This is a genomic window from Devosia salina, from assembly GCF_019504385.1.
GTDB classification, from domain to species: Bacteria; Pseudomonadota; Alphaproteobacteria; order Rhizobiales; family Devosiaceae; genus Devosia; species Devosia salina.
The window spans coordinates 1,591,960-1,649,630 of record NZ_CP080590.1 but is presented as its reverse complement, the minus strand read 5'-3'; the positions used below and the strand labels follow the sequence as shown (position 1 = coordinate 1,649,630).

At 63.7% G+C, this 57,671-nt stretch carries 45 protein-coding genes and 3 tRNA genes (2 of these 48 only partly in view); 20 read left to right on the top strand and 28 right to left on the bottom strand.

What is annotated here, in order from left to right; all coding sequences use genetic code 11:
• The 3 genes from K1X15_RS07895 to K1X15_RS07885 all read right to left on the bottom strand — a co-directional run.
• Positions 1 to 419: the start of an imelysin family protein gene (locus K1X15_RS07895; protein ID WP_220306919.1), read on the bottom strand. 637 nt of this gene lie to the left of the window's left edge; only the first 419 of its 1,056 coding nucleotides appear in the window; the start codon lies at positions 417 to 419; its stop codon lies off the left edge, out of view.
• Complete coding sequence (locus K1X15_RS07890; RefSeq protein ID WP_220306918.1) at positions 419 to 1,930, bottom strand: di-heme oxidoreductase family protein; 1,512 nt, start codon at positions 1,928 to 1,930, stop codon at positions 419 to 421. Before K1X15_RS07890 ends, K1X15_RS07895 begins: the two co-directional genes overlap by 1 nt.
• Positions 1,931 to 1,991: 61 nt before the next feature.
• Complete coding sequence (locus tag K1X15_RS07885; protein ID WP_220307474.1) at positions 1,992 to 3,254, bottom strand: imelysin family protein; 1,263 nt, start codon at positions 3,252 to 3,254, stop codon at positions 1,992 to 1,994.
• 137 nt (positions 3,255 to 3,391) lie between these two features.
• Between K1X15_RS07885 and K1X15_RS07880 the strand changes: the two genes are divergently transcribed.
• From K1X15_RS07880 to K1X15_RS07870, 3 genes are read left to right on the top strand one after another with little or no spacing between them, the layout of a single operon-like run.
• Entirely contained in the window at positions 3,392 to 4,390 is a 999-nt protein-coding gene (locus K1X15_RS07880) for an iron ABC transporter substrate-binding protein (RefSeq protein ID WP_220306917.1), read from the top strand.
• A 46-nt stretch (positions 4,391 to 4,436) separates the two neighbouring features.
• Positions 4,437 to 5,972, top strand: coding sequence for an ABC transporter permease (locus K1X15_RS07875; RefSeq protein ID WP_240549689.1), 1,536 nt, complete (start codon positions 4,437 to 4,439; stop codon positions 5,970 to 5,972).
• Positions 5,969 to 7,090 (top strand): ABC transporter ATP-binding protein, encoded by a 1,122-nt coding sequence (locus K1X15_RS07870; protein WP_220307473.1) that lies wholly within the window; start codon positions 5,969 to 5,971, stop codon positions 7,088 to 7,090. Before K1X15_RS07875 ends, K1X15_RS07870 begins: the two co-directional genes overlap by 4 nt.
• Before the next feature lie 5 nt (positions 7,091 to 7,095).
• On the opposite strand, the gene K1X15_RS07865 is transcribed toward K1X15_RS07870, so the two are convergent.
• The gene (locus K1X15_RS07865) at positions 7,096 to 8,115 is read right to left on the bottom strand and encodes a zinc-binding alcohol dehydrogenase family protein (protein WP_220306915.1); all 1,020 of its coding nucleotides are present in this window, start codon (positions 8,113 to 8,115) and stop codon (positions 7,096 to 7,098) included.
• A gap of 373 nt (positions 8,116 to 8,488) precedes the next feature.
• On the opposite strand from K1X15_RS07865, the gene mgtA reads away from it, so the two are divergent.
• On the top strand, positions 8,489 to 11,005 hold the full coding sequence (gene mgtA / locus K1X15_RS07860; RefSeq protein ID WP_420828376.1) for a magnesium-translocating P-type ATPase: 2,517 nt from the start codon (positions 8,489 to 8,491) through the stop codon (positions 11,003 to 11,005).
• Between the two features lie 5 nt (positions 11,006 to 11,010).
• Here mgtA and K1X15_RS07855 read toward each other — a convergent pair whose 3' ends face one another.
• From K1X15_RS07855 to K1X15_RS07840, 4 genes are all read right to left on the bottom strand, one after another.
• The gene (locus tag K1X15_RS07855; protein ID WP_220306913.1) at positions 11,011 to 12,213 is read right to left on the bottom strand and encodes an efflux RND transporter periplasmic adaptor subunit; all 1,203 of its coding nucleotides are present in this window, start codon (positions 12,211 to 12,213) and stop codon (positions 11,011 to 11,013) included.
• A 2-nt stretch (positions 12,214 to 12,215) separates the two neighbouring features.
• Positions 12,216 to 14,576: an ABC transporter permease gene (locus K1X15_RS07850; protein WP_220306912.1), complete on the bottom strand. Its 2,361-nt coding sequence runs from the start codon at positions 14,574 to 14,576 to the stop codon at positions 12,216 to 12,218.
• A gap of 5 nt (positions 14,577 to 14,581) precedes the next feature.
• Positions 14,582 to 15,241, bottom strand: coding sequence for an ABC transporter ATP-binding protein (locus tag K1X15_RS07845; RefSeq protein ID WP_220307472.1), 660 nt, complete (start codon positions 15,239 to 15,241; stop codon positions 14,582 to 14,584).
• A gap of 640 nt (positions 15,242 to 15,881) precedes the next feature.
• Positions 15,882 to 16,298 (bottom strand): cupin domain-containing protein, encoded by a 417-nt coding sequence (locus K1X15_RS07840; RefSeq protein WP_220306911.1) that lies wholly within the window; start codon positions 16,296 to 16,298, stop codon positions 15,882 to 15,884.
• A 102-nt stretch (positions 16,299 to 16,400) separates the two neighbouring features.
• On the opposite strand from K1X15_RS07840, the gene K1X15_RS07835 reads away from it, so the two are divergent.
• Entirely contained in the window at positions 16,401 to 17,294 is an 894-nt protein-coding gene (locus tag K1X15_RS07835; RefSeq protein ID WP_220306910.1) for a LysR family transcriptional regulator, read from the top strand.
• A gap of 150 nt (positions 17,295 to 17,444) precedes the next feature.
• On the opposite strand, the gene K1X15_RS07830 is transcribed toward K1X15_RS07835, so the two are convergent.
• Positions 17,445 to 18,344: a LysR family transcriptional regulator gene (locus K1X15_RS07830; protein WP_220306909.1), complete on the bottom strand. Its 900-nt coding sequence runs from the start codon at positions 18,342 to 18,344 to the stop codon at positions 17,445 to 17,447.
• A 98-nt stretch (positions 18,345 to 18,442) separates the two neighbouring features.
• Between K1X15_RS07830 and K1X15_RS07825 the strand changes: the two genes are divergently transcribed.
• From K1X15_RS07825 to K1X15_RS21590, 3 genes are read left to right on the top strand one after another with little or no spacing between them, the layout of a single operon-like run.
• Entirely contained in the window at positions 18,443 to 19,999 is a 1,557-nt protein-coding gene (locus tag K1X15_RS07825; protein ID WP_220306908.1) for a proton-conducting transporter transmembrane domain-containing protein, read from the top strand.
• Positions 20,000 to 20,023: 24 nt separating this feature from the next.
• Positions 20,024 to 22,396, top strand: coding sequence for a YbcC family protein (locus K1X15_RS07820; protein ID WP_240549687.1), 2,373 nt, complete (start codon positions 20,024 to 20,026; stop codon positions 22,394 to 22,396).
• 39 nt (positions 22,397 to 22,435) lie between these two features.
• On the top strand, positions 22,436 to 22,543 hold the full coding sequence (locus K1X15_RS21590; RefSeq protein WP_220306906.1) for a TIGR02186 family protein: 108 nt from the start codon (positions 22,436 to 22,438) through the stop codon (positions 22,541 to 22,543).
• A gap of 186 nt (positions 22,544 to 22,729) precedes the next feature.
• Here the strand turns inward: K1X15_RS21590 and K1X15_RS07810 are convergent.
• The 5 genes from K1X15_RS07810 to K1X15_RS07790 form a co-directional block, all read right to left on the bottom strand.
• A tRNA-Asp gene (locus K1X15_RS07810) sits at positions 22,730 to 22,806 on the bottom strand.
• A gap of 269 nt (positions 22,807 to 23,075) precedes the next feature.
• A tRNA-Val gene (locus K1X15_RS07805) sits at positions 23,076 to 23,151 on the bottom strand.
• Positions 23,152 to 23,286: 135 nt separating this feature from the next.
• Complete coding sequence (locus tag K1X15_RS07800) at positions 23,287 to 23,559, bottom strand: HU family DNA-binding protein (protein ID WP_046104301.1); 273 nt, start codon at positions 23,557 to 23,559, stop codon at positions 23,287 to 23,289.
• 201 nt (positions 23,560 to 23,760) lie between these two features.
• On the bottom strand, positions 23,761 to 24,960 hold the full coding sequence (tet, locus tag K1X15_RS07795; protein WP_220306905.1) for a Tet(A)/Tet(B)/Tet(C) family tetracycline efflux MFS transporter: 1,200 nt from the start codon (positions 24,958 to 24,960) through the stop codon (positions 23,761 to 23,763).
• A gap of 139 nt (positions 24,961 to 25,099) precedes the next feature.
• Positions 25,100 to 26,605 carry an NAD(P)H-hydrate dehydratase gene (locus K1X15_RS07790; protein ID WP_220306904.1) on the bottom strand — a complete coding sequence of 502 codons (1,506 nt, stop codon included), beginning with the start codon at positions 26,603 to 26,605 and terminating at the stop codon, positions 25,100 to 25,102.
• Positions 26,606 to 26,760: 155 nt separating this feature from the next.
• Here K1X15_RS07790 and K1X15_RS07785 point away from each other — a divergent pair, with 155 nt between their 5' ends.
• Together K1X15_RS07785 and K1X15_RS07780 are read left to right on the top strand one after the other, a co-directional pair.
• Positions 26,761 to 27,408 (top strand): PilZ domain-containing protein, encoded by a 648-nt coding sequence (locus K1X15_RS07785; protein ID WP_220306903.1) that lies wholly within the window; start codon positions 26,761 to 26,763, stop codon positions 27,406 to 27,408.
• A gap of 176 nt (positions 27,409 to 27,584) precedes the next feature.
• A complete protein-coding gene (locus K1X15_RS07780) occupies positions 27,585 to 28,235 on the top strand; it encodes a hypothetical protein (protein ID WP_220306902.1) in 651 nt (216 codons plus the stop codon).
• A 146-nt stretch (positions 28,236 to 28,381) separates the two neighbouring features.
• Here K1X15_RS07780 and glnA read toward each other — a convergent pair whose 3' ends face one another.
• Positions 28,382 to 29,791 (bottom strand): type I glutamate--ammonia ligase, encoded by a 1,410-nt coding sequence (gene glnA, locus K1X15_RS07775; RefSeq protein ID WP_220306901.1) that lies wholly within the window; start codon positions 29,789 to 29,791, stop codon positions 28,382 to 28,384.
• A gap of 67 nt (positions 29,792 to 29,858) precedes the next feature.
• Entirely contained in the window at positions 29,859 to 30,197 is a 339-nt protein-coding gene (locus K1X15_RS07770) for a P-II family nitrogen regulator (RefSeq protein ID WP_046105125.1), read from the bottom strand.
• 422 nt (positions 30,198 to 30,619) lie between these two features.
• On the opposite strand from K1X15_RS07770, the gene K1X15_RS07765 reads away from it, so the two are divergent.
• From K1X15_RS07765 to K1X15_RS07755, 3 genes are all read left to right on the top strand, one after another.
• A tRNA-Leu gene (locus tag K1X15_RS07765) sits at positions 30,620 to 30,704 on the top strand.
• Between the two features lie 48 nt (positions 30,705 to 30,752).
• Positions 30,753 to 32,132: a trigger factor gene (gene tig, locus K1X15_RS07760; RefSeq protein WP_220306900.1), complete on the top strand. Its 1,380-nt coding sequence runs from the start codon at positions 30,753 to 30,755 to the stop codon at positions 32,130 to 32,132.
• A gap of 444 nt (positions 32,133 to 32,576) precedes the next feature.
• On the top strand, positions 32,577 to 32,849 hold the full coding sequence (locus K1X15_RS07755) for a PRC-barrel domain containing protein (protein WP_220307471.1): 273 nt from the start codon (positions 32,577 to 32,579) through the stop codon (positions 32,847 to 32,849).
• A 75-nt stretch (positions 32,850 to 32,924) separates the two neighbouring features.
• On the opposite strand, the gene K1X15_RS07750 is transcribed toward K1X15_RS07755, so the two are convergent.
• Entirely contained in the window at positions 32,925 to 34,436 is a 1,512-nt protein-coding gene (locus tag K1X15_RS07750; RefSeq protein ID WP_220306899.1) for an ABC-F family ATP-binding cassette domain-containing protein, read from the bottom strand.
• A gap of 747 nt (positions 34,437 to 35,183) precedes the next feature.
• Between K1X15_RS07750 and parE the strand changes: the two genes are divergently transcribed.
• From parE to K1X15_RS07735, 3 genes are all read left to right on the top strand, one after another.
• The gene (gene parE / locus K1X15_RS07745) at positions 35,184 to 37,199 is read left to right on the top strand and encodes a DNA topoisomerase IV subunit B (protein ID WP_220306898.1); all 2,016 of its coding nucleotides are present in this window, start codon (positions 35,184 to 35,186) and stop codon (positions 37,197 to 37,199) included.
• A 335-nt stretch (positions 37,200 to 37,534) separates the two neighbouring features.
• Entirely contained in the window at positions 37,535 to 38,953 is a 1,419-nt protein-coding gene (locus K1X15_RS07740; RefSeq protein WP_220306897.1) for a DEAD/DEAH box helicase, read from the top strand.
• 143 nt (positions 38,954 to 39,096) lie between these two features.
• Entirely contained in the window at positions 39,097 to 40,164 is a 1,068-nt protein-coding gene (locus K1X15_RS07735) for a GGDEF domain-containing protein (RefSeq protein ID WP_220306896.1), read from the top strand.
• Here K1X15_RS07735 and K1X15_RS07730 read toward each other — a convergent pair whose 3' ends face one another.
• From K1X15_RS07730 to K1X15_RS07690, 9 genes are all read right to left on the bottom strand, one after another.
• Positions 40,165 to 41,442, bottom strand: coding sequence for a 3-phosphoshikimate 1-carboxyvinyltransferase (locus K1X15_RS07730; protein WP_220306895.1), 1,278 nt, complete (start codon positions 41,440 to 41,442; stop codon positions 40,165 to 40,167).
• A gap of 106 nt (positions 41,443 to 41,548) precedes the next feature.
• Positions 41,549 to 41,929, bottom strand: coding sequence for a HesB/IscA family protein (locus K1X15_RS07725; RefSeq protein ID WP_420828365.1), 381 nt, complete (start codon positions 41,927 to 41,929; stop codon positions 41,549 to 41,551).
• Between the two features lie 53 nt (positions 41,930 to 41,982).
• Positions 41,983 to 42,315, bottom strand: a complete 333-nt coding sequence (locus tag K1X15_RS07720; RefSeq protein ID WP_240549745.1) for an SUF system Fe-S cluster assembly protein — start codon at positions 42,313 to 42,315, stop codon at positions 41,983 to 41,985.
• 74 nt (positions 42,316 to 42,389) lie between these two features.
• Entirely contained in the window at positions 42,390 to 43,610 is a 1,221-nt protein-coding gene (locus K1X15_RS07715; protein WP_220306893.1) for a cysteine desulfurase, read from the bottom strand.
• A 138-nt stretch (positions 43,611 to 43,748) separates the two neighbouring features.
• The gene (gene sufD / locus K1X15_RS07710; RefSeq protein ID WP_220306892.1) at positions 43,749 to 44,957 is read right to left on the bottom strand and encodes a Fe-S cluster assembly protein SufD; all 1,209 of its coding nucleotides are present in this window, start codon (positions 44,955 to 44,957) and stop codon (positions 43,749 to 43,751) included.
• 3 nt (positions 44,958 to 44,960) lie between these two features.
• Complete coding sequence (sufC, locus tag K1X15_RS07705) at positions 44,961 to 45,722, bottom strand: Fe-S cluster assembly ATPase SufC (protein WP_220306891.1); 762 nt, start codon at positions 45,720 to 45,722, stop codon at positions 44,961 to 44,963.
• A 38-nt stretch (positions 45,723 to 45,760) separates the two neighbouring features.
• Positions 45,761 to 46,264, bottom strand: coding sequence for a cupin domain-containing protein (locus K1X15_RS07700; RefSeq protein ID WP_220306890.1), 504 nt, complete (start codon positions 46,262 to 46,264; stop codon positions 45,761 to 45,763).
• The gene (gene sufB, locus K1X15_RS07695) at positions 46,264 to 47,793 is read right to left on the bottom strand and encodes a Fe-S cluster assembly protein SufB (RefSeq protein ID WP_220306889.1); all 1,530 of its coding nucleotides are present in this window, start codon (positions 47,791 to 47,793) and stop codon (positions 46,264 to 46,266) included. The genes K1X15_RS07700 and sufB overlap by 1 nt, the downstream gene beginning before the upstream one ends.
• A gap of 62 nt (positions 47,794 to 47,855) precedes the next feature.
• Positions 47,856 to 49,001: a cysteine desulfurase family protein gene (locus K1X15_RS07690; protein WP_220306888.1), complete on the bottom strand. Its 1,146-nt coding sequence runs from the start codon at positions 48,999 to 49,001 to the stop codon at positions 47,856 to 47,858.
• Between the two features lie 286 nt (positions 49,002 to 49,287).
• Here K1X15_RS07690 and K1X15_RS07685 point away from each other — a divergent pair, with 286 nt between their 5' ends.
• Together K1X15_RS07685 and tyrS are read left to right on the top strand one after the other, a co-directional pair.
• The gene (locus tag K1X15_RS07685; protein WP_220306887.1) at positions 49,288 to 49,950 is read left to right on the top strand and encodes an alpha/beta hydrolase; all 663 of its coding nucleotides are present in this window, start codon (positions 49,288 to 49,290) and stop codon (positions 49,948 to 49,950) included.
• Between the two features lie 149 nt (positions 49,951 to 50,099).
• Positions 50,100 to 51,350, top strand: a complete 1,251-nt coding sequence (gene tyrS, locus K1X15_RS07680; protein WP_220306886.1) for a tyrosine--tRNA ligase — start codon at positions 50,100 to 50,102, stop codon at positions 51,348 to 51,350.
• 107 nt (positions 51,351 to 51,457) lie between these two features.
• Here the strand turns inward: tyrS and K1X15_RS07675 are convergent, their stop codons facing one another.
• Complete coding sequence (locus K1X15_RS07675; protein ID WP_220306885.1) at positions 51,458 to 54,970, bottom strand: AsmA-like C-terminal domain-containing protein; 3,513 nt, start codon at positions 54,968 to 54,970, stop codon at positions 51,458 to 51,460.
• Between the two features lie 112 nt (positions 54,971 to 55,082).
• On the opposite strand from K1X15_RS07675, the gene K1X15_RS07670 reads away from it, so the two are divergent.
• Together K1X15_RS07670 and K1X15_RS07665 are read left to right on the top strand one after the other, a co-directional pair.
• Positions 55,083 to 55,565 carry a peroxiredoxin gene (locus K1X15_RS07670; protein WP_220306884.1) on the top strand — a complete coding sequence of 161 codons (483 nt, stop codon included), beginning with the start codon at positions 55,083 to 55,085 and terminating at the stop codon, positions 55,563 to 55,565.
• Positions 55,566 to 55,640: 75 nt separating this feature from the next.
• Positions 55,641 to 56,780 carry a M23 family metallopeptidase gene (locus K1X15_RS07665; protein WP_220306883.1) on the top strand — a complete coding sequence of 380 codons (1,140 nt, stop codon included), beginning with the start codon at positions 55,641 to 55,643 and terminating at the stop codon, positions 56,778 to 56,780.
• A 53-nt stretch (positions 56,781 to 56,833) separates the two neighbouring features.
• Here K1X15_RS07665 and prfB read toward each other — a convergent pair.
• Positions 56,834 to 57,671 (bottom strand): peptide chain release factor 2 gene (gene prfB, locus K1X15_RS07660; protein ID WP_220306882.1) (it continues 288 nt past the right edge of the window). Within the gene, positions 56,834 to 57,671 belong to an annotated coding region that runs on past the window's edge; the region does not span the whole gene.

The following is a 57,671-nucleotide window of genomic DNA, read 5'->3' as shown; positions in this document are numbered from 1 at the left end:
CCCTGCACGGCCACGCTCTTGGCATAGAGGCCGGCTGGATCGGTCGCATCAGCATCCTGTTCAGCCAGGCTTTCCTGCACCTGCTTGAGACCAATGCTGCGCCGGTCGGGCCAGAACAGGATCCGGTCCGCGCGGTTGTCCTCAAGCAGAGGACCAAGGCGGAAGAACTCCATGCGTCCATAGGCCGTGGCCACGTCTGTGAAGGCGTCCCTGGCTTCCACGAGGCGGTCGCTGCCGGGCTCGGCGCATAGACCCGATATGCCTGCCGCCATATCCGTTCCGCTGTCTGCGAAAGCCTTCACCTGGGGACGAATGACGTTGCTGACGCTGGAGCGCAATATCTCTGATGGCGTGACGATCTGCGCCGTCGCCGGTGTAGCCAGGCAGAGAACGGCCAGTACTGGGAGCAAAACTCGCATCACAGTGACTCCAGAAACGTCAGCAGGTCCGCCCTCTGGTCCGCGCTCATGGTAGCGAAGGCATCGCGCGCCGCTTGCGCTTCGCCGCCGTGCCAGAGAATGGCCTCGGTCAGGTTGCGCGCGCGGCCATCGTGGAGAAAGAAGCTGTGTCCGGACACGGTCTGGGTCAGCCCGATCCCCCAAAGCGGCGGCGTGCGCCATTCATAGCCATCTGCCTGCCCCTCGGGACGGTGATCGGCCAGGCCCTCACCCATATCGTGCAAGAGGAAGTCAGAATAGGGCCAGATCAGTTGGAAACGCAGGGCCGGATTGTCGGCGGCCTTGCTGGTCACGAATTTGGGCACGTGGCAGCTGGCGCATCCGGCCTCGTAGAAGCCCTGCTTGCCGACCAGCACGGCCGGGTCGTCCACATTGCGGCGCTCCGGCACGCCCAGGGTCTGGGCATAGAAGGTCACCAGGTCGAGCACCGGGTCCGGCGCTTCGCTGGGGCCCAGGCGCGCCTGCTCGCCTGTCGGCAGGGCCAGGCAATCGGGCTGGTTGTCGGTGCAGTCACCATGGGGATGGTCCACCAGGGGCGTCGAAATACCGATGTCACCGGCAAAGGCGCCGGCCGATTGGCTGCGCACGCTGGCCATACCGGCCTTCCAGCCGAAACGTCCAAGCGCGACCGTGTGCGTTTCGGGGGCAATGGTCCAGTTGGGCCGGCCGGAAATGCCGTCCCCGTCCCTGTCGTCGGGATCGGCCAGTGCCAAAATATCCTCGGCCGGGATCTGTTCGACCAGACCGAGGCCGATCATCGGATTGGCCATCCGCGGCGAGAGCATGACATTTTCGGACAATGGGCCATAAGCGAGATCGGCAACCGAATAGGTCGGCGCGCGCAGCGTGACGATCTCGCCATCGCCCAGGGTCACCGGCAGGTCGGCATAGTCGATCACCATGCGCCCCTCGGCCGGAAGGCCCGGGACGGCAAAGTCCTGCAATTGCGTGCCATAGGTGGGGTCGCCCACCTCTCCGGCAAACACGCCATCAAGCGCGTCGCGCGTATCGGGCTCGCTGGGCGGCACCGAGAGACGCAGGAACATCGAGACGTTCTCCGCCTGCCCCTCAAAAGGCGGATGGCCACGGCCGTCCTTGATGTGGCAGCTCTGGCACCCGCGCGCATTGAATAGCGGCCCCAGCCCGTCGGACGCCTGGGTGGAACTGGGCGAACTGACCCAGATCTTGCGGAACAGGGCGTTGCCGAGCTTGAATCGCTCTTCCTGCTCGAAACTCAGATTGTCGAGGAAGTGGCTGAACGAATCCTGGTTGACCGAAAAGCGGGTCGTGCCCTTGCCGGCGGGATTGGTTTCGAAGGCCTCCGCCTTGGAGAAGTCGGTCGTCGGGGCGGTCACGGCCCGCACGCGTGCCAGCTCTTCAGCACTGAGGTCCGTGCGACCGATGCCATCCTGTGCCAGGACAAGGCCGCTGCCGAGCAGCGCAATCAGCGCGAATGTGAGGCGGAGTTGCATTCGAATTCCAGGTAATTGCCGACCCGGGCCAGATAGCCCGGGCGGGACTTAGCAGATCATCCTATTCGAACACAGCGTCCGGATTGGACAGCGAGTCGCTGTCCTCGATGGAGACGTCTTGCAGATCGAGCAGGGCGACGGCGCGCTCGATGCCGCGCGTCTGGGCGATGAGGCCATTAATGGCGGCCTGTACCACCGCATTGCCTTCGTCATTGCCCTCGCCGATCTGCTGGTCATAGGCCTCTCCGGCCTCGGCGCGATCGGCCATGGCCTGCATCTTGACCATGGTGTCTTCGAGCAGCGCCTTGATTTCGCTATCGAGCGCGGCATCCCTTGCCGCAATCACATCGGAGATGGAGGGGCCCTCGACCACCGAACCGTCGATGCGGCGATAGCTGCCCAGATAGACGTTCTGAACGCCGCGGGCATCCTCGAGATGCGAGATGTGCGTGTTGTCCGAGAAGCAGTCATGCTCCTCCTCCGGGTCATGGAGCAGGAGACCGAGCTTCATCCGCTCACCGGCCAGTTCACCAAAGCTGAGCGAGCCCATGCCGGTCAGAATGGCCGAAATCCCAAGGTCCGGAAGCGCTGCGCGCGCTGCGCCGTCCTCGTCCCAATTGGTCACCATTTCTTCGAGGTCGCTCACCAGAAGGCTCGACGCGGATTTGAGGTAAGCTGCACGGCGATCGGCATGCTCGGCAGTGGAATAGTCCGTGTAGGGCCTTTCGCCCGCACCCGGCCCGGTACCGTTGAGGTCCTGGCCCCAGAGCAGGAATTCGATAGCGTGATAGCCAGTGGCAACGTTGGACTCGACGCCGGCTGCTTCCTGCAATGCATCCTGAAGCAGTGCGGGAGTGATGTTGGTGGCGTCGACCTCGTTGCCGTCGATGGTGATGAGAGGATTGGCAATGACATTGGCCACGTAGAGCGCGTTGCTGTCACTTTCCGTGCCGTAGCTGGCCGCGACATAGTCGATCAGCCCCTCGTCCAGCGGCCAGGCGTTCACGCGCCCCTCCCACTCGTCGACGATCGGATTGCCGAAGCGGAAGGCTTCCGTCTGCTGATATGGCAGGCGCGCTGCCTTCCAGGCCTCGCGGGCGGCCGCCAGCGTTGCCTCGCTGGGGTCGGCAATCAGCGCATCGATGGCGGCATCGAGCGCCTTGGCGGTGATCAAGGCGTCTTCATAACCCGAGAAAGCCAGGTCCGCATAGTTGTCGAGCACGGCCGCAGGGTCCGGGGCCTGCGCGAGGGCAGCGACCGGCGCGACCGACAGGGCCAGTGTTACAGCGAAACCGCGCAATGTGCGCCTGCCAAACGGATGCATCTGCCATTCCTCCAGTGAAATCAGAAAGGTGACTACGATAATCATCTTATTTAATCAACCGCCATGGACATCGGCAGGCGTTTTAATTAGACAGTCGCCATCATCTTTCCTCACAAGCACGGGCCAGGAGTACGGAAATGGTCAATCGGACAATGCAGCTTGCAGCCATGGCGCTGGCGATCGGGCTTGCCCAGCCGGTGCAGGCGCAGGAGCCGATCGTGGTCTATAATGCCCAGCATGAGAGCCTGGCGCAGGAATGGGCGACCGCCTTTACCGAGGAAACCGGCATACCGGTCGTGCTTCGCCAGGGCTCTGACCTCGAAGTAGGCAACCAGATCGTCCAGGAGGGAAGCAATTCTCCCGCCGATGTGTTCCTCACCGAGAATTCTCCGGCCATGGTGCTGGTGGACAATGCCGGTCTCTTCGAACCGCTGCCGCAGGACCTGCTTGATCAGGTCCCGGCCCAGTTCCGGCCGGCTAATGGGCACTGGATGGGCATTGCCGCCCGCTCGACCGTCTTTGCATACAATACTGACAAGCTGTCCGAGGCCGACCTGCCCCAGACTATGGGCGATCTCGCCGACCCAGAATGGCAGGGGCGCTGGGCCGCTTCGCCCAATGGTGCTGACTTCCAGGCGATCGTGGCCGCCTATCTTGCGATCGAGGGCGAGGCGGCAACCCAGGCCTGGCTCAAGGGCCTGCAGCAGAACGCCGTGATCGTGCGCGGAAATCGGGCTGCGATGGCCGCTGCCAATAATGGCGAGGTCGATGGCGCGCTGATCTATCACTACTATTGGTACGGCGATCAGGCCGGCACGGGCGAGAGCAGCGGCAATACCGCCCTGCACTATTTCGGCAATCAGGATCCCGGCGCCTTCGTATCGATTTCGGGCGGCGGAGTGCTCGCATCCAGCCAGCACAAGGAAGCCGCGTTCGACTTCCTGCGCTTCATCACCGGCGAACAGGGGCAGAGCGTCCTGCGCGACGGCACCTCCTACGAATATGCAGTGGGCGTTGACCGGGCCTCGCATCCGAGCCTGCCGGCCCTCGAGACCCTTGATGCTCCGCAAATCGATCCGAGCATGCTCGATACGACGGCGGTGACCGCACTGATGACGGAAGCCGGACTGCTCTAGACCCAGCATGACAGCAAGCACCGCATCGTGGCGCCCCGGGCGGGGCTTGCGTCCCCCGTCCGGCGGGGGCGGATACCGGCTGATCGTCGGGGCGGCGGTGCTGACCGGGCTGCTCAGCCTGCTCCCCCTGGCCTTTGTCCTCTATGTGGCGACCACCAGCGGCTGGGACACGATCATGGATCTCGTGTTCCGCCCCAAGGTCGGGATGCTGCTGGTCAATACGGTACTGCTGCTCGTGCTGGTGCTGCCGCTTTCGGCGGCGCTGGCCGTGGCGCTGGCCTGGCTGGTGGAACGGACCGACCTGCCCTTTGCCCGCTTCTGGTCCTGGACTGCCGTGGCCCCGCTGGCGCTGCCCGCCTTCGTTCATTCCTATGCATGGAGCGCATTTGCCCCGCGCTTCCACGGCATCGGGGCGGCGGTGCTGATCTCGATCCTGGCCTATCTGCCCTTCGTCTATCTGCCGGTTGCCGCGCAGTTGCGCCGGCTCGATCCAGCTCTGGAAGAGACCGCGCAGTCGATGGGCAAGACGCCCATCGGCGTGTTCTTCCTCGTCGTGCTGCCGCAATTACGCCTCGCCATCATGGGCGGCACATTGCTGATCGGACTGCACCTGCTGGCCGAGTACGGCCTGTTCGTTCTGACCCGCTTCGACACCTTCGCCACCGCCATCGTCGACCAGTTCCAGTCGGTCTATAGCGGCCCCTCGGCCAATCTGCTGGGCGGTGTCCTGGTGTTGCTGTGCCTGGTGCTGCTGGGTCTCGAAACGCGCTGGCGCGGCCGCGAACGCTATGCCCGCGTCGGCTCGGGCGCCGCCCGGCCGCACCGCCGCCGGGCGCTGGGCCAGTATCGCTGGATCGCCCTGCTATTGCCGGTGGCTTTCGCGTCCCTGGCGCTGCTGGTGCCGCTGACGACCCTGCTGCGCTGGCTGTGGGCAGGCGGCGCCGCCATCTGGCGGTTCGACTATATCCTGCCTTCGATCGGCCAGACGGCTCTTCTGGCTGCAACCGGCGCGGTCCTGACCACGCTTGCAGCGCTGCCCATGGCCTGGCTCAGCGTCCGGGCGCCGGGCAAGCTGCAAAGGGCACTCGAGGCCAGTCACGCCTATGTCGGCGCGCTGCCGGGCGTTATCATCGCCCTGGCCCTCGTCACCGTGACCGTGCGGATCGCGCTGCCGCTCTACCAGACCGCGGCTACGCTCGTCTTTGCCTATGTGCTGATGTTCCTGCCGCGGGCCCTGGTGGGTCTGCGCACGAGTATCGCGCAGGCGCCAATCGAGCTCGAACGCGCCGCGGCAAGCCTGGGCCGGCCGCCGCTCAATGCCATCTGGCATACCACTATCCGGCTGGCGGCGCCCGGGGCACTGGCCAGTGCGGCGCTCGCGGCGCTGGGCATCACCACCGAGCTCACGGCGACCCTGATGCTGGCGCCCAACGGCACGCGCACCCTGGCCATGCGCTTCTGGTCCTATACGAGCGAACTGGACTTCGCTTCCGCCGCGCCGTATGCGCTGCTGATGATCGTGCTTTCCATCCCTCTCGTGGTCCTGCTGCAGCTGCAATCGGACCGCGTCGACCAGATCTGACCATGCTCGAGCTCAAGGACATTACCCGGATCTATCGCGGCCAGCCGGCCGCGCGGGACGTCACGCTGACGGCACCGGCCGGTGGCCGCACCGTCATTGTCGGTCCTTCCGGCTCTGGCAAGACCACGCTATTGCGCCTGATCGCCGGTTTCGAGGCACCCGACCGGGGCGAGATCACGCTCGGTGGACGGGTGCTGGCGTCGCCAAGCGTCTTCGTGCCCCCACATCTGCGCCGGGTGGCCTATGTACCCCAGGAGGGGGCGCTGTTCCCCCATATGAGCGTGGCTGCCAATATCGGCTTCGCCATTCCGCGACAAGCAGCAGACCGGCACGCCCGCATTGCCGAGCTGCTCGAGAAGGTCGGGCTTTCCGCCGTCATGGGCGAGCGCCGCCCGCACCAGCTCTCGGGCGGCCAGCAGCAGCGCGTGGCGCTGGCCCGCGCCCTCGCCCAAGAACCGGAACTGATGCTGCTCGACGAGCCGTTCTCGGCGCTCGACACCAGCCTGCGCGATGCAATGCGCGACATGGTGGAGAGCCTCTTGGCCGAGCGCGGCATCACCGCGGTGCTGGTGACCCATGACCAGGCCGAAGCGATGGCCTTTGCCGATCACCTGATCGTCATGCGCAACGGCAAGGTTGCCGATGCCGGTTCTCCCCAAAGGCTTTACGAGCGCCCGGCCGACATGGAAACCGCGGCCTTTCTCGGCGATGCCATCGTGCTGCCGGCCGATATCGTGGACAAGGTGGCAATGACGGCGCTGGGCCCGGTTGTCGTGGACCATGCCGGGCCGGCGCTTGGCACCGTGCTGATCCGGCCCGACCAGATTTCTCTATCCCCGGCTCCTGCGGCCGGCAGCGACGAAAACCGGCGGCCGCTGGTGCGCCACCGGACCTATTGCGGCGGCCATTGGCGGGTCGAGATCGAGTTCATCGATCGCGGCGCCCCGGAAATCGCGTCCATCTTCTGCGCCGGTCCCCGGACCTTTTCGATCCGGGTCGACAATGCGCTGGATATCAAGCCCGGGGAGCATGTGGACGTGAAGCTGGCCGGCCCAGCCCATGTGCTAAGGCGGCAGGCGCTGGACACGCAATTGGTCCCCTCGCCGGGCCGCCCCTGACTCCGTCAGGCAGCGGGCTCCAGGCTGACCAGAATCTTGGTGAAATCACCGGGCCTGGCGTCCCATTCGGCGAGTTTGCCTGGCGCTTCCTCCAGCGGCACCGTGGCGCTGACGATATGGCCGCCAGCCTCGGGATTGTCTCGCAGCCAGGTGACAACGTCGTTGAAATCGCTCCGCAGTGCATTGCGCGAACCACGGATATCGATCTCCTTGGTGATGAAGCGCTTGGTATCGAAGGCAACGGCATCCTTGGCATAGCCTATATAGACCACGCGCCCGCACTGGCCGACCAGGTCGACCGCAGCCAGGAAGGTGCTGACCGCACCGACTGCCTCGATGACCACATCGGGCCCGCCGGGGACCAGCTCCTCGATCCTTTTCGCCAGGTCCGCGTCTGACTCGAGTGCATGGGTGGCACCCAACCTGCGGGCCACATCGAGCTTGCCGGGGCTGAGATCGACGGCAATGACCTGCGCGCCGCGCCGGAGACAGCCCATCATGGCCCCGAGCCCGATCATCCCGCATCCCAGCACCACCACTGTCTCCCCGGCCTGCACCTCGGCCCGCCGCGCGGCGTGAAATCCGACGGCGCAGGGCTCGACAAGGGCGACGTCGCGCAGGGCCAGTCCAGGCACGGCAAGCACCTTTTCTGCCGGAACGACAATTCGGGAGGTCATCGCCCCTTCGCGCTGCACCCCCATGGTCTGGTTATTGACGCAGGCATTGGGCCTGCCCGCACGGCAGGCGCGGCAATGGCCACAATTGAAATAGGGAAGCACCGTCACAACGTCGCCTACCGCCAGCCCGGCGACACCCTGGCCCAGGGCCGACACGGTGCCGGCAATCTCATGCCCCGGCACGCGGGGATAGGAGACAAGCGGGTTCAGCCCCCGATAGGAAGTCAGGTCGGAGCCGCAATAACCCACGAAAGCCGGATCGATGGCGACCTCGCCCGGACCGGGTTCAGGAACCGCGATCTCCACGATGCGAGCCTCGCCGGGCTGCTCAATGGCCAGTGCCTTCATGTCGTCCTCCCCTTCGACGCCCGATGATCAGCATTCGGGAATGCCATATAGCAGGCGCGACGACGATGTCGCAGGCGAAATTGCGACCGGGCGTTCGGCACGCAGCCGAAACGCCACGAACTGTTCTGGCTGCCCATGCGGGCGACGGTGAGCCAAGCGTTCCACCGACAGTGCCTGGCCGGTTGAAGCCCTTCCCGCCGCAATAGCCCTTGGTTCGCCTTGACGCCGGTCAACCAAGGGACGCGCCGCTCAAGGCATTATTGCACTGCGCCCGCGGACGTAAGGGAGGGAGAATGCTGAAATGGCCAACCGTCACGGGCATGAGGGCTTCTCTGCCTCAGGTGCCGCCCCTTGGCTTGATGAAGACTGGTCGCTGCCCGACCATCTCCTCTTCAACAAAATGGGCTCCAGCCTCCAGGGCCTGTCAGTATCTGAAGCGAGGAGGAGTCAGGTCCGCCCCTCGAAGATGTCTGGCCCAAGAGCCACCCTCGCGGCTGTCGCGGGCCTGCTTCTGGCTCAGTTCGCCACGCCGCTGGTGCTCATTCTCATTTTTGGCGCCGCGGTTGCGGCCGTGGTGGGAGAGTGGAGCGAGGCGGCCGTCATTATGGCCATTGTGCTGGCCAGCGGGCTGCTCGGCTTCGCACAGGAATATCGGGCTTCCCGGGCCATGGAAGCGCTCCGCGGACGCCTGGCCATCACTGCCCGCGTGCGCCGCGAAGGAGCGGAATTGGGGGTTCCAGCCAGTGAAGTGGTGCCCGGAGATGTGTTGCTGCTGGCAGCAGGCGCCCTGATCCCGGCCGATGGTGTCGTCATGGAAGCCATCGATCTCAGCGTCAGCGAGTCCGTGCTGACCGGCGAAAGCTTTCCGGTCAACAAGCAACCGGTGCCGGTGGCACAGACTACGGCCCCGATGGCGCGCACCAATATCGTCTTTGCCGGCACCTCGGTGCGCAGCGGCACGGGGACAGTGCTTGCAATGAAGACCGGGGACGACACCGAAGTCGCCAGGATCGGCGCGACCTTGCGACGGGCCGCACCCGAGACTGACTTTGCCCGTGGCATTCGCGATTTCGGCTACCTGATGATGCGGATCATGGTGGCCGTCGTGGTCATCATCTTCGTGGCTAACCTGCTGCTCGACCGGCCCCTCGTCGACTCGCTGCTGTTCTCCATCGCGCTGGCCGTCGGGCTGACGCCGGAACTGCTGCCGGCCATCATCAGCGTGACCCTGTCGCGCGGGGCGATGCGGATGAGCAGGGCCGGCGTGCTGGTGCGGCGGCTGGGGTCAATCGAGAGCCTGGGGACCATGGACGTCCTGTGCACCGACAAGACAGGAACCCTCACCGAGGGGGTGGTGAAACTGGACGGCTGGTACGGGACGGATGGGCAGGCGTCCGAGCGCGTCCTGCTGCTGGGGCAATTGAATGCCCGCCTACAAAGCGGCATGGACAATCCCATGGACAGCGCCATCGCCGCCATCGACGCCCCGGCCCAGCTGTCGCGGTTCCACAAGCTGGGCGAGGTGCCCTACGATTTCGTCCGCAAGCGCCTCTCGGTGGCCGTAGAGGACGGCGCGGGTGGTCGGCAGCTGATTTGCAAGGGCGCGGTGGCCAATGTGATGGCGGTCTGCTCATCCATGCGCATTGGCAGCAGGATCAGGCGGCTGGGTGCGACGGAGCGGACGGCCGTGGAAGAGCGATGCCGTATCTGGAGCCAGGATGGCTTTCGCGTCCTGGCCGTCGCCACGAACAAATTGGCCGCCGGCACCCCCGTGAGTCGCGATCTCGAGGCCGGTCTCTGCCTGGAGGGCTACCTGCTGTTCTTCGACCCGCCCAAGGCCGGTATCGAGGCCGATCTGGCCGCCCTGGTTGCCAGGGGCATTCGGGTCAAGATGATCTCGGGCGACAATCGCCACGTGGCAGAGCGCCTGGCCCGGCGCATCGGGCTGCCGTCACGCCACATCGTCACCGGCGCGGAACTGGCGCACCTGACGCGGAGCGCGCTCCAGGCCCGCGTGGACCGCACCGACCTGTTCGTCGAGATCGATCCCAACCAGAAGGAGCGGATCATCGCGGCGCTGCGCGCCCGGCAGCATGTGGTCGGCTATCTGGGCGACGGGATCAACGACGCTCCTGCCCTTCACGCCGCCGATGTCGGCATATCGGTGGATACGGCTGTCGATGTGGCGCGCGAGGCCGCCGATATCGTGCTGCTCCGGCGGGATCTGGGCGTCGTGGTGCGGGGGGTCGAAGATGGACGCATCATCTTCGCTAACACCATGAAATACATCCTGGTCACTACCAGCGCCAATCTGGGCAACATGATCAGCATGGCGGCGGCTTCGCTCTTCCTGCCATTCTTGCCCATGCTGGCCAAGCAGATCCTCCTCAACAACTTCCTGTCCGACCTGCCCTGTCTGGCGATCGCCTCCGACGCCGTCGATCCAGCCGATCTCAAGGCTCCGCATGGCTGGGACATTAGGCAGGTGCAGCGTTCCATGTTCGGCTTCGGCCTTGTCAGTTCCCTGTTCGATTTCGTCACCTTCGCCTTCCTGCTCTACGTCGCGCGGGGCGAGGTGACGGCATTTCAGACCGGCTGGTTCGTGGAATCGCTGCTGACCGAACTGGCCATCATCTTCGTCATCCGCACACGTCGGCCGCTCTGGTCCAGCCCGCCGGGGCAACTGCTCGTGCTGCTGGCGCTTGCAGTGGCCTCGGTGGCCATCGCCCTGCCCTATCTGCCCCTTGCCGACGCGTTCGGCTTTGCCCCGATGCGGGCAGATGTGCTGCTGGGGTTGGCGGCCATCACCGGCACATATCTGTTGACCTCGGAGTTTCTGAAGCAGCGGCTCCATCCGGCACGGCGAAGCGCACGGCGCCCGCCGGGTTGAACCGGCTATTGCCGTGTCTCAGGGGGACCGGCGCTGTCGACGTCCACTCCATCCACCAGCGTGTCTCCGGGATGGGTGATAACGATATCCCCTGGGTCCAGGCCACTCAGCACTTCCGCGAAATCGGCATTTCGCTGGCCCAACTGGATGAGGGCCAGCCTGGCCTTGCCGTCGATGACGCGGAACACGGCCCATTGGTCCGCGTCCCTGAACAGGGCACCGATGGGGACAAGCACCCGGTCCTTCCCCTCCCAGACCACGATATCGGCCACGACCCGAAAGCCGTGTCCCAGCCGCGACCAGACCTGGGGCGGATCGAGCAGGTCGAGGACCACCTCGGTGCGTTGCTCCTCGATGCCCAGGGCACTGACTTTGGTCACCGCAGCGGGGCTGATGCTGCTGACGCGTGCCCGTAACGGCTCACCACCCCAGTTCCTGATCGTGGCAGGCGCACCCAATGTGATCCGGACAGCGTCGAAAGAGAGGACTTGCACCACGACCTCCATGTTGGCGGGTTCCCCCAGCTCCATCAGGGGCGTGCCTGGCTGCACGGCCTGTTCGCTTTCGGTAAGAACCGTGAGGACTTGCCCGGCAATGGGGCTCGGCACATCTGCGCAGCATTGACCCGCCGGGGTGGTGGCACTGCCCTGGATGAGCGTGGCGCGGGCGCTTTCGAGATCCTGCTGGCGCATGGCAAGCGTTGCTTGTGCAACCTGGACATCCCGCTTCGCCATCGAGAGGGCGAGCGTGGCCTGCTCATTGACCTGCGCGGAAACGACGCCACGCTCGGCGAGGGCCGCCTTTCGGGTCGCATCCGCATCCGCATAGCCGGCGCGCGACTGCGCTTCCGAGAGCGACGCCTCGGCCAGCTGTACGGCTGCCTCCGCTGCTGCAACGGCGGCCTCGGCGATCAGGCGCGAGCGCTCGTCGAGCAAGCCGGGCGGCGCCGGTTCGATCACGGCGACGGTCTGACCCAGGGTGACGGGATCGCCGGCGTGGATATCGACGCGCACCAGCCGGCCGGCCACTGGCGCTGTCACCCGATAGACTTCCCTGATGCGCGAAACGCCTTCCTCCTCGACGGTCACGGCGAGGCTGCCCCGCTCGATCACGGCCACTTCCACGGCCACCGGCCGGGGCCAAAGGGCCCAGGCAGCACCGGCCAAGATGCAGGCAATGATCGCTATGCTGATGATGCGTCCCACCATTTCTATTCCCTCGTCTTGAGCACGGCGATCATGTCGAGACGGTCAATGCGCCGCCTTACGACCAGGCCGGAGAGCCCCGCCGCGGCGGTCACCACGGCGGTGGAGTACACAAACACGCTCGGCTCGAGCACCAGGGGCATGGTGAAGAGCTCGCTCGAAAAGCTGCTGACCATGCCGCGCGCCAGGCCAATCCCGAGCAGCCAGCCGATGGGCTGGGCGAGTAGCGTCACCATGGCGATCTCGGCCAACAGCAGCATCGAGACTTCGCCCCGGCTGAAGCCGAGCACCCGCAGGCTGGCCATTTCGCGCCCCTGCTCGGAGAGCGATATGCGCGCAAAATTATAGACGACGCCGAAGGCGATGACCCCGGCCATGGCCAGCAGCACGCCGATCATCACGAACATGTTCTGCGCCATGGTCTCGCGGAAGCGCTCGAGCGCGACCGAGCGGAGGCTGATCATGCCCAATGCCGGCGTCGCCTTGAGCGCGGCGAACAGCTCGGCTTGCTGCCTTTCGTCGATCTCGACATTGACGCCCGATATCTGCGGCGAGCGGCCCAGAAGCGTGTCGAGGGCCTTGAGGTCCATATAGGCGGCGAGGCCGAGATAGCCTTCGATCAGACCTGCGACACCGACGGCATACATTCGCCCGTCGCCATCGAGCGGTCTGATCTGCACATTGTCGCCCGGGCCGACCCTGAGCAGCCGGGCGAGCGCCCGGCTGACGATCAGCCCCTCATCGGGCAAAACGACAGGTCGAAGCTGGTCATCGAGCAGGCGGGCCTGGTCGCTCCCTCTTGCATAGGCCGTGAGGCCGATGCGCCGGCTGACGGGACCCTTGCTGATCTCGACGCCCACGCTTGCGAAGGGCTCTGCCGCCAGGACGCCCGGAAGCCGAGCGACCTCATAGAGCGCTGCAGCCGGCTTGGATCCGAGGAAGGTGATGGTCCCGTCCTGCCGTTCCGTGCGGTTGAAGGTGTAGTCGACCATGTAGTTGATGGCGCCCACCGACCAGAGCGAGCCGATCAGAATTGCCGTGGCCAGGGCCAGGCCCACCACGCCGCCGGCGGTTCGCCAGGGCCAGTGCAGCAGGTGTCGCAATACGATGATCCAGCGTTGCGGCACCTCGAAATGGAATGGATTGCGGGCACCCAGTATCCGGCGATAGACCGGCGGAGCCGGCGGCACCATGGCCACGGCCGGCGGCAGCCATGCCGCCTGGCGGACGGCGCGCACCGCGCCCAGGACGGACGCACCCATGGTCACCGCAGCCGCAATGACATAGATGGCCGGGTCGCGGCTGAAGGTTAGCACCGGGAAGCTGTAGTAGCGCGCATAGAGCACGGTAAGCGCATTGCCGGCCCAGATGCCGAAACCATAGCCGACGACAATGCCGAGCACGGCGATCAGCAGCACGAACTCGACATAGTGCCAGGCGATGCTCCAGGAGCTGTAGCCCAGCGCCTTGAGTAGGCCGATCTGCTCCCGCTCGAGGGCAATGAGCCGGGTCAGCGTCATGTTGACGAGAAACGCTGCCACGACGAGGAAGATGGGCGGCAGCACGGCGCTCATGCCGCGCAGCTGCGTCAGTTCGGCATCGAGAAACACGTGTGAAGTCTGCTGGCTGCGTCCATAGGCGCCCTGCCCGCCATAGGGGGCAAGCAGGCGGTCGAGCTCTTCGATAACGCTGTTCGCGGCAGCGCCAGGCGCCAGCTTGAGGGACACCGTATTGAAGGCCCCGGTCAGGTCATAGGTCGCCGCGATCATGGCTTCGGGCATCCACAGGACCCCGAACCGTCCCTCGCTGGGCATGATTTCGCCCGGCGTCATGGCGTAGATATAGTCGGGTGCCAGCGCGATGCCGGTGATGGTGACCGGGCGGTGCGTGCCGTTCATGACGACATCGAGGCGGGAACCGGGCACCAGGCCGCGCGCCTTGGCAAAGACTTCGCTCACGACGGCCTCGGTGGATTGGCCGGTTTCGGGGAGCCGGCCGCTGCGCAGATGCAGCTGGTTGAGCGGCTGGGGTCCCGCGGGAAGGGAGATCAGGAGCACCGAGGCCGGCTCTGCAAGGCCCTCGACGTCGGCGGGGGCGAGCCTGACGATGCGGGCGTCCACGACGAGGACGCCGTCCAGCTCGCCGATCGCCGGAAGCAGGGATCGCGGGGCTCGCGCCACGCTGGCGAAGATATCGGCGAAGTTGTTCCGCGCGTAATAGTCGGCCCGGGTCCTTTCCAGGGACTGATACGTGCCTATGCCGATGATCAGGGCCGCCACCCCGGCGGCGATCACCAGGCCAATGGACGCCGCCTGGGCCCAGAGGCGCCGCAATTCCCGCAACAGCTTGATGTGCAGCGCGTTCATGGCTCTCACCAGCTTATCGCGGAAGCCGGGAGACGTGTCTGGTTCGTCTCCACTGAAGCAATCCGCCCATCGGCGAAATTGATGACGCGATGCGCGATCGCGCGGATGGCCACATTGTGGGTGATGACCAGCGTCGTCGTGCCGAACTCGGCATTGACGCGCAGGAGGGCCTCCAGGACCACGACGCCGGTCTTGGAATCCAGCGCGCCGGTGGGCTCGTCGCACAGCAACAGGTCGGGCCGCTTGGCGATGGCGCGCGCGATGGCGACCCGCTGCTGCTCCCCTCCCGAGAGCTGCGCCGGAAAGTGGTTCATGCGATCCGCAAGGCCGACCAGGTCGAGCGCTTCCTCCGGCCGCATGGGCCTGCGGGAGATCTCGGTGACCAGTTTCACGTTCTCGCGGGCCGTCAGGCTTGGAACCAGGTTGTAGAACTGGAAGACAAAGCCGACATGATCGCGACGATAGCGGGTCAACGCCGCTTCGCTGGCCCTGGCCAATGGGTGGTCCAGGAACCAGGCTTCGCCTGAGGTCGGCGTGTCGAGCCCGCCAACGAGGTTGAGAAATGTCGATTTGCCCGACCCCGAGGGGCCCAGGATAACGTCGAACTCCCCGGCCGATGCCGCGAAGTCCACCCGGTCCAGGGCCAGTACCTCGACGTCGCCCATCTTGTAGATCTTGGTCAACCTGCTTGTTTGCAGCAGCGGTTGATGCGGCGGCAAGGTATGGCCCCTCCTCCCCGATTGTCGTGTCTGCTATCGGTTCACCATCATCCGCGCATTCTGCCCGGCGTTGCGAACCTGTCATTGACCTCTATCAAACGATAGCAAAGCACCGGCCAGCGGCTGAGGACGCGCGCTGAGCCGATCGGCCGCTCACGACCCCCATGCACCCCAAGGGGCCGGCGCGGCTGGATATTCCAGCCGAGGTCACCGAACGCTGGGTCCCAGGCCTCTATCAGTCCGAGCCCCGCCCCGACGCGTCCGGCCGTGGCCAGGACGGATGATGAGGACGATTCAGCACGCATGGAGGGGGTAAGGTTTTAGCCAAACTCGGCTTTTTGGGTGGCTGTCCAGCTTGTATTGAGGTCATGTTGGCCGAGGCGAAGCGCCTGGCACCGAAGACGTCCTGTGGGACGGCATGCGGCCCTACAGCGACGTCAGGCCCGCTAGGACGACTTGAATGGGGTCGAAATCGGTATTCCGGTTCTGTCTCTTTGTTTCCACCCCACGGCCGTCACCCTCGGCCTTGAGCCGAGGGCCCTGTACTTTGGGGTTCGGTCGCGCCGGGACGGGTCAAAACAGACCTTTAACTGTCGTTGGGATGGACCGGGTCGGCGAACGGGGCGTCGGGATCGCATACATAGAACAGGATGGTGACCGCGGGTACATCGCCCTCGTTGCTTCCGACCATCTTCACGTGAGGCGGTTCGACGAACACCTGTCCGGCCCCGATTGACAGAGGCTCGCGCCCGTCGAGCCTGAGCGTGAACACCCCCTCGGTGACGTAGACGGTCACCGGAAAACGGTGCGAGTGGTGAGGGGTTACGTCGCCGGGCTGAAGCACGGCATGCAAGACTCGAACTTCCTGCCGGCTGCCCTGTGGCAAGGTGTCGAGGACCTCGCGATGCAGAGGCGTCAGCTTGGCCATGCCCTGATCTTTCGCGGTGCGCGTCACACCTATGTCCAGAGCTGCGATCATCGTTTCGACTGTTGCCTTTTCCATTTGACTCCTCCTCAGTAGCGGTGCTCCAGAGGTAGCTGCTCGAGATTAGCGACGGGAGCCGCAAGTTTGCGGAAGGGCCCAGCAGAAATGCATAACTCGGCCATGTTCGACTGGAACGACCTGCGTTACCTGCTAGCGGTGTCGCGAAACGGCTCCACACTCGCGGCAGCACGGGCATTGGGAGTCAATCAGTCGACAGTGCATCGGCGCATCCTCGAACTGGAGCGGCGGATCGGCATCTCGCTGGTGCATCGATACCCGACTGGCTATCAGTTGACCGAGATGGCAGAGCGCCTGCTGCCCGCAATTGCCAACGTGGAAGCAAGCATCTCGGACCTGGAGCGAGCGATCGTCGGCCTCACCAACGACCTTGCCGGTGTGGTCCGACTGACCTGCCCCGAGCCGATACTCTCCCGCCTGATGGCTTCCGGCTTTGTCGATCGGTTTCATGCGCGCTATCCCGGCCTCAGGATCGGCTTCGTCATCAGTGATCAATACGTTGACCTTGCCGGTGACGCCGCTGACGTGGCGTTTCGTTCCGGCGATCCGGGCGACGAGCGGTTGGTCGGACGCAAGATCGCCGACTCCAGTTGGGCCGTCTATGCCAGTCGCGACTACCTCCAGCGCCGAGGCCAGCCGCGCTCGATTGAAGATCTCGTGCAGCACGACCTTATCGGCTTCGACGGTGTGATGGAGAACCACCGCGCCACGCAATGGCAAGCCAGCGCACTACCGGGAGCCCGTATCGTAGCGCGGAACAACAGCGTTCTCGGCGTGGTCACGGCAGTCAAGTCGGGGCTTGGCGTGGCGCCGCTACCAACCGCCATCGCCGACACCGAGCCGGACCTCATCCAGGTGCTCCCACCTGTGCCGGAACTGGCACGATCCTGGTACTTGCTCTGTCACCCGGACCAGAGATCGACCCCGCGTATCTCGGCATTCATCGATTTCGTCGTCAGCGAGATACCGGTCCTAAGGAAGGTCCTTGGCGGGTAGCCCGCCGTCAGGGCCAAAAAGCCGCGGTTCTGTCACTTTGGCGATGAGCTCCTCACTGGTCCATCCGCAACGCGCCCCGTTTCTGCCGTTCGGCCGGCCCCACTCTCTCCGAAAAGCCGTCTGTCCGGATCCAGCCGAAACGAGTTTCAGTTAGCTGTCCCGCGCTTCAAGGTCTCTGATGGCCAGGTCCATGACCTCCAGCGCCAGTGGGTTCGGAAAGCGCCGCTGCAGGGTCACGGCCAGAAACTGTTCGGTGATGTCCTTCAACTGCGCGCGTTCGACCAGAAGGCCGGAGGCCAGTTCGTCGCGCACCACGATCGGCGGCAGAACGGCGAGGCCCGCGCCGCCCCGGACCAGGAGGCGCAGGGTCGCCATGTCATCCGCCTCGGCGGCGATCCGAGGGACAATGCCGAGACGTTCAACAAGACCGTCGAAGGCGGTGCGAAGTGCCGTTTCCGGCGTCGGGAGGATCAGGGGCGCGCTCGTCAGGACCGATGCCAGCGTTTCCTCGCCGGTCGCCACCGTCGGATAGCCCACCACGCTGACCGGCTGTTCGGACAGGGCGCGCACGATGAATGGGCTCGCTGCGTCGCGCGCCGGGGCAAGATTGGTCAGTGCCACATCGAGGTTGAGCGACTGCAGCCCGCGCATCAGGTCTGCCTGCGTTCCCGAGCGGATGATCACCTCGACATCCTCCCGCCCGATGAGCGGGGTCACGAAGCCGATCAGGAAATTGCGCGACAAGGTCGAGAGGGCGCCGACCCGCAGAACACGGCGCGCCCCCTGCGCCAATGCCAGTGTGGCGGTCAGATCGTCGGCGGTGCGAAAAATCGTTTCGGCATGGTCGAGCGCGATGCGTCCGGCCTCGGTCAGCACAAGACCGCGTCCCCGCCGTTCGAAGAGGTCGTGGCCAAGGGACGTCTCCAGCGTGCGCAATTGCGTGGAAACCGCGGATTGCGAAAGGTTCATCGCCTGTGCGGCGCCCGTGAGCGTGCCGACGCGGGCGACGGCGCGAAAAAGACGGAGGTGGTGCAGATTGAGCTGGGACATGGTTCTATAAAAACGAATGATAAGGCGTAAAATATGTAATTTTCTTGAAGTCAGGCAAGGCGTATCTCGCGGGCAGCAGCACAAACCAAGGCGCAGCCATGACCTTGCCGATCCTGACATTGCTTTCGCCGCTGGCCGTGTTGGCCACCGCGCTCCTCGCCATCCGCACACCGGGCCGGCGCCCAGGCAGGCTGCCGCGGATCGCCGAGGTGTCGGCCATAGCCGCGCTTGTCTTGGCCCTTGCGGGCCTCCTGCAGCAGATTGTGGCCGGTTCGGCGGCCATCTCCACCCAGGGCGGCCTCGTCGGCTTCCGGCTCGACGCGATCAGCGCCACGATGACCTCGCTCGTCGCCTTCATCGGTTGGATCGTGGTCCGCTATTCTCGCTTCTATCTCGATGGCGAAGCGCGGGAGGGCGCTTTCCATGGCTGGATGCTCGCAGGGCTTGGTGCGGTCCTGCTCCTGGTCCAGGCGGGGAGCCTGCCAGTGCTTGTTGCGGCCTTCCTGGCCATTGGGGCCGCGCTGCGGCACTTGCTGCGGTTCTACGCCGAGCGGCCCGAAGCGCGGCGGGCCGCGGCAAAATTCACCCTGGTCTGGGGCCTGGGCGATGCGACCCTCGTGCTGGCGACGCTGCTCCTGGCGCAAGCCTATGGCACAGTGGACATAGCCACAGTGAGCGCCGCCGTGACGGCGAAAGGTCTCACACCAGCCGCGCATGCTGCCGTTGCGCTCATGGTACTGACAGCGGTCTTCAAGACTGCAGCCTTTCCGCTCCATGGATGGCTGACCGAGGTCATGGAGGCGCCGACGCCGGTCTCAGCCCTCCTGCATGCCGGCATCATCAATTCTGGCGGTGTCCTTCTCATCCTGATGGCGCCCCTCGTCCAGGCAAGTCCAGGAGCCATGGCGACGCTCGTCATGATCGGCGGGTTCACCGCACTCTTTGGCGGCATGGTCATGCTGACCCAGAGCGTGGTCAAGACAGCACTGGCCTGGTCGACCGTGGCGCAGATGGGCTTCATGCTCCTGCAATGCGGCCTGGGACTGTGGCCCCTCGCGCTCCTGCACATCGTGGCGCACTCCCTCTACAAGGCCCATGCGTTCCTCTCTTCGGGGGGCGCGGTGGTGGCAGTGCTGCAGGCGCGCAAACCCGGCCCCATCGCCGTGCCTGATCTCGGCGCGGTGGCGCGGTCTTTTGGACTGGCATTGGCGCTCTTCACCGCTGTCGCCTGGGGCTTTGGCTTCCTAGCAGGGCCAAAGTCTGCCCAGGCGCTGGCGCTTGGCGCGATCCTGATTTTCGGCGTGGCCTATCTGGTGGCCCAGGGTCTGGCGGATGCCGCGCCAAGAGCACTGACCCTGCACACCTTGCGCGCCTCGCTGGGCACCGCCGTGGCCTATTTTGCCCTGCATATCGTGGCGAGCGCGCTATGGGGGCCAGGCCTGCCTGCAGCGCCGGTCGCCGGCCCGCTGGAATGGGCGCTGATCGTGCTCGCGCTCTTGTCTTTCGGCCTCGTGGCCTTCGCGCAGGCGCTATTTCCGCACTGGGCCCACCACCCGGCGACGGCGGGGCTGCGGGTGCATGTCGCCAACGGCCTCTACCTCAACGCCCTCCTGGACCGCGCCATCGGCGGCCTGAAAGCATCCAGGACACACTGATCGAAAAGGACAATCGAGATGTTCATGAGTCAAACCTGGACGCAGTCGGCCAGCGCCGCAGATATCCTGAAGGCGGCCGAGGCTGCGGCGCGGGCGATCCCGCCGGCCTTCCCGCTCGAGGGCACGGTTGCGGTCAATTCGCTCCTGGGGCAGGCAGGCGAGGACATGGCCAAGGCTGCGGCGCGTCTCGGCCGCGTCGCCGGCGTGACACTGACGCAGGACCGCGCCGCCTATGCCAGGCAGATAGCCGAGGGCAAGATCCTTGCGACAGACCTCCAGGCGGCGCTGGATGCCAGCGCATCGCCACTGAAGCCCGATAATCTCGACACCCTCAGGGCCGTCCTTGCCCGGCAGCCGGCTGCGCCCATGGCATTGCCGACCGTCGCCGATCTTGCCCTGCGGGAGAGCGGCATCGACTGGCCCGCCGTCATCGCGCGGAGCTTCGGGCTCTGGGCGGCCGGGCATTTCGACCGCGGCCAGGCTTTCTGGACGCCGACGCCCGGACTTGGCGCCTATGCCTCCTGGAGGGCCTGGGCAACAAACGACATGACACCCGAAATTGCCGGGTTGAGGGGCTTCTGCTCCCATGTGGCCGCCGCGCCGGACACCGCCGATCGGGCCATCCTGCGCGCGACCACTGCCCTTGGCCTTGCCGGAGAAGGCGCGGAAACTGCGCTGCATCGGCTGCTCATGGACCTTGGCGGTTGGTCGCAGCATGCCCGGTGGCTGCTTTGGCAGGCGGAACTAAGCGGCACGACCGACGCAACGCTGACCGACATGCTCGCGATCCGCCTGATCTGGGAAGAAGCGATCCTGGCGCAATTCCCCGAGGTGACCGAAGCGTGGCTGGCGACGGTGGCGGCCCATGCCGAACCTATTGCACCAACGCAGGACCAGGTGATCGACACGATCCTGCAGACGGCCGCCGAGCATGCCTATCAAAGGCAGTTGATCTCGCTTCTCGGTGCGCCAAAGCGGCCCGAGAAGCGGCCAGCGGTTCAGGCGGCCTTCTGCATCGATGTGCGGTCGGAAGTCTTTCGGCGGGCCTTCGAGGCCCAAACCCCCGACATCCAAACCATCGGTTTTGCCGGCTTTTTCGGCCTGCCGCTGTCCCACAAATCCCGGGGTTCAGATATCGAGCAGGCGCATTTGCCTGTTCTGCTCGCACCGACCATGCATAGCACGAGCCAGGCGGACGAGAAGACCGAGCAGGCCGTCCGGATCGGAGCGCGTGCCAGGCGCGCGTGGGGCCGGTTCAGGCAGGCCGCAGTGTCCTCGTTCGCCTTCGTGGAGGCCGCAGGGCCGCTCTATGGCTGGAAGCTCGTGAAGGATGCGTTCGGTCTCGGCGCCGCGGGGCTGAAGCCCGAACCCGCTCCCCAGATCGTGGGCGGCCTGACCGCCGCGCAAAAGTCCAATATTGCAGCGGCCGTGCTGCGGGCAATGAGTCTGACAAAGGGGCATGCCCGCCTGGTGCTGCTGCTCGGCCATGGCGCCCATGTCACCAACAATCCGCATGCAAGCGCCTATCAGTGCGGCGCCTGTGGCGGCCAGACCGGGGAGGTCTCCGCGCGGATCCTGGCTGCGCTTCTCAACGATCCCGACACGCGGGCGGGCCTCCTGGAGCAGGGGATCGAACTGCCAGAGGACACGCTTTTCATCGCCGGTCTCCACGACACGGTGACGGACACTGTGACCTTGCATGCCGACGCCGAGCATGGGGCGCATGGACCCGATATCGCACAGGCGATGGGTTGGCTGAAGGCTGCCGGGTCCATGGCAAGGGCCGAGCGCGCCCTTCGTCTCCCCGGCGCGACGTCAGAGAGCCTTGCCCGCCGCGCAGTCAACTGGGCCGAGGTGCGCCCGGAATGGGGCCTGGCCGGCTGCGCGAGCTTCATCGCAGCGCCCCGCAGCGTCACAGCCGGAGCTGATCTTGGCGGCCGGACTTTCCTTCACACCTACGACTGGAAGCAGGATAAGGGTTTCTCGACCCTCGAGCTGATCCTGACCGCTCCCGTCGTTGTCGCGAGCTGGATCAACCTTCAATATTACTGCTCCGCTGTAGCCCCTGACACCTTCGGTGGCGGCAACAAGCTGATCCACAACGTGGTGGGTGGCATTGGCGTTGTGCAGGGCAATGGTGGCACTTTGCGGCCTGGACTGCCCTGGCAGACAATCCATGACGGAGAACAGCTGATGCATGAGCCCCTGCGCCTGACGGTGATGATCGAGGCCCCGAAAGCTGCAATCCTGGACGTGCTCGACCGTCACGCAGAGGTGCGCGCGCTCTTCGACAACACCTGGCTGCACCTCTTCGCGATTGAGGATGGCAAGGTCACTGGCCGCTACCTCCCCGGCCTGGCATGGGCCGACGAAATGAAGGCAGATCGGGCGGCCTGATGAAGCCCTTATCCGTCAACTCGTCGCATCTTGTCCTTGATGAGAGCCTCACTTGCCGTCGGCCAGTTTCCAGTGCTCTACGGCTTGGCCTGTGTTGTCCTGGCATTGTTCATCGGCTGGATTGGTGGTGTCGTGTTCAAACGCTAGGCCCGGTCTGCGCTGCCTCGTGCGGTGGTAGGTCCCACCATCAGAGCATTCGTGCAGCATGCCGAGGTCGGCGGGAAAAGCGGAGGCCGCTCTGCGAAGAACACAACGCCTTCGCAACGTTGAAACGCTGTCAGACCGGAAACTGAAACTTCATGGGGGGGAAGCTGCGCAAACCCTGGGAAAGGGTGGCGCGAGAGACGGGGCTCGAACCCGCGACCTCCGGCGTGACAGGCCGGCGCTCTAACCAACTGAGCTACTCCCGCAGCGCTTGCGAACAAGTCGTTCGCGCAACGTGGCGTCCATGTACTGGGCGCCTATTGTGAAGTCAAGCGCCCTCGCCGCATTCTGTCGCAGAAAATTCGAAAACCTGGATCGGGGCTGTGGAAAACTTTTTTCTCTCAATGGGAAAGCGGCGAAAGCTCAAGCGAACTCTGAGCCACACTGTGCCGGTGTCATCGTTGAGAAAGGTGGGAGGCGCGCACCGCGGCGGCACTCGCGCCCTCGGGCGCGCAAGCGGATATCGCGGGGGGAATGGTGGGCGATGACGGACTCGAACCGCCGACATCCTCGGTGTAAACGAGGCGCTCTACCAGCTGAGCTAATCGCCCCGGGCCGAAGCCACAGGTGAACGGCGCCCTGATTAGGGTGCCCGCCCCTGCCCGTCAACTGACATTTGCAGGAACATAAACGGCCCCGGCGTCATCCGCGCGGGGCCGATCGCCAAGTACAGGCAGGCAGCGATCTTAGTTGATCGCGTCCTTGAGGCCCTTGCCGGGCTTGAACTTGGCCTGGTTCGAAGCCGGAATCTGAATTTCCGCGCCGGTGGCCGGGTTGCGGCCGGTCGAAGCCTTGCGCTGGGAGACGGCAAAGGTGCCGAAGCCAACCAGACGAACTTCGTCGCCACCCTTGAGAGCAGCAGTAATGGCTTCGAACACTGCGTCAACCGCTTCGGCGGCCTGTGCCTTGGTGATCGTAGCCTTGTCGGCAACGACGCCAACCAGATCGTTTTTGTTCATAGCGTTTCCTCACAGTGAATGCCCGCCGTCTCTGGCGAACGAAAACGCCGACAACCTTTTGCGATTCTGCGCTCGGCGCAAGGAAATCCGGGGGTTTTCGGCGGCCCGACGGTGCAAAGCTGTTAATGGACCGGAAAAATCGGCCTCGCAAGCCCGGATAAGCTCAAATCCCGGGTTTGCCGGGGATTGTCCCCGCTTTGCCTATGCCGCCCCTCCAGACGCGATTCCGGCAGGTCGCCTTATGCCCACCATGAGCGGCAGGGCACAGAGGTAGATCCCAATGGCCACCAGCCATATCGCGCCCGGCCAGGTTGGGCGGAGCCCGAAATAGGCAAAGCTGAAAAGGAGGGGCCCGAACACCGACGCGAGGCTGACAAGGCTGGCCAGCACGCCCTGCAATTGCCCCTGCCTGCCGGAATCGACCTGCCGGGTCATGAGCGATTGAAGCGCCGGCATGCCGATACCCCCCAGGGCGAATATGGGCATGATGACGAAGACCAGCCAGCCCTGCCCCGCCCACGCCATCACCAGCATGGCGCTGATTTCGCAGGCCATGCCCAAAAGCAGCGCCCAACGTTCGCCCAGCCGCGCCACGGCGGGACCGGTCAGGAAGGCCTGCGCGATGGCATGAAGAAGGCCAAAGGCGCCAAGGGACAGGCCGATCATCATGCCGTTCCAGCCGAATACGTCCTCGCCAAAAATGGCCCAGGTCGTGCCATAGACGTTTCCGACAAGGCTCATGATGAGATAGATGCCCATCAGCGGGATAAGGGTCTTGAACGTGAAGGCCCAGGCCAGCGGCCGGAACGGATTGAGCGTGTCCCAGGTGAAATGGGCATCGCTCTGCCCCTTGCGCGATTCGGGGAGCACGAAGAGGGCGAGGGCGAAGTTCACCGCGTTCAGCGCGGCAGCGACCAGGAAAGGCGAACGCACCCAGACATCGCCCAGCACGCCGCCCAATACCGGCCCGACGATGAAACCGATGCCGAACATGGCATGGAACAGTCCGAATCGCCCTGCCCGTTCATCCTCGCTCGAAATGTCGGTGATGTAGGCCGTTGCCACGGCCATATTGGCACTGGTCACTCCCGCAATGGCGCGACCGATGACCAGGAGCCAGAGTTCGGGAGCGAAGGCCATGACGAGATAGTCGACAGCCGCACCAGCCAGCGACACCAGCAGCACCGGCCTGCGGCCGAACCGGTCGCTGAGCACCCCGAGTATCGGCGAGAAGAGGAACTGGCACGCCGAATAGAGCGCCAGCATCACCCCAAGGATGGTGGCGATATCGGCCGTATGACCCACTTCGCGCAGCAGTGCCGGCAGGATGGGAAAGATGAGCCCGATGCCGACGGCATCGAGCGTAACGGCCGCAAGAATAACGACCAGTGCCTTGTTCATGGGTCCCGCTCCAGTTTGACTGCGCCGCTGGGCGGACTGGCAGACGGGCTGCTCACGAACCCGCGATGACGCCCTGATGTAGGGCCGACGGTTCCATCCGACAAGCTTTTGCGATTGCGCCAGAATCCGCCTGATCGTGTCAGATTTTGGCAGCAGCGGTTGGCGCTGGCCGGACCAGCGATTGCAGCACCCCCGGCAGCAGCGCGGGAAGGTCCTCGCTGATCATGCCGGGGCCTCCGAACCGGTTGGCGGCCTCTGCGTGAAGCCAGACACCGGCGCAGGCCGCCTCGAAGCCGGACATGCCCTGCCCCATCAATCCGGCGATCACGCCAGCCAGCACATCCCCGGCGCCCGCAGTTCCCAGCCATGGGGGCGCGTTGTCGTTGATGGCAGCCCTGCCATCCGGCGCCGCAATTACCGTGTCACTGCCCTTGAGCACCAGGACGGCACCGGACCGTGACGTCGCGACCCGGGCCCGTTCAAGCTTGTCGCCGGTGATATCGGGGAAGAGCCGCACGAATTCGCCCTCATGGGGGGTGAGAACCACGGGCGGCTGCCGCGCCTGGATGCGCGCCCAGGCCGGCTCTGCCTGCGCGGCGATGCAGGTCAGCGCGTCCGCGTCGAGCACCAGTGCCGCGCTTGACCCCAAAAGAATGTCGATGTTGTCACTGGTCGCGCTGCTCACACCAGCCGCCGGCCCGACGACCGCGGCGGTGATACGCTTGTCGGTCATGACGTCGGCCAGTTGCTGAGCCGTTGCTATCGGACGCAGCATGATCGCCGTGACATGGGCGGCGTGCATGCGCAGCGCCTCTTCCGTGCCCAGCATCGTCACCAGTCCCACGCCGCTGCGAAATGCCCCGAGGGCCGAGAGACGCGCGGCGCCAGTTTGCAGCGGCCCGCCGGAAATCACGACGACGTGCCCGCGATCGAATTTGTGCTGGTCGGCACTGGCGAAGGGCACGGACCAGAGACCGGGCCTGTTCTGCCAGGTGGACACCGGGATCTCCGCCAGCACTGCCGGGGGGATGCCGATATCGGCAAGGTGCCGCCGACCACAATGGGTACGACCCGGGAGCAGCAGATGTCCGGGCTTGAAGCGAAAGAAGGTGACGGTTTCCGTCGCCTTGATGGCGGTGCCCCGTACGGCGCCGGTTGCCCCGTCGATTCCGCTTGGCACATCGATACTCACCACCGGAATACCTGACCCGTTGACGGCATCCACCGTGGCAGCAAGCGGACCCGTGACGTCTCGATCGAGCCCTGCTCCGAGCAGCGCATCGACAATGAGTCCAACGCCATCGAGGTCCGGCGCGTCCGGTCCGTCCATATTGCCGGTCCAGCGTGCAGCCATGGCTGCGGCATCTCCCTTGAGACGGTCGGGCGCGGTCGAGAGCCAGAGGCGGACCGCCCAGCCCGCCGCCTGCAGCAGCCGCGCCACCACGAAGCCGTCGCCACCATTGTTCCCCGGCCCGCACAGAACCAGTACAGGCCCTTTCGGGTAATCGCCGATGATCCGGTCGGCAACCGCGCGGCCAGCCGCTTCCATGAGGGTGAGCGAGGGTACGCCATGGGACACGGCCAGTCGGTCGGCCTGGGCCATTTGCGCGGGTGTCAGCAGGACGTGTCGATCGGGATTCGGCATGGCGGGGCATTCAGCTTCCGGAAGGCGGAGGCACCAAACCTTCGCGTTAGGAACAAATTTACAGCCTTGCGCTCACTTGAACAGACCTTGGGAGAAATCCTTAAGGACTCACACTTAGGGTTTTCACTGGTGATGGCAATTGGGAAGGGGAGCCCATGTCGTTGACCGCTGCAATCGATGACGAAAGTCTGCGCGCGTCCTTCAAATGGAATGATGTCCGATTCATCGGGGCGCTGGCGGGGCGGTACGCCCTGCCCGACCGTCGCCGCGGGCCCGATGACAAGATTCCCGTCTATGCCTGCCGGCTCTGCTCCATCTCCACCCGCATGCTCGTGGCCGTCGGCCCCGTGGTGGGCAAGGAGGGCGAATCCGTCTCCTCCCATTTCAACGAGTTCGGCATCCTGCGCGGCCGCATCACCCGGCGCCTGGCTTCCGGGTTCGTCACGGACCTGCAGCTTACCGACAGCGAGCGCGAGAAGCTGGCCGCGAAGATCGACTGGCACAAGAAGCATGTGCATGCCCAGGTGCCCGACAAGCGCGAGCATCGGCGTATCCTGCCGCGCGATCCGCGCAGCACCATCTTCCTGGCCGACGGCCAGCAAGTGCCCTGTTTCGTCATCGACGTGTCACGGTCGGGCGCGGCCGTCTCTGCCCATTACTGGCCGGAACTGGGTATGCCAATGGCCCTTGGCCGGGTGGTCGGCCGCGTGGTGCGGCATCTCGAGGTCGGCTTTGCCCTGCAGTTCATCCAGCCGCAGGAATTCGAAGACCTGGAAGCGCTGATCAAGCCGCCCGGCGAGTGAGCCGTTCCCCGATCGCCCGTTGACCCGCCCCGCTCAGTGGCCGGCGCGCCGTGCCTGGCGGCCCGCTGTTCACATCTGCCAAAAGATCGCCCTTTCGATAAATTGCAATCAATGTGCGCAACACGCCGTTGAGGCGACGGGCGCATGCTCATTCGACCACCAATGGGAGGTCGGCCGTGTCCGAAGTTCTGGAACGTCCAACGATTGCCTTGCACGGCATTTCCACCGTCGCGGGTCGCTATGTCATCGGCGCGCAGCCGACGCATCCTGGCATCAATCTGTTCGCCTGCCGCCTGCGGATGATCGGTAGCGACAGCCTGCGGGTGACCGCGCCCGTCATTCCCCAGATCGGGGAGCCGGTATCGGTCAGCTTCACCTCGTTCGGCACGCTCAGCGGCAGGGTCAGCCGCCAGTTCGACGACGGTTTCGAGATCGAGTTCGACCAGAGCGCTGCCGACCGCGAGGCGCTCAATGCCCGCATCACCAGCTTCAGCGAAAAACTCTGGACCACGGCAACCGACCGGCGCGTGGCGCAGCGCGCCATGCCCAGCAATCCGCGCACCGTCATTGCAAGGCCCGACAATTGGTCGCAGCCGTGCCTGATCGTCGACTATTCGATTTCGGGCGCGGCCGTGTCGGCGGCGTTCCAGCCGGCCGTGGGCGAGATCGTCACCGTGGGCCGCGTCACAGGCGAGGTGGTGCGCCTGTTCGACTTCGGCTTTGCCGTGCGCTTTTTCGAACAGCAAAGCGCTGACAGCATCGAGGGCCTGCTCGAGGCGCCCGAGGAATGGCGCGAAGTGATGCGCCGCAGCTTCAAGGCCGTCTGACCGGGCAAAGGTAACCGCATGGTCACGCGTCGCGCCCCGCAGGCCGGGTGACGGCGCGTTTCCGCGTTCCTGTGCTGCTACCTGGACGCTCGCCGGCGCATGAAAAAGGGGCCCGAAGGCCCCTTCCCCACTCATTTCTGAGCCGCTTAGGCGGAGTAGTACATTTCGTACTCGACCGGGTGCGGGGTGTGCTCGAACTTGATCACTTCCTGCATCTTGAGGTCGATATAGCTGTCGATGAAATCGTCATCCATCACGCCACCGACCTTGAGGAAGTCGCGGTCGGCCGACAGGGCTTCCAGCGCTTCACGCAGCGAGCCGGACACGGTCGGGATTTCCTTGAGCTCTTCCTTGGGCAGCTCGTAGAGATCCTTGTCCATCGGGTCGCCGGGGTGGATCTTGTTCTTGATGCCGTCGAGGCCGGCCATCAGCAGAGCGGTAAAGGCCAGGTACGGGTTCGCCAGCGGATCGGGGAAACGCACTTCCACGCGCTTGGACTTCGGCGACTGGCCGAAGGGGATACGGCAGGAGGCCGAACGGTTGCGGGCCGAATAGGCCAGCAGCACCGGGGCTTCGAAGCCGGGCACCAGACGCTTGTAGGAATTGGTGGTCGGGTTGGTGAAGGCGTTGATGGCCTTGGCGTGCTTGATCACGCCGCCGATGTAGTAGAGGCACTCCATGGAGAGGCCCGCATACTGGTCACCGGCGAACAGCGGCTTGCCGTCCTTCCAGATCGACTGGTGGCAGTGCATGCCCGAGCCATTGTCGCCATAGACGGGCTTGGGCATGAAGGTCGCGGTCTTGCCATAGGCATTGGCAACCTGCTGCACGGCATATTTGTAGATCAGCACGTCGTCGGCCGACTGGATCATCGGCTTGAACTTCATGCCCAGCTCGTGCTGTGCCGAAGCCACTTCGTGGTGGTGCTTTTCGATGATGACGCCCATCGAGCCCATGGCTTCGAGCATCTCACCGCGCATGTCCTGGGCGCTGTCCAGCGGCGGAACCGGGAAATAGCCCTTCTTGAGGCCGATATGGTGGCCGTTATTGCCACCTTCATAATCGGCATTGTTGTTGATCGGCAGTTCCGAATGGTCGACCGAGAAGCCCACATTGTAGGTGGTGGTCGAGTACTTCACGTCGTCGAAGATGAAGAATTCGGGTTCGGGGCCGAACACCACCGAGTCACCGATGCCCGAGGACTTGACCAGGGCTTCGGCCTTCTTGGCGATGCCGCGCGGGTCGCGGTTATAGGGCTGGTAGGTGGCGGGCTCGAGAATGTCGCAGTTGATGGCGAGGGTCGAGGCGGCGAAGAACGGATCCATATAGGCGGAATCCGGATCGGGCATCAGCACCATGTCGGACTCGTTGATGGCCTTCCAGCCGGCAATAGAGGAACCGTCGAACATGACGCCTTCCTCGAACATGTCGGCATCAACCACCGATGCGTCCATGGTGACGTGCTGCAGCTTGCCGCGCAGGTCGGTAAAGCGCACGTCGAGATACTTGATGTTCTCGTCCTTGATACGCTGAACAATATCGCTTCCGGTGGTCATTAGGTCTTCCCCTGTCAAAATCGGATGCTTGTTGCTGTTTGTGGCGTCTGGCGTCTGAAGGGAGGCTTCAGAGCGCGTCGTCGCCGAATTCGCCGGTACGGATACGGATGGCCTGCTCGATTGAGTAGACGAAGATCTTGCCGTCACCGATGCGACCTGTTTGCGCAGCGGTGCGGATCGCCTCGATGGCCTTTTCGGCCAGATCGTCGGGGCAAACCACTTCGACTTTCACCTTGGGCAGGAAATCCACCACATATTCAGCGCCGCGATAGAGCTCGGTATGGCCCTTCTGGCGCCCGAAACCCTTGGCCTCGGTCACGGTGATGCCCTGCAGGCCAACTTCCTGCAGCGCTTCTTTGACTTCGTCGAGCTTGAATGGCTTTACGATAGCCTCGATTTTTTTCACTGGAGCCTCCACTGGCCGTTTTCGGCAGATACCGGCCACGTGTATGCACGGCCTGTGCCAGCTATCCTTGTGATCGAAAAGACGAATTAGAACAGCAGCTTGCGGGCCGCGCGCGCCATTTGCCGCGCCGCTCCGAGGATCGCTATGATCAAATATTAGACAGAATGCACATCATTTGCGCATCAAGGACCGGATCGCGGGTGCTCTCCGCGCGGGAATGATGAAAATGACGCCACTTATCGCAGCGGCGTTCGCGCATCGAGCTCCACGAAAGAAGGAAGACCACCTGACCCGCCGACACAGCCTCCATAGGCACGGGTTTGGTGCTACTATCGTCATTCCGGCCAAATCGCCAAGCTAGGCTTTGACTGCCTCACGCTCTTCATATAGATGCAACGCCAACCCGGCCGACGGGGACCCTTGCGGGTGTGGCGGAACTGGTAGACGCACTGGATTTAGGTTCCAGCGCCGCAAGGCGTGGAGGTTCGAGTCCTCTCACCCGCACCATAGCGGCCTCGGCCGAACGAGATTGAATCAAGACGGGATCAGACCCCAATGCAGGTAACCGAAACCCTCAACGACGGCCTCAAGCGCAAGCTCAGCGTCACCATTCCGGCCGCGGACCTCAATTCGCGCCTCGACGCCAAGCTCGAAGAGCTCAAGGGCCAGGCCAATATCAAGGGCTTCCGCCCGGGCAAGGTGCCGACTTCGCATCTCAAGAAGGTCTATGGCCGCTCGGCCATGTCCGAGGTCATGACCGACGCGATCAACGCCACCGTGTCCGACACGCTGGACAAGCGCGAAGAGCGCGCTGCCACCCAGCCCAAGGTCGACCTGCCGCAGGACCAGGGCGTCATCAATGACGTTCTCGATGGCAAGGCCGATCTCGCTTTCGAAGTCGAATATGAAATCCTGCCCGCTGTGACCCTGATGGATATCAAGGGCGTCAAGCTCAACAAGCCTGTCGTCGACGTCACCGACGAGGAAGTCGAAACCGAAGTGAAGCGCGTGTTCGCGCAGAACCGCGGCTATACCGACAAGGGCGACGACGCCGTCGTGGAAGACGGCGACCGTCTGGGCCTCAGCTTCGTAGGCAAGATCGGCGGCAAGGAATTCGAGGGGGGCTCGTCCGACCACGCGCACCTGACCGTCGGTTCGGGTGAATTCATCCCCGGCTTCGAAGAGCAGCTGGTCGGGATGAAGAAGGGCGAGACCCGCGAGATCAAGGTCACCTTCCCCAAGGACTACCAGAACGAAGAGCTGGCCGGTAAGAAGGCCACCTTCGAGGTCACCATTCTTCATGTCGACGGCCCTAATGCCGGCGAGCTGGATGACGAATTTGCCAAGAAGCTCGGCCTCGAAGACGTTGCCGCGCTGCGCAAGGCCGTTCGCGACCAGATGGAAAACGCCCTCAGCTCGATGGGCCGCCAGCACATGAAGCGCCAGGTTCTAGACGCGCTGGACGAAGGCCACAAGTTCGATGTGCCGGCCCAGCTGGTTGAAGCCGAGTTCAACACCATCTGGCAGCGCGTCGTGCACGAGATCGAGCACCACGGCCGGTCCTTCGAAGACGAAGGCACCACCGAGGAAGCCGCCAAGGAACAGTATCAGCGCATTGCCGAGCGCCGCGTGCGCCTGGGCCTGGTCGTCGCAGAAATCGGCAACCAGAACGAAGTGCAGGTGACCGACGAAGAGCATCAGCAGGCGCTGATCGCCGAAGTCCGTCGCTTCCCCGGCCAGGAACAGCAGGTTTACGACTACTACCGCAAGAACCCGCAGGCGCTGGCCAGCCTCCGCGCCCCGATCTTCGAGAACAAGGTCGTCGACCACATCATCGAGCTCGGCGACGTCACCGACAAGAAGATGACCCGCGACGAACTCGCCAAGCTGATCCAGGCCGACGAGGACGAGGTTCCGGAAGAGCACCACCACTAAGGTGGGGCATCCCAGAATTGAAGAGGCCGCCTCCGGGCGGCCTTTTTGTTTGCCGAATTGATCGCTCCGGCTGCCGTTTTGTTGAACCAAAGGCGGGGCCATTGGCTTGTGTTTCCAATAGAGGAGATTAAGCCAATGGCACACTATACCGCTGACGCCGGCTACGACCCCAAGGGCGCGCATAATCGCCGGCTTTCCCTGAACCTGGACCCCGATCATTTCGCGACCGAGGCCGGAATCACTACCGAACAATTGCGTGACTACGAAAGGACCAGCCCGGATCACGACTATGATCCGGCAGTGGCCGCGCGTGTCGCCGCCACGCTGGACCGGCTGGAGCGCAGCCGTCCCAATTTGCAGACCGGAAAGAGCGCGGTGCCGGGCCACAGCGCCCCGCGTCCCGAGCACGCCGGCGCACCGGACCATGCGCGGCACCCGCGATTGATGGACCACGAGCTGGTGCCTGAGGTGCTGGAAGGCGCGACCATTTATGGCGCTGGAAATCACACGATCGGTAAGGTTTCGCACATGCATGGCAGCGGCCCAAGCGCAGAAGTCATCATCGATGTCGGCGGCTTCCTCGGGATGGGGGCGAAGCCCGTTTCCATCAACATGGCCCAACTCGATTTCATGCGCGACGAGAACGGCAAGGTCCATGCGGTCACGTCATGGACCAAGGAGGATCTCGAGGCTATGCCGGAGCATCGACACCATTAGAGTGTCCATAGCCGCCCCGGATAATGTCCCGGAGCGGCGCGGTTTAGTGACTATGGTCTGGCCAGCCCTTCGGGTTTACTCCGCCATTTCGGCAAAGAACCGCTCGGGTCCATCGACTTCCACCAGCCTCTTGCGCTCGATCAGCAGAAACCTTGTTCCGATGGCGCGGAGGAACGCCCGGTCGTGGGTGACCAGAATGGTCGTGGCGCCCTGCTCCCGAATGTCGGCCTCCAGCTGCTCCTGGCCGGGGATATCGAGATGGTTGGTCGGCTCGTCCAGCAGGTAGAAGTTCGGTCGTTGGAGCCGTAGAGCGAGCAAGGCCAGTCGCGCCCGCTGGCCGAGGGACATGGTGCGAATTGGCTTTCCCTGCCGATCAGGGGGGAAACCGGCACCGGCCAGCAGCGCAATGGTGCGCCGGTCGCCTTCATCGAAGCGATGCAACAGGTAATCGAGCGGTGACGGATCAAGCGGCAGCCAGGCCAGGGCCTGGTCGAGATAGCCTGGCGCGAGTTGCGGACTGATCCGTAGCCCCGAGGGCACCGATCCGGCCAGAGCTTCTGTCACCACCCGCATGAACTGGGATTTTCCCGTGCCATTGCGGCCGAGCAGCACGATGCGGTCGCCTTGGAAGATATGCAGCTTGTCGATGGCAAAGAGCGGCGTGCCGTCGGGCGTCGCGATGGGCACATTCTCGAAGGCCATCATGACTTTTGCCTCGGCGCCGCTATTGCCCAGTTTCACCAGGCCGGTGCGTTCCTTGTGCGTTTCAAGCACCTGCGTTTCGATCTTCTCGGCACGGTCCCGCAACTGCTTGGATTTGACCGTGAGCAGGTCGCTGCCCGAATTGATGCCGATATTGGTGAGCTTGGCCGCCTGCTTGCGCAATTGCGCGGCCTGCTTGAGGTCGCGCTCCCGCTGCGCCTCTGCCGCGGCGTCGATCTGGTCCAGTTCGGCACGCGCCGCCGAATAGGCGAGCGGCAGATAGACTTGTTCGCTGGGCCTGAGGAAGAGCGTGCGATTGGTCGTGGCGTCGAGAAACGCGCGATCGTGGCTGGCGATCACCACCGGGATGCTGCGCGCCGCATAGGCGAGCCATTCCTCAAGCATCATGATACGCCCCAGGTCGAGGTGGTTTGTGGGCTCGTCCATCAGCAGCGCGTCGGGCTGCGTGACCCAGCTGCGGGCCAGGAGTGCCATGCGCTGCCAGCCGCCACTGAGTTCGCCCATTGGCTTGTCGCGAAGCTCCGGTGGAATGGACATTTCCTCGAGCACGACGTCGACGCGCCAGCTCTCGGCGTCCAGCGTTGCCGCGTCGAGTGCCGAAGCAACAAAGCTTGTCAGGCCCTGGCCAAGAGCGGTGGCCGGTACTTCCTGGGGCACAAAGCCGATGGAGAGGCCGCGCGAGCGGGTGATGTCGCCCTCGCTCAGCTCGGCTTGTCCCGCCATGGCGCGCAGCAATGTACTCTTGCCACGCCCATTGGGAGCAACAAGACCAACATGGTCACCGTCGGCGATGACGAGATTGAGATTGGAGAAGAGAAGTTCGCCCGCGCGGTGGCCGGCATTTTTGAGGCTGATTGTGCCCATGATATTCGCTCACTGGATCGGTGCCGCATCGAACGGGCACCATTGCCATCAGGTCGGCGCCTGGCTCGGGCCAGGTCGCCATGAAGGGCAAACCAGAGATCGGGAACGGAAATGTTACGTCCGGACCAGGCTGGTCAGCCCTGCAGCGCGTGCCGCAGGGCATGGACGGGTCCACGGGAACGATGCGTCTGAAAAACAGTCATGCAGCCCTCCCCTTTCGTGGACCAACCTCGAATGCCAATACCTAACCGCGCTGCCGGTGCAACGCAAGTCAGGTCAGGCAAGATAGAAGAGCATGCTGGTGCCGATCAGGGCCCCAAGGCGAGACACGCGGAGACTGGCCAGCCGGTACGCAATACCAAAAAATCCGGCTATCGGCCAATATCCGAGAGACGCAGAACCGACCGTGACCGATTGATACGCAATACCCGGCTGTTCGGTTCGCATACGGCAACTCCAGACAAAAACCGTATGTCCATCTGTCTATCAGGACGCACTTAAGAAAGTGCTCCCAAGAAGGAAACGAGGGGTAAACCGGCCGCCCTATCTTGGGACGAAACTGTTCCGATGCCGTGCGCTCGCGGAAATCGATCCGGGGTGCCGTTTTCGTGTTCAGCATCCGTTCATCTTGACGGTCCTGGACCAGTTCAGGCTGTGGGAATTGCCCCGAGAGCCAGACCCGCGGAAATGCTTGCGATATGGTAGAGATTGGACCTGCCCGATTCGGGCCGAACCTATGGAAAGTGCATGTCAGACCTCTTCGGAAGCGCCGCTCCCACTCCCGAACCGCCAAAGGAACCGACGCCGGCCAAGCCTGCGCCCCGGTCGTCCGCGGCGCCGCCGGAAGCGTATGGCGCGTCAGATATCGAGATTCTGGAAGGACTTGAGCCGGTTCGCCGCCGCCCGGGCATGTATATCGGCGGCACCGACATCAATGCGTATCACCACCTTTTCGCCGAGGTGATCGACAACTCGATGGACGAGGCCATTGCCGGCCACGCGACGCGCATCGAGGTGCATCTGGGCGCCGATGGATACATCACGGTTACCGATAATGGCCGCGGCATCCCGGTCGAGAAGCATCCGAAATTCCCCAATCGCTCGACCCTCGAAATCGTCCACACGGTCCTGCACGCCGGTGGCAAGTTCGACAGCAAAGCCTATGAAACTTCAGGCGGATTGCACGGCGTGGGTGTCTCGGTCGTGAACGCATTGTCCGACGACATGGTCGTCGAAGTGGCCCGCGACCAGCAGCTCTACCGCATCCAGTTCTCCCGTGGCCTGGTGGTCGAGGACGTGGTCAATGTCGGTCGGGTGCAGAACCGTCGCGGCACCACGACGCGCTTCCATCCGGACCCGCAGATCTTCGGCCCGACCGCGCATTTCTCGGCCGGCCGCATCTTCCGCATGACCCGCGCTAAGGCCTATCTCTTCGGCGGTGTGGAACTGCGCTGGAGCTGTGACGAAAGCCTTGCCAGTGATGAGGTGCCGGCCAAGGCGGTATTCCACTACCCCGATGGCCTCAAGGACTACATGACGGCCCGGATCGAGGGCGAGACCCGCATCACCGACGACATTTTTGCCGGCCGCAGCGGCAGGCCGGGCAGCCATGGTTCGGTGGAATGGGCCATTGCCTGGACCATTGGCGATGGCGGGGTGCAGTCCTACTGCAATACCGTGCCGACACCCGATGGCGGCACGCATGAGGCGGGCCTGCGCATGGCGCTGCTTCGCGGGCTCAAGAACTATGCCGAACTGACCAAGAACAAGGGCGCCGCCAATCTGACGGCCGAGGACGTGCTGACGAGCTGTGCGGCCATGCTGTCGGTCTTTGTGCGCGAACCGGAATTTGTGGGCCAGACCAAGGACAAACTGGCCTCTGGCGAGGCGACCCGCATTGTCGACACCGCGCTGCGCGATGCCTTCGACCACTGGCTGGCGGCCTCGCCGCAGCAGGCGGGAAAGCTGCTCGACTGGGCGATCGAGCGCGCCGAGGAGCGCCTCCGCCGCCGCAAGGAGAAGGAAATCGACCGGGCGAGTGCGACGCGCAAGCTGCGCCTGCCCGGCAAGCTGGCAGACTGTACGCAGAACGCGGCGCAGGGCGCGGAATTGTTCATCGTCGAAGGCGACTCGGCCGGTGGATCGGCCAAACAGGCGCGCAACCGTGCCAATCAGGCCGTTCTGCCGCTACGGGGCAAGATTCTCAACGTAGCAGGCGCCAGTCGAGACAAGCTGGCGGCCAACCAGCTCATCGCTGACCTCGTCCAGGCGCTGGGTTGCGGGACCCGGGACCGGTTCGTGGAAGACGACTTGCGTTACGACAAGATCATCATCATGACCGACGCGGACGTGGATGGTGCCCATATCGCGTCACTGCTCATCACCTTCTTCTTCCAGGAGATGCCGCGCTTGATCGAGAACGGGCACCTTTACCTTGCCCTGCCACCGCTCTACCGCATCAGCCAGGGCGGAAAGACGCTTTATGCGCGTGATGATGCCCACAAGAACGAACTGATGGAGACTGAGTTCACCGGCAAGGGCAAGGTGGACATCACCCGCTTCAAGGGCCTGGGTGAAATGCCTTTCGCGCATCTGCGCGAGACCACCATGTCGCCCAAGACGCGGACTCTCCTGCAGGTGAAGATTTTGGACGACCGGGATGCGACACGCCACACGGTCGACCGCCTGATGGGCAACAAGCCGGAGGCGCGCTTCGAGTTCATCCAGGAGAATGCGGCCTTCGTCACCGACCTTGATGTGTGAGCCATCTTAACCGCGTTCGCTCTGTTGGCACCCAAGACCGTTGACACACAAGGGGTTTGCGCTATGGTCCGCGCCGCTGGAGTTTTCCCAATGGCGGGTGGCGATTGAACCGCTTGCCACGTTTCGGGGGCCAGCGGGACATTGGTGCCAGGCCGGGTTCGGCGACCGTTCCGGTGTCCATCTGCGGGTGCTTGCAGTATTTCCTTTCTCATCCGCAGTCCTGCAAGACCCTCGCCCAAAGGGCGGAGCTTGCACAACTCCAATGACCGGTGCACCGGCCCGAGTTCTTCGGTCCGGCCAGGCATCGGGCAGCACCGTTGAGTGGAACGACCGACTTGACCGACGACTTTTCCGGACTGGGCCTCTCGAGCAAGGTCACCGACGCGGTGGCCGCGGCAGGCTATAGCAAGCCAACCGAAATCCAGGCTCAGGCCATTCCGCACCTTCTGCAGAAGAAGGACCTGATCGGCATTGCCCAGACTGGCACCGGCAAGACGGCATCGTTCGTATTGCCGATGCTGACGCTGCTGGAAAACGGCCGGGCCCGCGCCCGCATGCCGCGCACGCTCATTCTCGAGCCGACGCGCGAGCTTGCCGCGCAGGTCTCGGAGAATTTTGAGAAATACGGCAAGAACCACAAGCTGACGATGGCCCTCATCATCGGCGGCGTGTCGTTCGAAGACCAGAACAAGAAGCTCGATCGCGGGGTGGACGTGCTCATTGCCACGCCCGGCCGCCTGCTTGACCAGATCGAGCGCGGCAAGATCATGCTCAACGGCGTGGAAATCCTTGTCATCGACGAGGCCGACCGCATGCTGGACATGGGCTTCATCGACGACATTGAAAAGATCGTCAATCGCCTGCCGCCGCGCCGCCAGACCATGCTGTTCTCCGCCACCATGGACGCACAGATCGAGCGGCTGACCAAGAAGTTCCTCAAGGACCCGGTCCACGTCCAGGTGTCGCGCGCTGCCTCGACAGCCGACACGATCGACCAGAAGCTGGTCCGGGTATCGTCAAAGCCCGACGAAAAGCGGGCAGCGCTGCGCGCCGGGATTGATGCCTCTGAAGGCCTGACCAACGCCATCATCTTCTGCAACCGCAAACGCGATGTCGCTACCCTCGCGCGGTCGCTGCAGCGCCACGGTTATTCTGCGGGCGCATTGCATGGCGACATGGACCAGAAGAGCCGCATGGAGACGCTCGACGCATTCAAGACCAACAAGCTGACGCTTCTGGTGGCCAGCGACGTCGCCGCCCGCGGTCTTGATATTCCGGCCGTGAGCCACGTGTTCAATTTCGACGTGCCGGTGCATGCCGAAGACTATGTGCATCGTATCGGCCGCACAGGCCGTGCTGGTCGCTCCGGCGTCGCCTATACCTTTGTGGCCCCGGCCGACGGCAAGCATCTGGACGCCATTCTCAAGCTGATCCAGAAGCCGATCGACTGGCTTGAGGACAACAAGGGCGCAAAGTCCGCGACCAGGGAAGAAGCGGCCGAGGGTGCCGAAGCAAAGCCCAGCCGTGGTCGTCGTGGCCGTGCTGCCAAGCCCAAACAGACTGAGGCTGAAGCAACGCCTGCAGCGGCGCCACCAGCGGCTCAGGCCAAGGAAGAAGCCGCGCCCAAGCCCAGCAGGAACAGCGGTCGCCAGCGCAAGGCCCCGAGGCCAGAATCCACCGAATCGGACACGCCGTTCGGCGATGCGGGGCCAATTCCGGCATTCCTGCTGCGCCCGGCTCGAATTTCCCAGTAAAACTTCCGCTTTGTTGGCCGAAACCGGCTCGAATCTTGTAAGCTGCAGGTTGTCTTTGGGAGGGCCGAGGCTGTATCTAGGCGGCCACGACTCGTTTATCGTAATTCGATCCGGTCAGGGCGCAACGTGGCGCGGGGTGGGCAGTGTCGGACCAAGAATTTACGCGCACACTGGGCTACGCCAACGCTGCGTTTGACCTGCTGAAGCGCAGTGGGATACCCCCATATCCGCAGTTCTACGAGTTGCTTTACACCTATGCGACTGGCGTGAACCCGTCGCTGAACAACCGTATCAACGCCATTTTCAGAAGTGGGACCGTTCCGTCAACTGACCTGGCGGAAACGCTCTACAACGAGTTTCTCAAGTCCGACCTGAACGACCGCATGTCGAGCGTCTCGGAGCGCATGCACGCGCGCATCGAGGCCGTGCATGAGGCTATCGACAGCGCCATGACGACGGCAAATGCCTATTCAGGCTCCCTGCAATCGGCAAGCGGCGATCTGGAACGCCAGCTGTCTGGCGACGACATGAAAGCGCTGGCGACGCGCCTTCTAGCCGAGACGCGCCGCATGCAGGAAACCAACAGGCAACTGGAAACCAAGCTGGAGGCGTCCCGCGAGGACATCGCGGCCCTGCAGCGGGATCTGGACGACGTGCGACGCGAATCCATGCTCGATCCGCTGACCAAGATTGCCAACCGCAAAAGTTTCGATGAGGGCCTGGACGACGCGATCCGCGAGGCTGCCCGGTCGCGCGATCCCCTGTCCCTGATGCTGATCGACATCGACTACTTCAAGAATTTCAACGACACTTACGGCCACCAGACCGGGGACCAGGTCCTTCGCCTGGTGGCGATGACGCTGAAATCCAATATCAAGGGCAAGGACCTGGCGGCTCGCTATGGCGGGGAAGAGTTCGTGGCCATCCTGCCATCAACCGATCTCGATGGCGCGTTGATCGTCGCCGAGAATATCCGCAAGGCCATTCAGGCCAAGGAACTGCTGAAGCGATCGACCAACGAAAAACTGGGCCGCATTACCGCGTCGTTTGGCGTGGCCGAGTTCAGGCCCACGGACAATGCGATGTCGTTCATCGAGCGGGCCGATCGGTGCCTCTATGCGGCCAAGCATGCCGGTCGCAACCGGGTGGTCAGCGAAACCGAACTGGTCGAGATCGAGGAAGCGCCCGCCAAGGACGTTTCGGCGGCCTGATCAGGTGGTGGGCGTCAGTTCCACGCCCAGCCCGGCCAGCATCTCCCAATAGTCAGGATAGGTCTTTCCCGTGCAGGCGGGATCGAGAATGGTCACGCCGCCTATGCGCAGGCCGGCCAGCGCGAAGCTCATGGCGATCCGATGGTCGTGATAGGTTTCGATGCGGCTGGCGGTGTTGCGACTTGCGGCATGCATCAAGGCCGGATCGGCATTGACCACCAGGTCGTCGCCCTCTTCGCGCGCGAGACCGGGGCGAATGCGATTGAGTTCATTGGCCACGGCGCGAATGCGGTCGGTTTCCTTGACGCGCAGGTTGGCGATGCCGACAAAGCGCACCGGACGATTGTTGAAGGCTGCAAGCACGGCAATGGTCGGCACGGCGTCCTGCATCTGAGAGCCGTCAATAATCTCCGGCATGTCAGGAAACTGAGCGATGACCGCCTGTGCAGCCGCATCGGGCTGGGTGAAGGCGTCAGTCGGCACGCCCAGATCGATCCTGCCCCCTGTCAGCGCCTCGATGCCCCAGAGATAGGTCGCGGCAGACGCGTCGGGCTCGATATGGAAATCGGTGGCCTTGTAGCCTGTTGGCTGGACCAGCCAGGAACCATCCTCCCTGCCCTCGACTTCCGCCCCAAAGGCGCGCATGGCGGCGAGCGTCAGGTCGACGTAGCCGCGAGCGCCGATGTCCTTGCCGGCCAAGGCCACCTCGATGGGGCCGTCGCCAAAGGGCGCCGCCATCAGGAGAGCCGATACGTATTGACTGGAGAGCGAAGCGTCGATCTCCACCCGACCCGAACCGAAGCGGCCGGTACCGTGAATGGTCACCGGCGGACAACCGGTGGGGCTGCTCGCGTCGATGCCGAGAGCATTGAGGGCGTCCACCAATGGCTTGATGGGCCGAAGGCGCATATCCTCGTCGCCATCGACAACTACAGTCCCCTCGATCGTCGCGACGGCAGCAGTGAGGAAACGAGTTGCCGTGCCCGCATTGCCCAAGAACAGCGGCCCGGAGGGCGCCTGAAGGTGGCCGGAACTGGTCACCAGGAAGCTGGTGGCATCGGGTTCCTCCACCGTAACACCCATCTCCCGCAGGGCACGGGCCATCAACACCGTGTCCTTGCTCTTGAGCGCGCCGGTCAGGCGGCTCGTCCCATTCGCCATGGCGGCGAGCAACAGCACTCGATTGGTGATCGACTTGCTGCCCGGCGGAGACACACGGCCGACCAGGGGGCGATTGGGAGGCGTTATGGTGTAGGCGGGGGGAACGGTGTTCGGCATGATGGCGGATCAATGCACTAGCGGGAAATTTTCCGCAACGGGAAGATGCCCACCATGCGCTCTTCAGCCACCTTCTCCCAATTGGGGAGAAGGACGGCGCGGTGGCTCAGGCGCCGGCCCGCGCCTCTGCGATGGCCTTCAGGTCCGCAGGTGCAAGCGTCACGCTCTCCCCGCAGCCACAGGCGCCGGTCTGATTGGGGTTCCTGAAGGTGAAGCTCGATCCCATCTTGCCGGCTTCAAAATCCATGACAGTTCCAAGCAGGTACATGGTGGCCTTGGGGTCGACCCAGACATTGACGCCCTTGTCCTCGACATGATCGTCACCAGCAATGGGCGCCTCGACATAGTCCATGGTGTAGGACACGCCGGCACAGCCGGCATTCTTGATGCCAACGCGCAGCCCAACCACCGGCTTGTCGGAATCCTCGATGATTTCGGTGATGCGCTCGGCGGCGGCATCTGTCAGTGACATGATCTTGAAAGGCATAGGCAGTCCACCATTATCGGCGTTTCACGATATATAGGGCGAAACGCGCGAAATTACCACCAGTTCAACGCGACCTGAGCCTCTTCACTCATGCGCGAGGCATCCCAGGGCGGATCGAAAACCATGTTGACGGTGACGTCCTGGATGCCCTCGACGCCGCGGGCGGCGTTCTCGACCCAGCCGGGCATCTCCCCGGCCACGGGGCATCCTGGGGCCGTCAGGGTCATGTCGATGGTCAAGTTCCGGTCGTCATCAAGATCGACGCGGTAGATGAGGCCAAGTTCATAGATGTCCACCGGGATCTCGGGATCATAGACGGTCTTGAGCGCACCGATCAGGTCGGTGGTGATGCGCTCCACCTCCGCCTCGGGCAGGCCCGATGGCATTGTGGGGGCGATGCGAACATCGGTTTCAGTCGCCGGGGCTTCGGTTCCGGTTTCTTGGCTCATCACGGTATTCCTCAGGCGAAAAATTTCTGGGCGCGCTCGATGCCATCCACCAGCGCGTCAACATCGTCCTTGCCGTTATATAGGGCGAAGGAGGCGCGACATGTAGAGGTGACGCCAAATCGGGCCAGCAGCGGCTGCGCGCAATGGGTACCGGCGCGCACAGCTATGCCGTAGCGATCCAGGATTGTTGCCACATCATGGGCATGCGCACCGGCAATTTCAAAGGAGAAGATGCCGCCCTTGCCCTGCGCCGTGCCGATCAGGCGCAGCGAATTGATGCGGGAAAGCCGTTCCTGGGCGTATTCGGCCACGTCGTGCTCATGGGCTGCGATCGCGTCCCGGCCGATCTTCTGCATATAGTCGAGCGCCGCACCGAGCCCCATGGCCTGCACGATGGGCGGGGTGCCGGCTTCGAAGCGATGCGGCGGCTCGTTATAGGTGACACCGTCCAGCGTCACGGTTTCTATCATCTCGCCGCCGCCCTGATAGGGCTGCATTTCGGCCAGGAGATCGTATTTCCCATAGAGGACGCCAATGCCGGTGGGCCCGTAGAGCTTGTGGCCGGTCATGACGTAAAAATCGGCATCGAGTTCGCGGACGTCGACCTCTGTATGCACCGCGCCCTGCGAGCCGTCGACGAGCACGGGGATGCCACGGGCATGGGCGATCTCGATGATCCGCTTGATGGGGTTCACCGTGCCCAGGACGTTGGACATATGGGTAACCGCGACGATACGTGTGCGATCGGTTAGGGATGCCTCGAAGGCATCCATGTCCAGCACACCGTCATCGGACACATCGATCCATTTGACCACCGCGCCCTTGCGCTCGCGGTGAAAATGCCAGGGCACGATATTGGAATGGTGTTCCATGATCGAGGTGACGATCTCGTCCCCTGCCCCGATGCGCGGACCGGCAAAGGATGACGCGACGAGGTTAATGGCCTCGGTCGCCGACTTGGTGAAGATGATCTCCTCCACCCTGCCGGCATTGAGGAAGCGGCGAACACTCTCGCGCCCGGCTTCATAGCCCTCGGTCGCGCGGTTGGCGAGCGTGTGCAAACCCCTGTGCACATTGGCATATTCGTGCCGGAAAGCATGATCCATGCGGTCCAGAACCTGGACGGGCTTCTGCGCCGAGGCCCCCGAGTCGAGATAGACCAGACGGTGGCCGTGGATCTCTTCGCCCAGGATCGGGAAATCGGCACGGATCTTTTCGAGGTCGAAGGTCATTTCAATCCTACCAGCCGCCCTCGTGGTTCGAGGGTCGCTACGCTCCCACCTCACCATGAGGGATACCTCGGGAGCTGAGGAGAAATCCTCATGGTGAGGTGCGCGCAGCGCCTCGAACCACGAGGATTTCGGTCTGTGTCACTGGCCCATCAACCAGCCGTCGACGATGCCCTGCAGAGCCTCGTTCAGTTCTTCATCCTCTACCGGATCGAGCAGTTCGGCGATGAAACCGCGCACCAGCATGGTCTCGGCCTCTGCCTTGGGAATGCCGCGGCTGAGGAGGTAGAAGAGGCTATCCTCGTCGAGCTTGCCGCAGGTCGAGCCATGGCCGCAAACCACGTCGTCGGCGTAGATTTCCAGCTCAGGCTTGGAGAGGATTTCCGCTTCGTCCGACAGCATCAGGCCCTGATGCATGAACTTGGCGTCGGTTTTCTGCGCGTCGCGGGCCACGACGAGCTTGCCCTGCACCACGGCCTTGGAGCGTCCGCGGCTGATCGACTTGAACAGGGGCTGCGAGGAGGTATGCGGCACCGCGTGGTGGGTTTCCATGGTGATATCGGCGTGCTGGCCGTCGGACACGAGGTTGAGCCCGGTGATGTCGGCATGCGCATTCGCCCCGCCCATGGTGGGCAGAACATTGGTGCGCGACAGGCCGGCGCCGAGATGGATGATCAGCGTGCGCAGCTTGGCACCATCAGCGAGGTGATACTCGTTGGTGGCAAAATGCGTTGCGGCCCGGGCGCTCAGGTCCACGGTGATGTGGGTGACCACAGCATCCTTGCCGAGGGCCAGATATGTTGCATGATTGCCGACATGCGCGGCCTCGGAGCCCGAGAACGTTTCGAGAATGGTGGCACTGGCGCCATCCGCGACGAAAATCTTGACCGCGTCGGCGACATGGGCGGCATCGCCCTCCATGCGCCGCTCAATCTGGACGACGGGATCCACACTGCTTTCCAGCGTGAGCGTCAGGGCCTCGCCCACCAGTGCATTGTTGACGTGCACCAGCACGTCGTCGCGCGTGGTCAGCACACCACCACTGGCCTTGCCAACAATAACGCCGGCTGGCGCGGTGGCTGCGTTCTGGATGGCACCATTGGCGATCATCAAATTGTAGGCGCCTGGAATGCGCAGTGCCGGAGCGCTTGCATCGTTGGCCGCGCCGCCCAAGGGCGGAATAGCCCGCAGCAACGTCTTGAGATCCGTGTAGTGGTAGCTCTCCACGCGCCGGGTCGGCAGCCCGACCATGGCGACGCGTTCGGCGGCCTGGTCGGCACCGGCGGCCTTGAGCTGTGAGATCAGGGCTTCCTCGGCCGGGCCGAGGCGAACTGGAAAATTGGCGCGCATGGGTTATGCAGCCTCCCCGCCATAGCTCGCATAGCCTTCGGCCTCGAGCTTGAGGGCCAGGTCCTTGTCGCCGCTCTCGACGATCCTGCCGTCGGCGAAGACGTGGACCACGTCGGGCACGATGTGGTTGAGCAGACGCTGGTAGTGGGTGATGACCAGCATGGAGCGCTGGCCGTCTCGCAGGGCGTTGACGCCCTTAGAAACGACCTGCAGTGCGTCGATGTCGAGGCCGGAGTCGGTTTCGTCGAGCACAGCCAGCGAGGGCTTCAGCAGCGCCATCTGCATGATTTCGGCGCGCTTCTTCTCGCCACCCGAGAAACCAACGTTCAGCGGGCGCTTCAGCATTTCAGCATCGACGTTGAGCTGGGCGCCGGCTTCCTTGACCATGCGCATGAAGTCCGGGGTCTTGAGTTCCTCCTCGCCGCGCGCCTTGCGCTGGGCGTTGAGCGCGGCCTTGAGGAAGGTCATGGTCGCGACGCCCGGGATCTCGATCGGGTACTGGAAGGCCAGGAAAAGGCCGGCCACGGCTCGCTCGTTGGGCTCCATCTCGAGGATGTTCTCGCCATTGAGCAGGATCTCGCCCTCGGTGATTTCATAGTCGTCCTTGCCGGCCAGAACGTAGCTCAGGGTCGACTTGCCCGAGCCGTTGCGGCCCATGATGGCATGGACCTCGCCGGGCGGGATGACGAGGTTCACCCCCTTGAGGATTTCGCGTTCCTCAATGCGGGCATGCAGATTGCGGATTTCAAGAACGGGCGTGGTCATTTCGTAGTCTCCAAATTTCGAGGGATACGGGCGGCGCCTCAGGCGCCCGGCTCGCCGTCCCAGTAATCAAGATGGTTCTGGCCTTCGCGGCCGCAGTGGCGGAGGCGACGATCGGCCGAGGTTCGGCTCGTCACCTGGAATTTTCCCGAGTCCGGGTATTCGCAGACTTCGGTATCGGCATTGTTGGCAATGCCCAGATATTTGAGCGTGACCGATCCCGTGTTGAGGATCTGGTGCGCCGTTTCCGGGCCACCGGTCGGCGCGCCAAGCACGTCGCCAGCCTTGAACGCATAGCGCTCGGCGCCAAAGCGATAAGTCCCCTCGCCTTCCAGCACGATGAAAAGCTCTTCCTCAACGTGATGGTTGTGGAAGGGGCAGCTCGACTTGCCCGGCGGGACTTCGTTGTAGCTGATGCCCAGGGCGCGCAGACCCAGGAGCTTGCCGAAGGACGTATCGGCAGACTTGTACAGCGTCCCCTGCTCCCAGGCGTCGAGCGCCAGGGAGGCAAGGGAAACGACGGGATTACGCGCCTCGGCAGCCATTAGCCGACGCTGCCTTCGAGGCTGATCGAAATCAGCTTCTGGGTTTCGACCATGAATTCCATCGGCAGGTGCTGCAGCACGTCGCGGACGAAGCCATTGACGATCAGCGCCACGGCTTCTTCTTCCGAAAGGCCGCGCTGCATGCAGTAGAACATCTGGTCGTCGGAAATCTTGGACGTGGTTGCTTCGTGCTCGAAGACGGCCGTGCCGTTGCGGCTCTCGATATAGGGAACCGTGTGGGCGCCGCACTTGTCACCGATCAGCAGCGAGTCACACTGGGTGAAGTTGCGGGCGTTCTTGGCCTTGGCATGGGCCGAAACCTGGCCACGATAGGTATTGTCCGAGAAACCGGCCGCAATGCCCTTGGAGATAATGCGGCTGGACGTATTCTTGCCCAGATGCAGCATCTTGGTGCCGCTATCGACCTGCTGATAGCCGTTGGAAATGGCGATCGAATGGAATTCGCCGCGCGAACCATCGCCGCGCAGGATGCAGCTCGGATATTTCCAGGTGATGGCCGAGCCGGTTTCGACCTGGGTCCAGGAGATGTGCGAGTTCACACCACGGCAATCGCCACGCTTGGTGACGAAGTTGTAGATGCCGCCCTTGCCGTCCTTGTCGCCGGGGTACCAGTTCTGGACGGTGGAATACTTGATCTCGGCATTATCGAGGGCGACCAGTTCCACCACGGCGGCGTGCAGCTGGTGCTCGTCGCGCATAGGGGCGGTGCAGCCTTCGAGATAGGAGACGTAGCTGTCATCGTCGGCGATGATCAGAGTGCGTTCGAACTGGCCGGTCTTCTTTTCGTTGATGCGGAAATAGGTCGACAATTCCATCGGGCAGCGGACGCCCTTGGGGATGTAGACAAAGGACCCATCGGTGAAGACGGCGCAATTGAGCGTAGCATAGTAGTTGTCCGAGACCGGAACGACCGAGCCCAGATACTGCTTCACCAGTTCGGGGTGCTCGCGAATGGCGTCCGAGATCGAGCAGAAGATGATGCCCTGCTTGGCCAGTTCCTCGCGGAAGGTGGTGACCACGGAGACGGAGTCAAAAACCGCGTCGACGGCGACATTGCCGGAGAACGGCGTGCCGGTTGGCTCACCCGCACCCTGGACGCCGGCGAGAATCGCCTGTTCCTTGAGCGGAATGCCGAGCTTTTCATAGGTCTTGAGCAGCTCCGGGTCGACTTCGTCGAGGCTCTTCGGACCCTTGAAGGACTTGGGCGCCGCGTAATAGCTGATCGCCTGGAAGTCGATCTTGGGATAGTGGACCTTGGCCCAGTTCGGCTCGTCCATGGTCTGCCAGCGGCGGAAGGCCTCAAGACGCCATTCCAGCATCCATTCCGGCTCGTCCTTCTTGGCCGAGATGAAGCGGATCGTCTCCTCAGTCAGCCCGGGAGGGGCGACATCGGATTCGATATTGGTTTCAAAGCCGTATTTGTACTTGTCGACGTCAAGCGCCAGCACCTGCTCGACGGTTTCCCGGTCGATTTCTTCCTTGAGGGTCGGAATATCGTAGTCCGCCATACGGCTTCTCCTTTATGTCCCTCGGCGGTTCAAGGCCGCCGCGAACGCATACCAGTGGCGTGTCAGGCCGCTTTTCCTCCCCGCTTGTGGCGGGCAAGGAGTGTTTCAAATCCGGCCAGGAACGCCTCAGCGTCGGCCATTGTGGAGTTCCAGCCGAAGCTGACGCGCAGGGCACTGGCGGCGAGGTCTCCGGGGACACCCATGGCGGCCAGGACATGGCTGGCCCCCACCTTGCCCGACGAACATGCCGAGCCAGATGATACCGACAGGCCCATCAGGTCGAGCGCCATCATGGCCGTGGCATTTCCAATGCCGGGGACGGCAAAATTGGTGACATTGCCGATCCGCTCGGCCTCTTCGCCAAAGACAACGACGTCGGGAGCAAGGTGTTTCAGGCCGCTCTCGACGCGCGCGGTCAAATCCAACATGGCTGCTGCATCATAGCGGGTGGCCTCGGCGGCCGCGCCAAAGGCAGCGATCAGAGCCGCAGATTCCGTGCCGCCGCGACGTCCCTGTTCCTGGCCACCACCCGAAATGAGGCGGACCGTGTCGGCATGGGCTTTCACCAGCAACGCCCCAATGCCGGCCGGGGCGCCGATCTTGTGACCGCTGACAGCCATCATGTCGGGTGCGGAAGCTGCAAAGTCCAGGTCGCGCTTGCCAAAGGCCTGGACTGCGTCGATGAACAGCGTGTGCCGCGTCGGCCCGACCATGGCGCCGATCCGCCCCACGGGCTGGACGACGCCGGTCTCGTTGTTGACCCAGTGCGCAGCAACCAGAAGCGAGATGCCTTCGTCGTCTGCGCGGCGCAGGATTGTCGCAAGTTGATCAAGATCAATGCGGCCCTGGCCGTCCAGTGGAATTGTCCAAACGGGCAGGCCCGTGGCTTCAGCCGCTTTCAAAACAGCGGCGTGCTCCCCCGCACTTGCGGCCACGGCGCCTGCCGAAAACGTCTTTGCGCCGCCCACGATGGCCTGGGTGATGGCTTCGGTTGCTGATCCGGTGAAGACGACCTGCCTGGGCTCGGCACCGGCCAGGGAGGCGACCTGGCGGCGGCCAGTCTCCATGAGGTTGCGTAGAGCACGCCCATGGGCGTGGACGGAGGACGGATTGCCGGTCAATTCGAGGGCAGCAAGGAGCGCGGCCCGCGCTTCGGGACGAAGCGGGGAGGCTGCATTGTGATCGAGATAGACCGTCGCTTTCGCCATCACGTCATCCGGGCACAAGCGTGCCCAACATAGCTCCCATGCAGGCCACAAGACGCTTCCGCGACCCCGCAACCAAACACTTCTTGAAATTTTACGCCCAACTTCATTACAAGGGGCGCTCCAATGGGCCGCAGCGCGGCCCAAAAACCGAGTTTCGAATAATTCTAAACTGGTGTTTCGGACCCATGTTTTAGGGAGAGGCCCACGCTTAGTCAAGCCGTGAGCACCCCTGGGACGGGTCCAGGACCCCCTTAATGAACGAAGCCAGAAAAGGCCGGAACAATTTATGCCAGAAGTGATCTTCAACGGCCCGGAAGGGCGTCTGGAAGGCCGGTACCAGCCGGGCAAGGAGCCCAATGCTCCGATCGCCATCGTCCTGCACCCGCACCCGCAGTTCGGCGGGACGATGAACAACCAGATCGTCTACAATCTCTTCTATATGTTTGCCGAGCGTGGCTTCTCGGTATTGCGTTTTAATTCACGCGGCGTCGGGCGCAGCCAGGGCGTGTTCGACCATGGCATTGGCGAGCTCTCGGATGCGGCCGCGGCGCTCGACTGGCTGCAGATCATCAACCGCGAGTCGCGCGGCTGCTGGATCGCCGGCTTTTCGTTCGGCGCCTGGATCGGCATGCAGCTCTTGATGCGCCGGCCCGAGGTGGAAGGCTTTATCTCCGTCGCGCCGCCGGAAAACCTCTACGACTTCTCGTTCCTCGCCCCCTGCCCGTCGTCCGGCCTGATCATCCATGGTGACAAGGACCGCGTGGCGCCCCCCTCTTCGGTGCAGAAGCTGGTCGACAAGCTCAAGACCCAGAAGGGCATCACCATCGAGCAGCAGATCGTGGAAGGCGCCAACCACTTCTTCGAAGGCAAGGTGGACGAACTGACGACGCGCTGTGCCGAATATCTCGACCGTCGCCGTCAGGAGATCGCGGACGGCGGCGGGCGCTAGCTTCGGCGCGCATTGAGGCGATTAGTTGGAGGAACCTCATCCTGGCCTGCAGAAAGGATGGGGTTCCGGGTGCATCGACTTCGTGATGCGTTCCCTGACATTCCGGGGACGCCAACCACCAGGTCTCACAAGGCTTCAGTGATTCAAGAATGACCAAGTTCAAATCCGATTTCCTGCGCGTGCTCGATGAGCGCGGCTTCATCCACCAGATTTCCGATCCCGAAGGGCTCGACGAGCTCGCGGCCAGCAGCAAGATCTGCGGCTATGTCGGCTATGACGCGACTGCGACCTCGATCCATATCGGCAATCTGATCTCGGTCACCATGCTCTACTGGCTGCAGGAGACGGGCCACACCGCCATCAGCCTGATGGGCGGTGGCACCTCGATGGTGGGCGATCCCTCGTTCCGCGACGACCAGCGCAAGCTGCTCACCGTCGAGCAGATCGAGACCAATATCGAGAGCATCAAGAAGGTCTACGGCAATATCCTGAACTATGGCGGCTCCAATCCGGCCATCATGGTCAACAATGCCGACTGGCTCCTGAAGCTCAACTATATCGAATTCCTGCGCGATGTCGGCCGGCACTTCTCGGTCAATCGCATGCTCAGCTTCGACTCGGTCAAACTTCGGCTGGACCGCGAACAGTCGCTGAGCTTTCTCGAGTTCAACTACATGATCATGCAGGGCTATGACTTCGTCGAGCTCAACCGGCGTTATGGCACGGTGCTGCAGATGGGTGGCTCGGACCAGTGGGGCAACATCATCAATGGTGTGGACCTCAGCCATCGCATGGGCGGGCCGCAGCTCTATGCGCTGACAACGCCGCTTTTGACCAAGTCGTCTGGCGAAAAGATGGGCAAGTCGGCCTCCGGCGCTGTCTGGCTCAATGGCGACCTCTTCTCGCCCTATGATTTCTGGCAGTATTTCCGGAACACGGAAGACGCGGACGTCGTGAAGTTCCTCAAGATCTTCACGCGCCTGCCGATCTCGGAGATCGAAAAGCTCGGGGCCCTGGGCGGCAACGAGATCAACGAGGCCAAGAAGGTGCTGGCCACCGAGGTCACGGCCATCGTCCATGGTCGCGACGCGGCGATCCAGGCGGCCGCAACCGCCGCTGCCACCTTCGAGGCCGGCGCGATCGACTTGTCGCTCCCCACGGCCGAGATCACCCATGCCGAACTTAACGCCGGGATCGGCGTCCTGAACGCTCTGGTGATGGCGGGACTGGCCTCGTCCAATGGCGAGGCAAGGCGGCACGTGGCTTCCGGCGCCGTCCGCGTCAACGACGCCGTCATCGACGATGACCGCCTGACCCTGGCCGACAATGCGTTGCTGGATGAAGGTGTCATCAAGCTGTCGGTCGGCAAGAAGCGGCATGCGCTGATCAAGCCGGTCTAGTAAGGCCCTCTCACCCGGCCCTTCGGGCCGACCCTCGGGTCTAGCCCGAGGGCAGGCTCTGTCCCCCAGAGGGAGAGGTAATGAGGCGCTCCACGGAGCGCCTTTCTTTATTCCGCGGCCGGGGGCAGTTCGCGGGCGCGGAACTCGAACATCTCGCGGAAGATGCCGGGCGCCAGGAGCGACAGCGGGTTGACCAGGAATTGCGGCTTGTCCAGGGGGCCACGGACCGCAAATGTGACGCCGACAAGACCCTCGCCGTCGCGCCCGCCCAGGAGCGGCCCCAGAATGGGGAGCTTCTGGAAGATGTTGTTGAGCCCGAAGAGCGGCACATAGGTGCCCGTCAAATCGTAGCGGCGCTGGTCGGTATAGATGAAGCCGCGCATGGTGCCCCCGACCGTGTCGCCCGCCAGCACGGCGTCGGTGACTTCGACACGATCGCTGCGGCGGACGAAATCCACCTGACCGGCACGGAAGTCCAGGCGATTGCGCGAGGTGATCGCCGCCCGCGAGTCCGAGTGGTTGCCCAGAACCTCCACGACGTTTTCCTCGTCGACGATGGCAAAGTTGCGCAACACCAGGCGGCCGGTCTCGGCGTCCTGGGTCCGGTCGGTGGTCATGACCAGGCTGCCGGCGCCGCCGGCGAGCTGCGAGTAGATGCCCAGGAGGCGAAGCACCGTTCCGGCGTCGTTGAACGCCATGGACAGGGTCCGGCCATTGGGCGCCGGATTGGTGGTGATCGAGATGGAATTGCCCTCGTCGAACTGCGCCGTCAAGTTGACGCGCCGCAGGTTCATGCCGCGCAATGCGAGGTCGAGATCGAGATTGAAGGCGGTAGTGGCATAGTAGCCGATGGCGCGGTCAAGCTGGACATCAAGCGCGATCGTCTGGTCGAACTGGGTAGACTGAACGCCACCACTGCCCTGATCGAGGCTGAAGAAGCGGCTGAGCACCGGTTTCAGATCCAATTGGGCGCCGCGTATGCGCACCGCGAACCCACCGTCGGTGGGGGTCAGGTTGACGGTGGCGCTGTCGCCGGAACTGAGCGCAAAGTCGGAAAAGTTCGCCGCAACCAGGCCATCCCGGTTGTGATAGTCCAATTGGCCAACAAGCCGAACGCTCCCGAAGGTAAGGGAAATGTCCTCCAGATGCGTGAGGTCGCCGTCGGGGCGGACGATGGCCGTGAGAAGACCCGGGGTGCCAACGGGCTTGGAAATGCCAAGGTCGCGGACGTCCAGGGCCGCCCCCTCCAGGTCCACGGTCATATGGAGGGCACCTTCGGCGAGGGGTTGTGCAACGAACTGCACCTCCCCACTCAGGAAGTCCGACGCATCAAAGCCCATGCTGGCCAGTTCAGACGCGGCAATCTTCGATCCCAGCCGGAAAGTGGGATCGACACCCTCTGCGCCCTCAACCGAGATATCGGCCTGCATGCCGTCGATCTTGGCCGTGCCGCCAAGCTGGTAGCCCTCTTGCGAGGCCGAGAAGGACAATTGCCCCTCGCCAATGCTGCGACCCTGGATGGGTGCGGAGCTGGCAAAGTCGGCCACCGACCCATTGATGACATAGTCGATGTCCATGGCGCGACCGGTGGCTTCGTCGCCAAGGGCGATGGTCGCAACCAGACCCAGATCGACCGTGCCGGTAAGGGTTTCGAGGTCAATCGGCAGCTCGACGCTGGAAAGCATGTCCGGCTGCTGTTGTTCCACCAGCGCGAGCAAGGCAGGAATGGGCGCGTTGAGATCACCCGATATCTCGACGATGCTCTCGCCCGGCACGGAATTGTCCATGACCAGCGCCGGGCTGGTCACCTGGATGACGCCCTTGTCGGTATCAAGCGTGCCCCCGCCCCCGGAAATGGACACTTTTTCGTCGTCCACCCGCAGTCGCGTGTCGCCTGCGATGACTATGGCGGACATTTCGGGCGTTGGCTTTATGCCCACGTTCTTCCCCACGATGTCGATCTGCATGCTGTCCTTGGGGATCGGCACATCCGCGTCGCCGACCGCCAGCGTGCCCACCGGGAACCGGAAGCGCATTCGCGCATCCACGACCTGACCATCGGTGACATTGGCCACGAACCAGTCGCGGCTTTCCCCACCCATGATGTAAGGCCAGAGCCGCTTGAAATCGTCGGCCGTCACACCCTTTCCGGCGATGGTCATGTCGAGCCCGATGCCCGCCTGCAGCATGTCCATGCGCCCGGCCGTTTCGACGACGGCGTCGCCGCGGCGTGCCGTCAGCCGATCGATCCCCAGCGCCCCATAGAGCGGCGTGGACCAACCGGAGAATTCGACGGTGTCAAAGGGAGCCGATGGGGCGGTCATATCATTGGGGTGGATGGCGACGTTACGCGCCGTCAGCGACATGCCGATGGTCGGACCGAAGGTCTGGTCAAGGCCAAGCGCGAAGACTCCGGACACCAGGGCCGTGCTCTGGCCGATGCGAAGCTCTCCCTCCGCCATCCTGAACTGCCCGACATCGGGTTGCCAGGTCACATCGAGGATCGAGCTGGCCACCGGGAAGTAGTCATCGGCAAGGCGCAGGTCGAGGCCGGTCAGGTCCAGCTTGAACTCACCGCCGATCACCTTGCCCTGGTCCGCGGTGAAGGTCACGTCGATGGACAGCGCGCCCGTTCCGCGCATTGCCGCAAGACTGTCCCTGTCGTCGATGAAGGGCAGAAAGGCGGAAAAGTCGAGATTGGTGACGTCGGCACGAAGGCGCCGCGTACCATCGGCGTCGAGCGAGCGCTCCAGAGTGCCGAAGACGGTCTGTCCGCCAATACGCGCACTGAACTCGCCGGTCACTCGAGGCTCACCCGGAACCGGGCCAATTTCGAGGGAGACGTCCTCGAATTGCCGGAAGAGGCCATAGAGTGGATCGGCCATGTCGATGTGACCGTCGCGGACCACCAGGCGGGAGAAGCGCCCCTGCGCCGTCTGCTCCACGAGATCGGCAATCGCCAGTTCGCTGGCTTCGAGATTGTAGATCAGCCAGTCATTGTCCGAGCGCATGGGCGGCACGATGCCGTCATCGAACTCGATGCCTTCCGAAGATATGGCGACGGCGGGAAAGCTTTCGTCGCCTTCCAGGACGCGGACCGTCGTCGGGCCGCCAGCATCGCTTTCCAGGATTTCGAGCGTGCCCGGTCGTGGCCCGTAGAGGTCCTGGATGATCTGAACATGGGGGCCGACAATGGTAATGGTCGTGCCAGGTTGACCGAACAGGGCCCGTGCCGGCGAGAACCCGACCTCGAGGGCCTCCATCAGGATCCGGGCGCCGGACTTGCTGTCGGTAAATTCCACCGGTGAGAAGCGGATGACCGGCCAGACGCCGTTCTCCAGCGCCAAGGCCATGTCGCCCATCTGCAGGTCGGCGGTTTCGGGGACGAAATTCTGGACGAAACTGCGGATGGCCTGCCCGGTGAAGGGTATGCGGATGGGCGTGAACAGCATGACCGCATAGAGGACCAGCACGATGATGCTCGGTATGCCCAGGGCCCAGATCGCAATCCGGCCGAACTTGCGCATTCGCGAGGGCTTGGGCGGCGGCGCCGGTTCTGGTGGAGATGCTGGAATTGCCGCTTCGCTCACTGCCGCCACGCCGATGACGGGCAGGAGCACCAGCGCCCTGCCCCGAATAAGAATCATCCGCCCAAGGCGGTGCATTGGAGGATGATACCGGCTGGAATGTGGCGCCGACACCCTCTATTCAAGAAGCGCACCAGGAACAGCCATGACGCATCTCAAACAAGGCGAGCCAGCGCCCGATTTCTCCCTGGCCCTCGACGACGGCACCACGCTGACGCGGGCGGACCTCAAAGGTCGCCCGGCGGTGTTGTTCTTCTATCCCGAGGACGATTCAGGCGGTTGCGTCGACGAGAATCAGGAATTTTCGGCACTGGCCGCGGAATTCGCGGCCCGCGGCGCCGTTCTGGTCGGCGTTTCCCCCGATACTCTGGAGAGCCACCGCAAGTTCCGAGCAAAGTATGGGCTGACCATTCCACTGGGCGCCGACCCAGACCGCCAGACCATCGAGGCCTTCGGGCTGTGGCAGCTCAAGAAGCTCTATGGCCGGGAGTTCATGGGGCTGGTCAGGACCAGCTTCATCCTTGACGCGGAGGGCCGCGTTGCGCGCATCATCCGCGCCACCAGGATCAAGGGACACGCCGCCAAGATGCTGACGGCGCTCGACGAGGTGCTGGCAGACGGTCGATAGCACCGCATTTTCGGCTTCTTAACCAAACGCGATCACACTCCGATAACCATAGTTGGGCGTGTTTCGGGGGGGGTGGTGTTGCGTCAGTCAGCCAGTTTGGGAAGCCAGGGCGACCAGTCCGGGCGCCACGGAATCCACCCAGCCCTGTTTTACGGCATGTTCGCGCTGCTGCTTGGTGCCAATGCCCTGTCGGCCACTGCGCTATTGATGGCGCCGGACATTGCGCGCCTGCTGGGCGGCCAGAACGAGATGGTGCTCTCGGCCTATGAGGACCGGCTGGCGCAGATGCGGGTCGAGATCGACCGGCTGCATTCACGCAATTATGCCCAGGCTGGTGACATCAACCTGCAGCTCCAGGACCTGTCGCAGCAGCAGGAAGTGCTGCTGGAGCAGCATCAACTGGTGCGGGCGCTGGTGTCCAAGGCAGATCAGCTCGGCATCGCCAGCGTCACCCTGCCCGAGGCGCCGCCGGACGATCTGTCGCTGGTGACGAACCTGTCGGGCAATCCCGACCTGGCCGCCACCGCCGCCAGCGTGACCCGGATGATGGATGAGACCCAGCAGGCGATGAACGGCATCGCCGTGGCGGCCACCCAGCGCACGGACAGCATTGTCAGCGAACTGGGCAGGCTGGGGATCGAGCTCGACCTGCCAGCACCGGAACTGGATGGTGTCGGAGGTCCCTTGCTGGCGCCGACGGATGGTGCTGCGGCCACCTCACCCATGATCGAAGACGCCAATGCGGTGATGGAGGCCCTGCTGCTCTACAAGGCGGCGCGCCAGGGCCTGGAGCTGGCTCCGGTGCATATGCCGATCACCGGCAATTTCCGGCAGAGTTCGGGTTATGGCAATCGCAAGGACCCGTTCACGGGCGGCCGGGCGTTCCACTCCGGGCTCGATTTCGCGGCCCCCACCGGGACCTCGGTCCTCAGCGCGGCGGACGGGGTGGTGAGCTTCGTGGGCGAGCGATCCGGCTATGGCAAGGTGGTCGAGGTGGACCATGGCAATGGCATTTCGACCCGATATGCCCATCTCAGCGGCTATCTGGCGCATGAGGGTCAGCAGGTGAAGACCGGCACGCCCATTGCCAGGGTGGGCTCGACCGGACGCTCGACCGGGCCGCACCTGCATTTCGAGGTGCATCGGGCCGACCAGAGCGTTGATCCCAAGCCTTTTCTGGACGCCGGCAAGCGCATCCTGGCCATGCTCGGCTAGAAAAAACGCCCCGAACGGTGTCGGGGCGTTTCGGGTTCGGCAGGCGCGGGGCGTCAGTCCTCGCTGGTCACATCCGTGGCAACGCCGACGCGCTGGGCCAGGGCCGCTTCCATGAACTCGTCGAGATCGCCATCCAGCACCACGGAGGGCTGGCCGCTTTCGACGCCGGTGCGTAGGTCCTTGACCATCTGGTAGGGCTGCAACACGTAGGAGCGGATCTGGTGGCCCCAGCCGATATCGGTCTTGTTGGCCGCCTGGGCGTTTGCCGCCTCCTCGCGCTTTTGCAGTTCCATCTCGTAGAGACGGGATTTCAGCATGGCCATGGCCGTGGCGCGGTTCTTGTGCTGGCTGCGTTCCTGCTGGCAGGCCACGATGATGCCGGAGGGCACATGGGTGATGCGGATGGCCGAATCCGTGGTGTTCACGTGCTGGCCGCCGGCGCCGGAGGCGCGATAGGTATCGACCTTGAGGTCGCTCTCATTGATCACGATGTCGATCGAGTCATCGATCACCGGATAGACCCAGACGCTGGAAAAGCTGGTGTGGCGACGGGCGGCCGAGTCGTATGGGCTGATGCGGACAAGACGGTGCACGCCGCTTTCGGTCTTGAGCCAGCCATAGGCATTGTGGCCCTTGACCTGAATGGTCGCTGACTTGATCCCGGCTTCTTCGCCGTCATGCATTTCCAGCACGTCGACCTTCATCTTCCGGCGTTCGGCCCAGCGGGTGTACATGCGCAAAAGCATGTTGGCCCAATCCTGGCTCTCGGTGCCACCGGCACCGGAGTGGATTTCGACGTAACAGTCGTTGGCATCGACTTCGCCGGAAAGCAGGGTTTCGATCTGCGTGCGGCGAGCCGTAGCCTTGAGATCGATCAGCGCCTGTTCGGCG

Coding starts and splice junctions, on each gene's coding strand:
- K1X15_RS07890 (WP_220306918.1), bottom strand. CDS start 1,930: ATGCAACTCCGCCTCACATTCGCGCTGATTGCGCTGCTCGGCAGCGGC.
- K1X15_RS07885 (WP_220307474.1), bottom strand. CDS start 3,254: ATGCATCCGTTTGGCAGGCGCACATTGCGCGGTTTCGCTGTAACACTG.
- K1X15_RS07880 (WP_220306917.1), top strand. CDS start 3,392: ATGGTCAATCGGACAATGCAGCTTGCAGCCATGGCGCTGGCGATCGGG.
- K1X15_RS07865 (WP_220306915.1), bottom strand. CDS start 8,115: ATGAAGGCACTGGCCATTGAGCAGCCCGGCGAGGCTCGCATCGTGGAG.
- K1X15_RS07855 (WP_220306913.1), bottom strand. CDS start 12,213: ATGGTGGGACGCATCATCAGCATAGCGATCATTGCCTGCATCTTGGCC.
- K1X15_RS07850 (WP_220306912.1), bottom strand. CDS start 14,576: ATGAACGCGCTGCACATCAAGCTGTTGCGGGAATTGCGGCGCCTCTGG.
- K1X15_RS07845 (WP_220307472.1), bottom strand. CDS start 15,241: ATGGGCGACGTCGAGGTACTGGCCCTGGACCGGGTGGACTTCGCGGCA.
- K1X15_RS07840 (WP_220306911.1), bottom strand. CDS start 16,298: ATGGAAAAGGCAACAGTCGAAACGATGATCGCAGCTCTGGACATAGGT.
- K1X15_RS07835 (WP_220306910.1), top strand. CDS start 16,401: ATGTTCGACTGGAACGACCTGCGTTACCTGCTAGCGGTGTCGCGAAAC.
- K1X15_RS07830 (WP_220306909.1), bottom strand. CDS start 18,344: ATGTCCCAGCTCAATCTGCACCACCTCCGTCTTTTTCGCGCCGTCGCC.
- K1X15_RS07825 (WP_220306908.1), top strand. CDS start 18,443: ATGACCTTGCCGATCCTGACATTGCTTTCGCCGCTGGCCGTGTTGGCC.
- K1X15_RS07820 (WP_240549687.1), top strand. CDS start 20,024: ATGAGTCAAACCTGGACGCAGTCGGCCAGCGCCGCAGATATCCTGAAG.
- K1X15_RS21590 (WP_220306906.1), top strand. CDS start 22,436: ATGAGAGCCTCACTTGCCGTCGGCCAGTTTCCAGTGCTCTACGGCTTG.
- K1X15_RS07800 (WP_046104301.1), bottom strand. CDS start 23,559: ATGAACAAAAACGATCTGGTTGGCGTCGTTGCCGACAAGGCTACGATC.
- tet (WP_220306905.1), bottom strand. CDS start 24,960: ATGAACAAGGCACTGGTCGTTATTCTTGCGGCCGTTACGCTCGATGCC.
- K1X15_RS07790 (WP_220306904.1), bottom strand. CDS start 26,605: ATGCCGAATCCCGATCGACACGTCCTGCTGACACCCGCGCAAATGGCC.
- K1X15_RS07785 (WP_220306903.1), top strand. CDS start 26,761: ATGTCGTTGACCGCTGCAATCGATGACGAAAGTCTGCGCGCGTCCTTC.
- glnA (WP_220306901.1), bottom strand. CDS start 29,791: ATGACCACCGGAAGCGATATTGTTCAGCGTATCAAGGACGAGAACATC.
- tig (WP_220306900.1), top strand. CDS start 30,753: ATGCAGGTAACCGAAACCCTCAACGACGGCCTCAAGCGCAAGCTCAGC.
- K1X15_RS07755 (WP_220307471.1), top strand. CDS start 32,577: ATGGACCACGAGCTGGTGCCTGAGGTGCTGGAAGGCGCGACCATTTAT.
- K1X15_RS07750 (WP_220306899.1), bottom strand. CDS start 34,436: ATGGGCACAATCAGCCTCAAAAATGCCGGCCACCGCGCGGGCGAACTT.
- parE (WP_220306898.1), top strand. CDS start 35,184: ATGTCAGACCTCTTCGGAAGCGCCGCTCCCACTCCCGAACCGCCAAAG.
- K1X15_RS07730 (WP_220306895.1), bottom strand. CDS start 41,442: ATGCCGAACACCGTTCCCCCCGCCTACACCATAACGCCTCCCAATCGC.
- K1X15_RS07725 (WP_420828365.1), bottom strand. CDS start 41,929: ATGCCTTTCAAGATCATGTCACTGACAGATGCCGCCGCCGAGCGCATC.
- K1X15_RS07720 (WP_240549745.1), bottom strand. CDS start 42,315: ATGCCATCGGGCCTGCCCGAGGCGGAGGTGGAGCGCATCACCACCGAC.
- K1X15_RS07715 (WP_220306893.1), bottom strand. CDS start 43,610: ATGACCTTCGACCTCGAAAAGATCCGTGCCGATTTCCCGATCCTGGGC.
- sufD (WP_220306892.1), bottom strand. CDS start 44,957: ATGCGCGCCAATTTTCCAGTTCGCCTCGGCCCGGCCGAGGAAGCCCTG.
- sufC (WP_220306891.1), bottom strand. CDS start 45,722: ATGACCACGCCCGTTCTTGAAATCCGCAATCTGCATGCCCGCATTGAG.
- K1X15_RS07700 (WP_220306890.1), bottom strand. CDS start 46,264: ATGGCTGCCGAGGCGCGTAATCCCGTCGTTTCCCTTGCCTCCCTGGCG.
- sufB (WP_220306889.1), bottom strand. CDS start 47,793: ATGGCGGACTACGATATTCCGACCCTCAAGGAAGAAATCGACCGGGAA.
- K1X15_RS07690 (WP_220306888.1), bottom strand. CDS start 49,001: ATGGCGAAAGCGACGGTCTATCTCGATCACAATGCAGCCTCCCCGCTT.
- K1X15_RS07685 (WP_220306887.1), top strand. CDS start 49,288: ATGCCAGAAGTGATCTTCAACGGCCCGGAAGGGCGTCTGGAAGGCCGG.
- tyrS (WP_220306886.1), top strand. CDS start 50,100: ATGACCAAGTTCAAATCCGATTTCCTGCGCGTGCTCGATGAGCGCGGC.
- K1X15_RS07670 (WP_220306884.1), top strand. CDS start 55,083: ATGACGCATCTCAAACAAGGCGAGCCAGCGCCCGATTTCTCCCTGGCC.